49 protein-coding genes and 3 pseudogenes (1 of these 52 running past the window's edge) are annotated in these 57,671 nt (G+C 57.7%); 27 read left to right on the top strand and 25 right to left on the bottom strand.

Features of this window, described 5'->3' with window-relative positions; translation table 11 throughout:
- Window positions 1–308: the 5' portion of a bestrophin family protein gene (locus AC07OP_RS18365; RefSeq protein ID WP_495102148.1), read on the bottom strand. 586 nt of this gene lie to the left of the window's left edge; 308 of the gene's 894 nt are visible here — the first part of the coding sequence; its start codon is at window positions 306–308; its stop codon lies off the left edge, out of view.
- Window positions 309–508: 200 nt separating this feature from the next.
- On the opposite strand from AC07OP_RS18365, the gene AC07OP_RS18360 reads away from it, so the two are divergent.
- From AC07OP_RS18360 to AC07OP_RS18345, 4 genes are read left to right on the top strand one after another with little or no spacing between them, the layout of a single operon-like run.
- A complete protein-coding gene (locus AC07OP_RS18360; RefSeq protein ID WP_495102080.1) occupies window positions 509–1,276 on the top strand; it encodes an SDR family NAD(P)-dependent oxidoreductase in 768 nt (255 codons plus the stop codon).
- Window positions 1,277–1,288: 12 nt separating this feature from the next.
- Window positions 1,289–2,473, top strand: a complete 1,185-nt coding sequence (locus AC07OP_RS18355) for an acetyl-CoA C-acyltransferase (RefSeq protein WP_495102079.1) — start codon at window positions 1,289–1,291, stop codon at window positions 2,471–2,473.
- A 12-nt stretch (window positions 2,474–2,485) separates the two neighbouring features.
- Entirely contained in the window at window positions 2,486–3,613 is a 1,128-nt protein-coding gene (locus AC07OP_RS18350; protein ID WP_495102078.1) for an acyl-CoA dehydrogenase, read from the top strand.
- 11 nt (window positions 3,614–3,624) lie between these two features.
- Window positions 3,625–4,398 (top strand): enoyl-CoA hydratase, encoded by a 774-nt coding sequence (locus AC07OP_RS18345; protein WP_495102077.1) that lies wholly within the window; start codon window positions 3,625–3,627, stop codon window positions 4,396–4,398.
- An 83-nt stretch (window positions 4,399–4,481) separates the two neighbouring features.
- Here AC07OP_RS18345 and AC07OP_RS18340 read toward each other — a convergent pair whose 3' ends face one another.
- The 12 genes from AC07OP_RS18340 to arnC form a co-directional block, all read right to left on the bottom strand.
- Entirely contained in the window at window positions 4,482–5,633 is a 1,152-nt protein-coding gene (locus AC07OP_RS18340) for an acyl-CoA dehydrogenase family protein (RefSeq protein WP_027605867.1), read from the bottom strand.
- A 3-nt stretch (window positions 5,634–5,636) separates the two neighbouring features.
- Window positions 5,637–6,740, bottom strand: coding sequence for an enoyl-CoA hydratase/isomerase family protein (locus tag AC07OP_RS18335; RefSeq protein WP_495102076.1), 1,104 nt, complete (start codon window positions 6,738–6,740; stop codon window positions 5,637–5,639).
- A gap of 141 nt (window positions 6,741–6,881) precedes the next feature.
- On the bottom strand, window positions 6,882–7,592 hold the full coding sequence (locus AC07OP_RS18330) for an HPP family protein (protein WP_141157766.1): 711 nt from the start codon (window positions 7,590–7,592) through the stop codon (window positions 6,882–6,884).
- A 167-nt stretch (window positions 7,593–7,759) separates the two neighbouring features.
- Window positions 7,760–7,996: a hypothetical protein gene (locus AC07OP_RS18325; RefSeq protein WP_495102151.1), complete on the bottom strand. Its 237-nt coding sequence runs from the start codon at window positions 7,994–7,996 to the stop codon at window positions 7,760–7,762.
- A 190-nt stretch (window positions 7,997–8,186) separates the two neighbouring features.
- Window positions 8,187–9,809, bottom strand: a complete 1,623-nt coding sequence (locus tag AC07OP_RS18320; RefSeq protein ID WP_495102075.1) for an ArnT family glycosyltransferase — start codon at window positions 9,807–9,809, stop codon at window positions 8,187–8,189.
- A gap of 3 nt (window positions 9,810–9,812) precedes the next feature.
- Window positions 9,813–11,192, bottom strand: a complete 1,380-nt coding sequence (locus AC07OP_RS18315; protein WP_115487319.1) for a UDP-glucose dehydrogenase family protein — start codon at window positions 11,190–11,192, stop codon at window positions 9,813–9,815.
- Complete coding sequence (arnF, locus tag AC07OP_RS18310) at window positions 11,189–11,602, bottom strand: 4-amino-4-deoxy-L-arabinose-phosphoundecaprenol flippase subunit ArnF (RefSeq protein ID WP_092358009.1); 414 nt, start codon at window positions 11,600–11,602, stop codon at window positions 11,189–11,191. The genes AC07OP_RS18315 and arnF overlap by 4 nt, the downstream gene beginning before the upstream one ends.
- Window positions 11,599–11,946, bottom strand: a complete 348-nt coding sequence (gene arnE, locus AC07OP_RS18305) for a 4-amino-4-deoxy-L-arabinose-phosphoundecaprenol flippase subunit ArnE (RefSeq protein ID WP_065941524.1) — start codon at window positions 11,944–11,946, stop codon at window positions 11,599–11,601. The genes arnF and arnE overlap by 4 nt, the downstream gene beginning before the upstream one ends.
- Complete coding sequence (gene arnT / locus AC07OP_RS18300; protein ID WP_495102074.1) at window positions 11,943–13,598, bottom strand: lipid IV(A) 4-amino-4-deoxy-L-arabinosyltransferase; 1,656 nt, start codon at window positions 13,596–13,598, stop codon at window positions 11,943–11,945. The genes arnE and arnT overlap by 4 nt, the downstream gene beginning before the upstream one ends.
- A complete protein-coding gene (gene arnD / locus AC07OP_RS18295) occupies window positions 13,595–14,479 on the bottom strand; it encodes a 4-deoxy-4-formamido-L-arabinose-phosphoundecaprenol deformylase (RefSeq protein ID WP_495102073.1) in 885 nt (294 codons plus the stop codon). The genes arnT and arnD overlap by 4 nt, the downstream gene beginning before the upstream one ends.
- Window positions 14,479–16,470 carry a bifunctional UDP-4-amino-4-deoxy-L-arabinose formyltransferase/UDP-glucuronic acid oxidase ArnA gene (gene arnA / locus AC07OP_RS18290; RefSeq protein WP_495102072.1) on the bottom strand — a complete coding sequence of 664 codons (1,992 nt, stop codon included), beginning with the start codon at window positions 16,468–16,470 and terminating at the stop codon, window positions 14,479–14,481. The genes arnD and arnA overlap by 1 nt, the downstream gene beginning before the upstream one ends.
- Window positions 16,467–17,504: an undecaprenyl-phosphate 4-deoxy-4-formamido-L-arabinose transferase gene (gene arnC / locus AC07OP_RS18285; RefSeq protein ID WP_495102071.1), complete on the bottom strand. Its 1,038-nt coding sequence runs from the start codon at window positions 17,502–17,504 to the stop codon at window positions 16,467–16,469. The genes arnA and arnC overlap by 4 nt, the downstream gene beginning before the upstream one ends.
- Window positions 17,505–18,019: 515 nt before the next feature.
- Here arnC and AC07OP_RS18280 point away from each other — a divergent pair.
- A complete protein-coding gene (locus AC07OP_RS18280) occupies window positions 18,020–18,832 on the top strand; it encodes a M949_RS01915 family surface polysaccharide biosynthesis protein (protein WP_495102070.1) in 813 nt (270 codons plus the stop codon).
- 108 nt (window positions 18,833–18,940) lie between these two features.
- A complete protein-coding gene (locus AC07OP_RS18275; protein WP_115487324.1) occupies window positions 18,941–19,855 on the top strand; it encodes a site-specific integrase in 915 nt (304 codons plus the stop codon).
- A 16-nt stretch (window positions 19,856–19,871) separates the two neighbouring features.
- Here the strand turns inward: AC07OP_RS18275 and AC07OP_RS18270 are convergent, their stop codons facing one another.
- Together AC07OP_RS18270 and AC07OP_RS18265 are read right to left on the bottom strand one after the other, a co-directional pair.
- Window positions 19,872–20,729, bottom strand: a complete 858-nt coding sequence (locus tag AC07OP_RS18270; RefSeq protein WP_495102069.1) for an SDR family oxidoreductase — start codon at window positions 20,727–20,729, stop codon at window positions 19,872–19,874.
- A gap of 100 nt (window positions 20,730–20,829) precedes the next feature.
- A complete protein-coding gene (locus tag AC07OP_RS18265) occupies window positions 20,830–22,038 on the bottom strand; it encodes a multidrug effflux MFS transporter (protein WP_495102068.1) in 1,209 nt (402 codons plus the stop codon).
- Window positions 22,039–22,174: 136 nt separating this feature from the next.
- Here AC07OP_RS18265 and AC07OP_RS18260 point away from each other — a divergent pair.
- From AC07OP_RS18260 to AC07OP_RS18240, 5 genes and pseudogenes are all read left to right on the top strand, one after another.
- A pseudogene (locus tag AC07OP_RS18260) lies at window positions 22,175–22,930 on the top strand (HAMP domain-containing protein); the annotation flags it as partial.
- Window positions 22,925–23,788, top strand: coding sequence for a methyl-accepting chemotaxis protein (locus AC07OP_RS18255; protein ID WP_495102147.1), 864 nt, complete (start codon window positions 22,925–22,927; stop codon window positions 23,786–23,788). The pseudogene AC07OP_RS18260 and the gene AC07OP_RS18255, both read left to right, overlap by 6 nt.
- Before the next feature lie 200 nt (window positions 23,789–23,988).
- A complete protein-coding gene (gene rbsK, locus AC07OP_RS18250) occupies window positions 23,989–24,909 on the top strand; it encodes a ribokinase (protein ID WP_141157757.1) in 921 nt (306 codons plus the stop codon).
- Between the two features lie 26 nt (window positions 24,910–24,935).
- Complete coding sequence (gene fucP / locus AC07OP_RS18245) at window positions 24,936–26,267, top strand: L-fucose:H+ symporter permease (protein ID WP_495102067.1); 1,332 nt, start codon at window positions 24,936–24,938, stop codon at window positions 26,265–26,267.
- A complete protein-coding gene (locus AC07OP_RS18240) occupies window positions 26,264–27,310 on the top strand; it encodes an aldose 1-epimerase family protein (protein WP_495102066.1) in 1,047 nt (348 codons plus the stop codon). The genes fucP and AC07OP_RS18240 overlap by 4 nt, the downstream gene beginning before the upstream one ends.
- On the opposite strand, the gene deoR is transcribed toward AC07OP_RS18240, so the two are convergent.
- Window positions 27,307–28,065 (bottom strand): DNA-binding transcriptional repressor DeoR, encoded by a 759-nt coding sequence (deoR, locus tag AC07OP_RS18235; protein ID WP_098479516.1) that lies wholly within the window; start codon window positions 28,063–28,065, stop codon window positions 27,307–27,309. The genes AC07OP_RS18240 and deoR overlap by 4 nt on opposite strands.
- A 128-nt stretch (window positions 28,066–28,193) precedes the next feature.
- Here deoR and deoC point away from each other — a divergent pair, with 128 nt between their 5' ends.
- The 5 genes and pseudogenes from deoC to AC07OP_RS18210 all read left to right on the top strand — a co-directional run.
- Window positions 28,194–28,877 carry a deoxyribose-phosphate aldolase gene (deoC, locus tag AC07OP_RS18230; RefSeq protein WP_027605847.1) on the top strand — a complete coding sequence of 228 codons (684 nt, stop codon included), beginning with the start codon at window positions 28,194–28,196 and terminating at the stop codon, window positions 28,875–28,877.
- 189 nt (window positions 28,878–29,066) lie between these two features.
- Window positions 29,067–29,426: a response regulator gene (locus AC07OP_RS18225; RefSeq protein ID WP_065927544.1), complete on the top strand. Its 360-nt coding sequence runs from the start codon at window positions 29,067–29,069 to the stop codon at window positions 29,424–29,426.
- On the top strand, window positions 29,426–30,037 hold the full coding sequence (locus tag AC07OP_RS18220) for a chemotaxis protein CheC (RefSeq protein WP_115487332.1): 612 nt from the start codon (window positions 29,426–29,428) through the stop codon (window positions 30,035–30,037). The genes AC07OP_RS18225 and AC07OP_RS18220 overlap by 1 nt, the downstream gene beginning before the upstream one ends.
- A gap of 12 nt (window positions 30,038–30,049) precedes the next feature.
- Window positions 30,050–31,378, top strand: coding sequence for an ATP-binding protein (locus AC07OP_RS18215; protein ID WP_098479517.1), 1,329 nt, complete (start codon window positions 30,050–30,052; stop codon window positions 31,376–31,378).
- A gap of 2 nt (window positions 31,379–31,380) precedes the next feature.
- A pseudogene (locus AC07OP_RS18210) lies at window positions 31,381–31,764 on the top strand (response regulator); the annotation flags it as partial.
- Window positions 31,765–31,860: 96 nt separating this feature from the next.
- Here the strand turns inward: AC07OP_RS18210 and AC07OP_RS18205 are convergent.
- Window positions 31,861–32,220 carry a winged helix-turn-helix transcriptional regulator gene (locus AC07OP_RS18205; RefSeq protein ID WP_027605843.1) on the bottom strand — a complete coding sequence of 120 codons (360 nt, stop codon included), beginning with the start codon at window positions 32,218–32,220 and terminating at the stop codon, window positions 31,861–31,863.
- A 98-nt stretch (window positions 32,221–32,318) separates the two neighbouring features.
- Between AC07OP_RS18205 and AC07OP_RS18200 the strand changes: the two genes are divergently transcribed.
- The gene (locus AC07OP_RS18200) at window positions 32,319–33,068 is read left to right on the top strand and encodes an SDR family NAD(P)-dependent oxidoreductase (RefSeq protein ID WP_495102065.1); all 750 of its coding nucleotides are present in this window, start codon (window positions 32,319–32,321) and stop codon (window positions 33,066–33,068) included.
- Window positions 33,069–34,978: 1,910 nt separating this feature from the next.
- Here AC07OP_RS18200 and AC07OP_RS18195 read toward each other — a convergent pair.
- The gene (locus AC07OP_RS18195) at window positions 34,979–35,491 is read right to left on the bottom strand and encodes a hypothetical protein (protein WP_495102064.1); all 513 of its coding nucleotides are present in this window, start codon (window positions 35,489–35,491) and stop codon (window positions 34,979–34,981) included.
- 99 nt (window positions 35,492–35,590) lie between these two features.
- Here AC07OP_RS18195 and AC07OP_RS18190 point away from each other — a divergent pair, with 99 nt between their 5' ends.
- Complete coding sequence (locus tag AC07OP_RS18190; protein WP_495102063.1) at window positions 35,591–35,875, top strand: helix-turn-helix domain-containing protein; 285 nt, start codon at window positions 35,591–35,593, stop codon at window positions 35,873–35,875.
- 125 nt (window positions 35,876–36,000) lie between these two features.
- On the opposite strand, the gene AC07OP_RS18185 is transcribed toward AC07OP_RS18190, so the two are convergent.
- Window positions 36,001–37,383 (bottom strand): hypothetical protein, encoded by a 1,383-nt coding sequence (locus tag AC07OP_RS18185; RefSeq protein ID WP_495102062.1) that lies wholly within the window; start codon window positions 37,381–37,383, stop codon window positions 36,001–36,003.
- Window positions 37,384–37,591: 208 nt separating this feature from the next.
- On the opposite strand from AC07OP_RS18185, the gene AC07OP_RS18180 reads away from it, so the two are divergent.
- The 6 genes from AC07OP_RS18180 to AC07OP_RS18155 all read left to right on the top strand — a co-directional run bounded on the left by AC07OP_RS18180 (window position 37,592) and on the right by AC07OP_RS18155 (window position 46,608).
- Window positions 37,592–38,242: a hypothetical protein gene (locus AC07OP_RS18180; protein ID WP_495102061.1), complete on the top strand. Its 651-nt coding sequence runs from the start codon at window positions 37,592–37,594 to the stop codon at window positions 38,240–38,242.
- Between the two features lie 187 nt (window positions 38,243–38,429).
- The gene (locus AC07OP_RS18175; protein WP_495109915.1) at window positions 38,430–38,636 is read left to right on the top strand and encodes a hypothetical protein; all 207 of its coding nucleotides are present in this window, start codon (window positions 38,430–38,432) and stop codon (window positions 38,634–38,636) included.
- A gap of 46 nt (window positions 38,637–38,682) precedes the next feature.
- A complete protein-coding gene (locus tag AC07OP_RS18170; RefSeq protein ID WP_495102059.1) occupies window positions 38,683–42,510 on the top strand; it encodes an NACHT domain-containing protein in 3,828 nt (1,275 codons plus the stop codon).
- On the top strand, window positions 42,497–44,797 hold the full coding sequence (locus AC07OP_RS18165; protein ID WP_495102058.1) for an AAA family ATPase: 2,301 nt from the start codon (window positions 42,497–42,499) through the stop codon (window positions 44,795–44,797). The genes AC07OP_RS18170 and AC07OP_RS18165 overlap by 14 nt, the downstream gene beginning before the upstream one ends.
- Window positions 44,798–44,799: 2 nt before the next feature.
- Window positions 44,800–45,735: an HNH endonuclease family protein gene (locus tag AC07OP_RS18160; protein WP_124353320.1), complete on the top strand. Its 936-nt coding sequence runs from the start codon at window positions 44,800–44,802 to the stop codon at window positions 45,733–45,735.
- 306 nt (window positions 45,736–46,041) lie between these two features.
- Complete coding sequence (locus AC07OP_RS18155; protein WP_495102057.1) at window positions 46,042–46,608, top strand: hypothetical protein; 567 nt, start codon at window positions 46,042–46,044, stop codon at window positions 46,606–46,608.
- A gap of 189 nt (window positions 46,609–46,797) precedes the next feature.
- Here AC07OP_RS18155 and AC07OP_RS18150 read toward each other — a convergent pair.
- A pseudogene (locus tag AC07OP_RS18150) lies at window positions 46,798–47,765 on the bottom strand (DNA-binding protein).
- A gap of 78 nt (window positions 47,766–47,843) precedes the next feature.
- On the opposite strand from AC07OP_RS18150, the gene AC07OP_RS18145 reads away from it, so the two are divergent.
- On the top strand, window positions 47,844–48,923 hold the full coding sequence (locus tag AC07OP_RS18145; RefSeq protein WP_495102056.1) for a site-specific integrase: 1,080 nt from the start codon (window positions 47,844–47,846) through the stop codon (window positions 48,921–48,923).
- Between the two features lie 34 nt (window positions 48,924–48,957).
- On the top strand, window positions 48,958–50,013 hold the full coding sequence (locus tag AC07OP_RS18140) for a tyrosine-type recombinase/integrase (RefSeq protein WP_495102055.1): 1,056 nt from the start codon (window positions 48,958–48,960) through the stop codon (window positions 50,011–50,013).
- Between the two features lie 138 nt (window positions 50,014–50,151).
- Here the strand turns inward: AC07OP_RS18140 and AC07OP_RS18135 are convergent, their stop codons facing one another.
- The 5 genes from AC07OP_RS18135 to AC07OP_RS18115 all read right to left on the bottom strand — a co-directional run bounded on the left by AC07OP_RS18135 (window position 50,152) and on the right by AC07OP_RS18115 (window position 55,784).
- Complete coding sequence (locus AC07OP_RS18135; protein WP_495102054.1) at window positions 50,152–50,847, bottom strand: hypothetical protein; 696 nt, start codon at window positions 50,845–50,847, stop codon at window positions 50,152–50,154.
- A gap of 441 nt (window positions 50,848–51,288) precedes the next feature.
- Window positions 51,289–52,287, bottom strand: coding sequence for a hypothetical protein (locus tag AC07OP_RS18130; RefSeq protein ID WP_495102053.1), 999 nt, complete (start codon window positions 52,285–52,287; stop codon window positions 51,289–51,291).
- Window positions 52,284–53,222, bottom strand: a complete 939-nt coding sequence (locus AC07OP_RS18125) for an ATP-binding protein (RefSeq protein ID WP_495102052.1) — start codon at window positions 53,220–53,222, stop codon at window positions 52,284–52,286. Before AC07OP_RS18125 ends, AC07OP_RS18130 begins: the two co-directional genes overlap by 4 nt.
- Window positions 53,219–55,144 carry a Mu transposase C-terminal domain-containing protein gene (locus tag AC07OP_RS18120; protein ID WP_495102051.1) on the bottom strand — a complete coding sequence of 642 codons (1,926 nt, stop codon included), beginning with the start codon at window positions 55,142–55,144 and terminating at the stop codon, window positions 53,219–53,221. The genes AC07OP_RS18125 and AC07OP_RS18120 overlap by 4 nt, the downstream gene beginning before the upstream one ends.
- Window positions 55,134–55,784 carry a hypothetical protein gene (locus AC07OP_RS18115; protein WP_495102050.1) on the bottom strand — a complete coding sequence of 217 codons (651 nt, stop codon included), beginning with the start codon at window positions 55,782–55,784 and terminating at the stop codon, window positions 55,134–55,136. Before AC07OP_RS18115 ends, AC07OP_RS18120 begins: the two co-directional genes overlap by 11 nt.
- A 556-nt stretch (window positions 55,785–56,340) precedes the next feature.
- Here AC07OP_RS18115 and AC07OP_RS18110 point away from each other — a divergent pair.
- Window positions 56,341–57,468 (top strand): ParA family protein, encoded by a 1,128-nt coding sequence (locus AC07OP_RS18110; protein WP_495102049.1) that lies wholly within the window; start codon window positions 56,341–56,343, stop codon window positions 57,466–57,468.
- The last annotated feature ends 203 nt before the right edge of the window (window positions 57,469–57,671 follow it).

The raw sequence follows: 57,671 nt of genomic DNA, 5'->3' as shown, positions 1-57,671 counted from the left end.
AGCACCTGGGTCTCGCGAATCAGCGAGCGCACCTCGATGATCATCTGCCCCAGCTGCTTGCGGCCTTCCCACCAGCGGTCATAGCAGGCGTTATTGCGAAAACTCATGAAGATCGACAGCGACAGCCCGAGCAACGTAAAGGGCGTGGCGTTGACCTTGGAGAAATAGGCCGGGTGCAGGGTTTCCACCAACACGATCACCGACGCCAGCAGCGTGACCAGCAGGCTGCGCAGGGCGATGCGCTTGGCAATCGAGCCCTTGAGGGAAAACAGGATACCCAGCAGGTTCGGTTTGGGACGTACGATCATCGCGGGGAGGACTTCTTCGGTGGCGCAGGCCCTCAGGTTAGGAGCTTGCACGACGCACGTCCAATCGCTTGGACTGACCGGCCGATCAGCACGGTCGATGATTGGCCAAACCAGTCAGCCATGTTGAAGGCTTTGACCATTGCTGCCGTGGCGTTGCAGAGCGACTATTTCGACGATCTCGACCGTTCAAGGAAACAATAATGCAGATTGAGAACAAGGTTTTTCTGGTCAGCGGCGGCGCTTCCGGCCTCGGTGCGGCCACCGCAGATATGCTGGTCGCGGCCGGCGCCAAGGTCATGCTGGTGGATTTGAATGCCGACGCCGTGGCGGCCAAGGCCAGGCAGCTCGGCGACAACGCCCGCAGCGCAGTGGCGGATATCAGCCAGGAGGCCGCAGCCGAAGCCGCCGTGCAGGCAACGGTCGCGGCGTTTGGCGGATTGCATGGCTTGGTCAACTGCGCGGGGGTGGTGCGCGGTGAAAAGATCCTCGGCAAGACTGGCCCCCATGGGCTGGCCAGCTTTGCCCAGGTCATCAACGTCAACCTGATCGGCAGCTTTAACCTGCTGCGCCTGGCGGCGGCGGCGATCGCCGAAACGGAAGCGAACACCGACGGCGAGCGCGGGGTGATCATCAACACCGCTTCGGTGGCCGCGTTCGACGGGCAGATCGGGCAGGCCGCTTATGCGGCGTCCAAAGGCGCGATAGCCAGCCTGACCCTGCCCGCCGCACGGGAGCTGGCGCGCTTCGGCATTCGCGTGATGACCATCGCCCCGGGCATTTTCGAAACCCCGATGATGGCCGGCATGACCCCGGAAGCACGCGACTCCCTGGCCGCCGGCGTGCCGTTCCCGCCACGCCTGGGCAAGCCTGCCGAATACGCCGCGCTGGTGCGGCACATCATTGAAAACAGCATGCTCAATGGCGAGGTGATCCGTCTCGACGGCGCCTTGCGCATGGCGGCCAAGTAAGGAGGATGAGCCATGAATGATCCCATCGTGATTGTCAGCGCCGTGCGCACGCCCATGGGCGGGTTCCAGGGCGACCTCAAGGGCCTCACCGCACCGCAACTGGGCTCTGCCGCCATCCGAGCGGCGGTCGAGCGTGCCGGCATCGCCGCCGATGCCGTGGATGAAGTGTTGTTTGGGTGCGTGCTGCCGGCCGGCCTGGGCCAGGCGCCTGCGCGTCAAGCCGCCTTGGGCGCCGGGTTGGATAAGTCCACGCGTTGCACCACCCTCAACAAGATGTGCGGCTCGGGCATGGAAGCGGCGATCCTCGCCCATGATTCCCTGCTGGCCGGCAGCGTCGACGTGGTGATCGCCGGCGGCATGGAAAGCATGTCCAACGCGCCCTACCTGCTGGACCGCGCACGCAGCGGCTATCGCATGGGCCATGGCCGCGTCATCGATCACATGCTCCTTGACGGCCTGGAAGATGCGTATGAAAAGGGCCGCCTGATGGGCACCTTTGCCGAGGAGTGCGCGCAGCTCAACGGCTTCAGCCGTGAGGCGCAGGATGCGTTTGCCATCGCGTCGCTGACCCGTGCGCAGGAGGCAATCACCCATGGCAGCTTCGCCGCCGAAATTGTCCCGGTACAGGTCACCGTCGGCAAAGAGCAGAAAACCATCCTGCATGACGAACAACCGCCCAAGGCCAAGCCGGAAAAAATCCCCGGCCTCAAACCGGCGTTCCGCGAAGGCGGCACCGTGACGGCGGCCAATTCCAGCTCGATTTCCGACGGCGCGGCCGCATTGCTGCTGATGCGTGAGTCTGAGGCGCAAAAGCGTGGGCTCAAGCCGCTGGCGGTGATCCACGGGCATGCGGCGTTTGCCGATGAACCGGGGCTGTTTCCGGTGGCGCCGGTGGGCGCGATTCGCAAGCTGATGAGCAAGACCGGCTGGAGCCTCGACAACGTCGATCTGTTTGAAATCAACGAAGCCTTTGCCGTGGTCAGCCTGGTGACCATGAGCAAGCTGGAAATCCCCCACGCCAAGGTCAACGTCCACGGTGGTGCCTGTGCCCTGGGCCACCCGATTGGCGCGTCCGGCGCGCGGATCCTGGTCACCCTGCTCTCGGCCCTGCGCCAGAAAGGCCTCAAGCGGGGTGTCGCCGCCATTTGTATCGGCGGCGGTGAAGCCACGGCCATGGCCGTCGAATGCCTGTATTAAGGACTGAGCCCAATGCTGCCCAATGACGAACAACTGCAAATCAGCGACGCCGCCCGGCAATTTGCCCAGGAGCGGCTCAAACCGTTTGCCGCCGAGTGGGACCGCGAACATCGCTTTCCAAAGGAAGCCATCGGCGAGATGGCCGAACTGGGCTTTTTCGGCATGCTGGTGCCGGAACAGTGGGGCGGGTGCGACACCGGTTACCTGGCCTACGCCATGGCCCTGGAAGAAATCGCCGCCGGTGACGGCGCCTGCTCCACCATCATGAGCGTGCACAACTCGGTGGGCTGCGTGCCGATCCTGAGCTTCGGCAACGATCAGCAGAAAGAGCAATTCCTCAAGCCCCTGGCCAGCGGCGCCATGCTCGGTGCTTTCGCCCTGACTGAGCCGCAAGCCGGTTCGGATGCCAGTGGCCTGAAAACCCGCGCTCGCCGTGAAGGCGATCATTACATGCTCAATGGCTGCAAACAGTTCATCACTTCCGGCCAGAATGCCGGGGTGGTGATTGTGTTCGCGGTGACCGACCCCGCAGCGGGCAAGCGTGGCATCAGCGCGTTTATCGTGCCCACCGATTCGCCGGGCTACAGCGTGGCGCGGGTCGAGGACAAGCTCGGCCAGCATGCCTCCGATACCTGCCAGATCCTGTTCGAGGATGTAAAGGTGCCGGTGGCTAACCGCCTTGGGGAGGAGGGCGAGGGCTACAGGATCGCCCTGGCCAACCTTGAAGGCGGTCGCGTCGGCATCGCCTCGCAATCGGTGGGCATGGCCCGCGCCGCTTTCGAGGCTGCACGCGACTACGCCCGCGAGCGTGAAAGCTTCGGCAAACCGATCATTGAACACCAGGCCGTGGCCTTTCGCCTGGCGGACATGGCCACGCAAATCGCCGTGGCGCGGCAGATGGTGCACTACGCCGCCGCCCTGCGGGACAGCGGCAAGCCTGCGTTGGTCGAAGCCTCGATGGCCAAGCTGTTCGCCTCGGAAATGGCTGAGAAAGTCTGTTCCGCCGCCTTGCAAACCCTCGGCGGTTACGGTTACCTGAGCGACTTCCCCGTGGAGCGGATCTACCGCGATGTGCGGGTCTGCCAGATTTACGAAGGCACCAGCGATATTCAACGCATGGTCATCTCACGCAATCTCTAAGGAGCCGATACATGAGTTACGACACCATTTTGCTCGAAGTCCAGGGCCGCGTCGGGTTGATTACCCTCAACCGCCCGCAAGCCCTGAATGCCCTGAATGCGCGGTTGGTCAGTGAGTTGAACCAGGCGCTGGATGGCCTGGAAGCCAACCCGGAAATCGGCTGCATCGTACTGACCGGCTCGAAAAAAGCCTTCGCCGCCGGCGCCGACATCAAGGAAATGGCCGAGCTGACCTACCCGCAGATCTACCTCGACGACCTGTTCAGTGACAGCGACCGCGTCGCCAACCGCCGCAAGCCGATCATCGCCGCGGTCAACGGCTTCGCCCTCGGCGGCGGCTGCGAACTGGCGCTGATGTGCGATTTTATCCTGGCCGGTGACGGCGCCAAGTTCGGCCAGCCGGAAATCAACCTCGGCGTGTTGCCGGGCATGGGCGGCACCCAGCGCCTGACCCGCGCGGTGGGCAAGGCCAAGGCCATGGAAATGTGCCTGACCGGGCGGTTTATCGATGCGGTGGAAGCCGAGCGCTGCGGGATTGTCGCGCGCATCGTGCCCGCCGATGAACTGCTGGACGAGGCGCTGAAGGTCGCCACGCTGATTGCCGGCAAATCGGTGCCGATCAGCATGATGGTCAAGGAAAGTGTGAACCGTGCGTTTGAAGTGAGCCTGTCCGAAGGCGTGCGCTTTGAGCGCCGGGTGTTCCATGCCGCGTTCGCCACGCAGGACCAGAAGGAAGGCATGGCTGCGTTTGTGGCCAAGCGCGCGCCTGAGTTCAAGGATAAGTAGCTGTTGCCAGCTGTATAGCTGCAAGCTTCAAGTAATCGCCAATGCGCTTTTACTTGAAGCTTGCAGCTTAAGACTTGCAGCTCTTACAGCTGGTAGTTTTTGAGTTCCCGGGCAATCACCATCCGCTGAATCTCGCTGGTCCCTTCGTAAATCTGCGTGATCCGCGCGTCCCGGTAGTAACGCTCCACCGGGTAATCCTCCAAATATCCATAGCCGCCATGAATCTGCATCGCGCTGGAGCAGACCTGCTCGGCCATTTCCGAGGCGAACAGCTTGGCCTGGGACGCTTCCGAGAGGCAGGGCTTGCCGGCGCTGCGCAGGCGCGCCGCGTGCAGGATCAGTAAACGGGCAGCGTTCAAGCGGGTTTGCATGTCCGCCAGCAGGTTGGCCACGCTTTGGTGTTCGATGATCGCCTTGTCGAATTGCACCCGGTCGCGGGCATAGGCCAGCGCTGCCTCGAAGGCCGCACGGGCGATGCCCAGGGCTTGGGCGGCAATGCCGATGCGGCCGCCTTCGAGGTTGGACAGGGCGATGGCCAGGCCTTTGCCGCGCTCGCCGAGCAGGTTGGCCTCGGGCACGCTGCAGTGGTTGAGGGTTACGGCGCAGGTGTCCGAGGCACGAATACCCATCTTGTGTTCGGTACGGTCGACCACAAACCCTGGGGTATCGGTGGGTACCAGGAACGCGGAAATGCCTTTCTTGCCCAGGTCCGGGTCGGTCACGGCAAATACAATCGCCAGCTTGGCGCGCTTGCCATTACTGACGAACTGCTTGGCGCCATTGATCACCCATTGGCCATCGCGCAGTTCAGCGCGCGTGCGCAGGTTGTGGGCCTCGGAGCCGGCCTGGGGTTCGGTCAGGCAGAAGCAGCCAATCGCCTGGCCACTGGCGAGGTCGGCCAGCCAGGTGTGTTTCTGGGCATCGGTGCCGTAGTTGAGGATTGGCCCGCAACCCACTGAATTATGGATACTCATCAGCGCACCGGTGGCGCCATCGCCGGCCGAGATCTCTTCCACAGCCAGGGCATACGCCACGTAGTCGACATAGGTGCCGCCCCATTCTTCCGGCACTACCATGCCCAACAGGCCCAGTTCGCCCATCTTCGCCACCAGGGCGTCGTCGATCCAGCCGGCTTTTTCCCAGGCTTGGGCATGGGGGGCAATTTCGCCACGGGCGAAGTCGCGCGCCATGTCGCGGATCATTACCTGTTCTTCAGTATATTCAATGTCTTGCATGTCTTATTTCGCAACCTGCTCGAAGTGATGGAAGAAGCTGTCGACGTGGCTTTTGTCCAGTCCATGGAGCGTCGGCGGGTTCCAGCGAGGGTTCTTGTCCTTGTCGATGATCAGCGCGCGGACCCCTTCGATCAGGTCGCCGCGTTCGAACCATTGGCGGTCAAGGTGCAGCTCCAGGGCAAAGCACTGTTCCAACGGCAGGCGTCGGCCGCGTCGCAGCATTTCCAGGGTCACGGCCATGGCCAGGGGCGAGCGGGTTTGCATCAGGTGGACGGTGTTCAGTGCCCACTCATGGCTGTCGGCGACAGTGACTTCCTGAAGTTGCTCGACGATGCTCGGAATGTCCGGCAGGCCGAAGAAGTGGTCGATCGCCGGACGCAACGCGGCCAGCGGCGGGTCGGGCAGGCGCTGCACCGCCAGCTTGGCCAGCACGCCTTGCAGGTCTTTGAGGGGCGATTCATGCCATTGCAGGCTGTCGAGTTTCTGGTCGAGGCTGGCCAGCTTGGCGCTGTCCAGGTACCAGTTGGCCAACCCGCAATACAGGGCGTCTGCCGCGCGAACCTGCACGCCGGTCACGCCGAGGTAAATGCCCAGCTCGCCGGGAATGCGCGGCAGGAAATAGCTGCCACCGACGTCCGGAAAATAACCGATCGCCACCTCCGGCATCGCCAGGCGGCTGCGTTCGGTGACGACGCGCAAATCCGCACCCTGCACCAGGCCCATGCCGCCGCCCAGGACAAACCCGTCCATCAGGGCCAGTACGGGTTTGCGGTAATGATGGATGGCCAGGTCCAGCGCGTACTCCTCGACGAAGAAGTCTTCATGCAGGGTGTCGCCGCGTTTGAAACTCTCATACAGGGAGCGGATATCGCCGCCGGCACAAAATGCCTTTTCGCCCGCACCGCGCAGGACTACGGCATGCACCTGCGGGTCGTCTGACCAGGCTTGCAGCTGTTGCGACAGGCTGCGGACCATGTCCAGGGTGATGGCATTCAAACCAGAGGGGCGATTGAGGGTGAGGTGACCAATATGGTTGCGTACTTCGGCCAGTACGTCGTCCTGACGCCTGTCGGCGCTGCTTGCTTCGCTTGAAACCTGAGCAGTCATCTGTAACTCCCTGCTTTTATTGTTCTTTACCAAGAGGTTCGTGCGTGAACACTCTCCTGATCCTACCAGTGCAAATTTGCACAGTACAACCTGGAATCATGCAGGTCGTTTTTGCATTTATGCAGGGTGGCGGGCGCGGGTTCAGGTCACACGGGTTGCCAGTACTTCACCGATGCTGCGGCGCCGAGCGTGGGTTTCTGCAGCGTGGATCAATTGTTCCAGCTCCGTCGGGGCCACGTCGTAGAATTGCTCCATGTCCGCCAGCGCCAGCTTCAAGTCGGCGGCCGTAATAGCGGGGTCTCGGGCGGCCCTGGGGTCAGGCAGGACAGACGTCGACGTCTCGACAGCTCCCTTGGGGTAGCGCGTTCGCGTCGCATTATTGTAGGCCAGTGCACAGGCCAGCAAGGCGCCGGCACCGAGTAATACGGCTCCCAATTCGTGCCAGCCCAGGGCGGCGGAGGCAGGGTCGGCCAGGACCAGGCTCATGGCCAGGCCACCGGCGGGCGGGTGCAGGCACCGCAGCCAGCACATCAGCACCACGGCCATGCCGGCCGCCAGGCAGGCACCGCCCAGGGTGCGCCCCAGGACGCGGGCCACCAGCAATGCCACGACACCGGCGCACAGGTAGCTGCCGATGATCGACCAGGGTTGTGCCAGCGCACCGGACGAGACCGCAAACAACAACACTGCCGAAGCCCCCAGCGGGCCAAGCAGGTGCAGGGCCACCTCCATGCCAAAAACCTGGGCACAGAGCCACACACTGAAGAATGTGCCCAAGGCCATGCCAATCGCGGCACGGCTCCATTCGGTGGGGCGGGTGTTGATAGCAGCGGGAAACCAGCGAGAGCGCATTGAAAGGAAATCCATAAACGGCGGGCAAAAAAAAGGCTTGTCTGGTTGCCCGGAAAAGCCCTTTGAAAGTTCCTGCATTTGGGGGAGGAACCCGCGCAGTGTGCCGTGCCTGCCAGGGCACCGCCAATGCATATTAATGAGGGTTAAATACAAAAATAATGAGTTTATCAGGGCATGACGGGAGAATTGAGCTTGCCCAGCACACGAATATCGGTCTCTTCATTGAACAAATGTTTTTGCAGGTTTTCCTGCAACCCTGGCTCCCCGGCCAGTGGACCTTTGAGGGCCACCAGGGCATTGCGCAGCCACATCAGCCGATCCAGCGGCGCCATGGGCAGGTAGCCGATATGGACTTCATTACGGGTCAGTGAAGCTGGGGTATACGGTAAACGGTCATCCGGCACGGTTTGTCCTCTCACGAAGTAAGCCGCGGTGCTGGCTGCGGCTCCTGTCGTCCTTGTTGTTATCCATGGCCTGTGGCGGTAGACAGTTACCGCGCGTGGCCATCGAGTTTACAGTTGGGTTTCAGACGCGGGAAAGGGAAATGACACCAGCCATTACGCATAGCTGCGTAGGATCTTTCTGCGTCGCAACTCAAGACTGAGGGGCTTTGGCCAGGTACAGCAGCACATAGGGGTTTCGGTCGAACTCACCGCTCAGGGTTGGAGTAATTGCACGTAGGCGCGGGTCCTGCAAACCGTCGAAATCCGCCTGGCTCATCACCAGCCACGCCGGCCCTTGCAGCGGTGCCAGGTCAGAGGCTTGTTGGGTAAACAACGGCACCTGGTCGCAGTCGAGGTTGACCATGTATTTGATCGCCTTGGCGTCTTTGCCCAAGCCGTGCAATACCACGGGGGCGCGCTGTTGCTTGACCTGCTCATGCACTTGCAGGGTAAAGGTGCGGGTGTCGTAGACGCTGCGCTCGAGCGGTTCGACCACGGCAATATAGGTTGCCCACACCGCAAGCACGGCGGCAAGCGCAGGACCCAGCGGCCGCAGGCGAGCCCTGAACAACGCCAGCAATGCCAAGGCTTGCAACACGGCGAGAACGGCGAACACCGACCCCAGCTGGCTCAACTGCTGCGGATAGCGTGGCCGCGCGATTACCAGCCCGATGATCAGCAGGCCTGGCAGCAGCGTCCATAGACCCAGCATCAGCCCACGCAACCCTGCAAACAGCCGCCCCTCAGCGGCCTGGAACGGGTACGCCGCAATGATCGCCACCATGGGCAACATCGGCAGCACATAGCGGGCCTTCTTTGCCTGGGGAATCGACAGGCCCAGCATCACCAGCAAGCCTGCAGCGGCGCAATACAGCACCAGTTGCAACGCCGGCGTCGGCACGCGGCGCCCACCGACCGCAACCGCCAGCAGCACCAGCAGCGCCACGGGATAGGCGAGGGCGTAGTTGCCCAGCGAGCTGGTGAAGTAATACAACGCGCCGCTGGAGCCTTCACTGCCGTCCATGCGCCCCAGGAACTGCATGCGGATCACATCCTGCATGAAGCTCTCGCCGCCACTGAGCTTGGCCATCAGCAACAGCAGGCCGACACAGGCCCCCAGCAGCGCCAGGGCCAGCAGGCCAAAACTGAACAGTTGGCGCCATTGCCGGTTGATCAGGTAGTAACTGCACAGCACGCCCGTGGGAATGACCAGCCCGATCGGCCCGCGAATCGCAAAGCCGAGGATCAGCAGCAGGTACAGCCAGTACAGGCGTTTGCCCGCACCGAAGTGGTCATGGGCATAACCGAGGTAGAACACCGCCAGGGCGATGGCGGCGAGCATCTGGTCGAGGGATACCGCACGGGTTTCACTGATGAAGGTACTGCTCAGCAACAACAGTGCGATGCTCAGCAGGCCCCAACGCTGGGAGTAGGGCGCCGTCAGGCGATACACCAGGATGACGATGACTGCCGAGGCAATCGACGTGGGCAGCCAGGCCGTGAGGCTGGTGACCTGGCCCAGGGGCAGGGACAACAGCCAGGTCATCAGCGTCGAGGTGGCCAGGTAATCGGCATACGGCTGCCCGTACGTGGTGGGGAAAAACCCCGGCCCATGGCGCAGCATCTCCTGGGCAAACACCACGAAGCGTGAGTCGAAACCGATAATCGCCTGGTGCCAGCTGCCGGCGATGAACAACAACAGCGCCAGCAATCCCAAGGCGAGGGATTGGCGACGGATCGTCGGGCTGAGCAGGGACGGTTGAGCTTTGTTCACGACTCAGGCTTCCACGACCTGCGGCACCCACTGTTGCTGGGGGATCGGCAACTGGCAGGAATCGCCACGACCGATCGGGTAATACTGGAAGCCTTTGCGCGCCAGGCGCTCGCCGTCATACAGGTTGCGGCCGTCGAAGATCACCGGGGTTTTCAGGCGCTGGTGGATCAGCTCGAAGTCGGGCGCCTTGAACTGCTGCCATTCGGTGCAGACGATCAGCGCATCGGCGCCTAGCAACGTGGATTCCGGCGTGCCCATCAGCATCAACCGCTCCTCGTCAGCGTAGATACGCTGGGTTTCCTGCATGGCTTCCGGGTCGAACGCCCGTACAGTGGCGCCGGCGGCCCACAACGCTTCCATCAGCACGCGGCTGGGTGCATCGCGCATGTCGTCGGTGTTGGGCTTGAACGCCAGGCCCCACAGGGCAAAGGTCTTGCCGCGCAGGTTGCCCTGGAAGAACGCATTGATACGTTCGAACAGCTTGCTCTTCTGGCGCTGGTTGATGGCTTCCACGGCTTCCAGCAGGTCGCTGGAGCAGTTGGCCTGCTTGGCGCTGTGGATCAAGGCGCGCATGTCCTTGGGAAAGCACGAGCCGCCGTAGCCGCAGCCGGGGTAGATAAAGTGGTAGCCGATGCGCGAGTCGGCGCCGATGCCCAGGCGCACGGCTTCGATGTCGGCACCCAGGTGTTCGGCCAGTTCGGCGATCTGGTTGATGAAGCTGATCTTGGTCGCCAGCATGCAGTTGGCGGCGTATTTGGTCAGTTCGGCGCTGCGCAGGTCCATGAAGATGATGCGGTCATGGTTGCGGTTGAACGGCGCGTACAGGTCGCGCATCACGTCGCGCACTTCTTCGCGCTCGCAGCCGATGATGATGCGGTCCGGGCGGCGGCAGTCGGCAACGGCCGAGCCTTCCTTGAGGAATTCCGGGTTGGAGACGATATCGAACTCCAGGTGTCGGCCGGCCAGGTGCAGGGCTTTTTCGATATGGGCGCGCAGGGTGTCGCCGGTGCCCACCGGGACGGTGGATTTCTCCACCAGGATCACCGGGTCGATACGGTGGCGGGCCACCGCGTCGCCCACCGACAGCACGTACTTGAGGTCGGCCGAGCCGTCTTCATCCGACGGCGTACCCACCGCGATAAACAGCACTTCGCCGTGTTCGACGGCAAGCTTTTCGTCAAAGGTGAAGTGCAGTCGCCCGCTCTCCAGGTTTTCCTTGACCATGGCCGCCAGCCCCGGCTCGAAGATGCTCACATGGCCTTGCTGCAGAAGCTTGACCTTGTTCTGATCGACGTCCATGCAGATGACATCGTGACCGACTTCGGCTAATACGGTGGCCTGTACCAGACCGACGTAACCACTACCAAATACACTGATTTTCATGGGGCATTCCTGGCGCTTGCAGCGCTAGCACGGCGAGAGTTAATAACCAGCACACCAAGGATGACAAGCGCCACCCCCAGGGTTTTCGAGAGGGAAAAATGTTCGTTGAACACCGGCAGGCTGGCGGCCAGCAGGTACACCAGCGCGTAGCTGATGCTCAGCAGCGAATAGGCGCGGCCCAGGGGCAGGTGCTTGAGGGCGCCGAGCCAGCAGAGCATCGACAGCGCGTAGGCCAGGATCGCCAGGCTCACCACGCCGAGCGCCGCGAAGTCGATGGCATTGCTGTGGAACGCCGTCAGCCATTCGGTAGGCAAGGGCAGGCGCGTCATGCTCCAGCGCATGCCCAACTGGGCGGCGCTGACCAGGCCAACGCTGCCCAGGGCCAGGGCAAACCCACGCACGCGGCTCATACCTGGCGCCCCAGCAGCACCACACCGGCAATTACCAGCACCACACCCAGCCAATGCCGTGTGTCGATGGGTTCCTTGAACACACAGCGCGCCACCAGGGTGACCAGGACAAAATTGAGACTGAGCATCGGGTAGGCGATGCCGACTTCCAGGCGCTGCAGCACCAGCAACCACACCAGCAAACCAAAACCCAGGCACAGCAGGGCCGACCACAACCACGGCGAGCGCAGTTTCAGCGCCCAGCCGTCGGGCTGGTCGCGCCAGCCTTCCACGGCGAATTTCTGCGAGACCTGGCCCATGCATGTCAGCAGGCAGGCGGCCAATAACAGGAGCAGTGTGATCATGGCGCAACCTGCGGGAACACCAGGATCACGATATTGCCTTGCTCGTAGCGCTTGCCGTCCTTGGGCAGCAAGTCCACTTCGGCGATTTCGTCGTCACCCTTGACGCGCATCACCACACCGACCGCGCCGTGTTTGCGCGCGTCGCTCATCCATTGCTGGACCTGTGTGGTGTCGACCTTGTGATGGGCCGCATCGTCGAAGGCCAAGCCATATTTCACTTCGCCGACGGTGTTATAGAGGGTCACGTCCGGGCGCTTGACGCGCCACGCCAGGGCGGAGGCCGCGCCGAGGTCGTTGCTCAGCAACGCGCTGGTCTGGCTCAACTCCTGGAGGTGATCGATGATGAACTGGTCCGGGGTCTTGTTATAAACCACCGAATGGGGCAATGCGGCCGGGACCAGCGCCACCAGCAACCAGCTGCCGATCACCGGCGCTGCCCACAAGCGCAGCGGGCGCGAGGCCTGCAACAGGTTGGCAACGATCCAGCCGAACAGGAAGACAAACACCAGCACCAGGCTGAGGGTTTCACTGCCGTGCTCGTACACCGGTTTTTTCAGTTGGAACCAGGTCAGGGCCAGTAACGCCACAACGCCAATCACCAGGTTCAGCCAGCCGTTGATGCGCAACACGCGCCCACGGGCCTGGACCAGTTTGTCGGCCAGGGTGTGGCCCATCAGCAACGCCAGCGGCAGCAGGCACGGCATGATGTAGGAGGGCAACTTGCCCTTGGCCAGGCTGAAAAACGCCAGGGGCATCAGCAGCCACAGCAACAGGAAGGCGGTTTTCGCCGCGCGTTTTTCCTGCCACGCCTGTTTCAGGGTGGACGGCAACAGTGCCACCCACGGCAGGCAGAAGGCAATCAGCAGCGGCAGGTAATACCAGAACGGTTCGGCGTGCTGGGCATCGTCGCCGGCAAAGCGCTGGATATGCTCGTGCCAAAAGAAGAAGTTCCAGTAGTCCGGCTCCTGCAGGTGCACGGCCAGGGCCCACGGCAGGCTCACCGCAATGGCCACGACCACGGCGACCAGGCCGTAGCCGAGCAGTTCGCGAAAGCGCTTCTGCCAGATCGCGTAGGGCAGGGCGATCAACACCGGCAACAGCCACGCGAGGAAGCCCTTGGTCATAAAGCCCATGCCACAGGCAAAACCGAGCAGCGCCCAGGCCCCCAGGCGGCCGTTGCGAGTGGTGCTGTCGAAGCAGAACCACAGGGCGACGCCGGTCAGGTTGACCCAGAACGTGAACTGCGGATCGAGGTTGGCATAGCCGCCCAAGGCCGCCACGCTGACAAAACTCATGTACAGCACGCTGCTGACCAGGCTTTTTTGCGGGTCATTCCACAACCGGCGCGACACCAGGTACACCAGCAGGATGCTCAAGCCGGTGCTCAGCGCCGAGGCGAAGCGCACGCCGAACAGGTTCTGCCCGAAGATCGCCTGGCCCAGCGCGATCATCCAGTAACCGGCAGCCGGTTTTTCGAAGTAGCGGATCCCCATGAAGTGCGGCGAGGCCCACTTGCCGGTCAGCAGCATTTCCTGGCTGATCTGGGCATAGCGGGTTTCATCCGGAATCCACAGGCCGTGGGTAGTCAGCGGCAACAGGTAAAACACACCGAACGCCAGCAGGAGCAGGGGCAAGGCCCAACGCCGGATCATGCCTGCTGCACTCCGAGCCAACCCTCACGGCCACTCAAGGCGCCGCGCACCAGGTGTTGCCGGGGCAGGGTGGTCAGGTCCGCAGGCAACAAGTCGCCCAGGGGTTTGAAGTCGATGCCGCGCTGCCCTGCCTGGGCGAGCAACTGGCGAAAATCATTGGCCATCAGAATCCCTTCTACTTCTGCGTGGATCGTGTAGACGTTGAGCTTCGACTCGGCAAACCGGTCAAGAATGAAGCCGTTGAAGTCTTTGGCGGCCACCACCGGCCCGACGACTTCGTCGAAGGTCGGCAGGTCCACCGGAATTTGTGGCGTACCCGCGCTGCCATCGGCCAATGTCGGCCGAAACAGGCTGGTACCCCGGCAATCGCTGTTGTAGCGGAAGTTGAAACCTTGCTTGGCCTGCACCACACGCTCGTCGGCACGCCAACCGGCGGCCGCCGAACAGTCGATGGGTTCGCCGAGGATGTCGCTCAAGGTCTCCACGCCGCGTCGAATCTGCTCCACCAGCTGTGCATCGCTCCAACGCCCGGTGTTGGCCTGCCAGCCGTGGTGATCCCAGGCGTGCAGGCCGACTTCATGCCCCGCCGCCTTGGCCTGGCGCATCAAGTACCCCAGGTCACGGCCGATCGGCTTGCCTGGCCAGGCGGTGCCGGCCAGCAGGATGTCCCAGCCGTACAGGCCGGCCGCGTTGGAACGCAGCATCTTCCACAGGAACTGCGGGCGGATCAGGCGCCACAAGTGGCGCCCCATGTTGTCCGGCCCGACACTGAAGAAGAACGTCGCCTTGACCCCGGCCTCATCCAGGGATTCGAGCAACCGTGGCACGCCTTCACGGGTGCCGCGGTAGGTATCGACGTCGATGCGCAAGCCTGCCTTCATTACTTTTTGTCCGCGATTTCGAGCATGGCTTCACGCAGGAAGAAGTCCAGCGTGTTGCCGATGGTTTCGCTCATCTCCACGGTCGGCTCCCAGTTCAGCAGGCGCTTGGCGTTTTCGATGCTTGGCTTGCGGTGCGCCACGTCCTGGTAACCGGTGCCGTAGAACGCCTTGCTCTCGACGTCGCGGAAACCGGCGAACGGCGGGAAGTTGCCGCGCAGCGGGTGCGCCTCGAACTGACGCAGCAACTCTTCGCCCAACTGACGGATGCTGGCTTCGTTTTCCGGGTTACCGATGTTGATGATCTGGCCGTTGCAGGCATTGTTGTCGTTATCGATGATGCGCGCCAGGGCTTCGATACCGTCGGCGATGTCAGTGAAGCAACGCTTCTGCTCGCCACCGTCGAACAGGCGAATCGGCGTACCTTCCACCAGGTTCAGGATCAGCTGGGTGATCGCTCGGGAGCTGCCGATACGCGCCGAATCCAGGCGGTCCAGGCGCGGGCCCATCCAGTTGAACGGACGGAACAGGGTGAAGTTCAGGCCCTTGGCGCCGTAGGCCCAGATCACGCGGTCCAGCAGTTGCTTGGAGACCGAGTAGATCCAGCGCTGCTTGTTGACCGGGCCGACCACCAGGTTGGAGGTGTCTTCGTCGAAATACTGGTCCTGGCACATGCCATAGACTTCGGAGGTCGACGGGAAAATCACGCGCTTGTTGTACTTGACGCAGTAGCGCACCAGCTTGAGGTTTTCTTCGAAGTCCAGCTCGAACACGCGCAGCGGGTTGCGGGTGTATTCGATCGGTGTGGCGATGGCCACCAGCGGCAGGACCACGTCGCACTTCTTGATGTGGTACTCGATCCACTCGGTGTGGATGCTAATGTCGCCTTCGACGTAATGGAAGTTCGGGTGGCTGCGCAGGCGCTCGATGGCGTCGGAGCCGATGTCCAGGCCGTAGACTTCATAACGGTCGTCACGCAGCAGGCGCTCGGACAGGTGGTTACCGATAAAGCCGTTCACACCGAGGATCAGCACGCGGGTCCGGCGCGGCTTGCGGCCGGACTCGGCGCCGCGCAGCACGGAGCCGTCGACCAGGCCCAGTTCGTTGGCCAGTGACGGGCCGGCCAGGTACAGGCCGTTGTCGTTGCGCTGGCCGAACTTGACCACCAGGGAGTCTTCGCCGCAGGCGATGCGCAGCGGGTTGACGCTGATCACACGGCCCGGCGCCAGGCCTTCATTGCCCTTGACCACTTCGGCTTGCCAGACGATGAGCTTGTGCTCGCCGACGGCGCAGAACGCGCCCGGGTACGGTTGAGTCACCGCACGCACCAGGTTGAACAGTTCTTCAGCGGGTTTTTTCCACTCCAGCTTGCCGTCGGCTGCCGTGCGGCGACCAAAGTAGGTGGCCTGGCTTTCGTCTTGAGGAGTGTCGGTCAGCTTGCCCGCAGCCAGTTGCGGCAGGGCGTCGCGCAGCAGGCTGGTGGCCGCATCACGCAGCTTGGCGTGCAGGGTCAGGCCGGTGTCGGTGCGCTCGATCACGACTTTTTGCTGGGCCAGGATCGCGCCGGCATCGGCGCGCTTGACCATGCGGTGCAGGGTCACGCCGGTTTCGGTTTCGCCGTTGACCAGCACCCAGTTGGCCGGGGCACGGCCACGGTATTTAGGCAGCAACGAGCCGTGCAGGTTGAACGCGCCTTTGCTGGCGGTGGTCAACAGCGGCTCGCTCAGCAGGTTGCGGTAGTAGAAAGAAAAAATGTAGTCCGGGTTCAACTTGGCGATGCGCTCGATCCACAGCGGGTGGTTGGCGTCTTCCGGCGCGTGTACCGGGATGCCGTTGCGCGCGCAGAGTTGGGCGACGGAGCCGTAGAAATTGTTTTCCTTGGGGTCGTCGGCATGGGTGAACACGGCGGCAATGTCGTAGCCGGCAGTCAGCAGGGCTTCAATGCCCGCACAGCCAATATCGTGGTAAGCGAAGACAACGGCTTTTGAATTCATGACGAAACCTGATCGGAAGGAAAAGTGGTGGTGGAATGGGAAGACACCAGGCCGTCGACGACGACCACGGGTGCCGGTGCTGCCGGTTGGTTGCGCAGCACTTTTTCGATAAAGAAGCGTGGGCGCGCGCGCACGTCGCTGTACATGCGGCCCAGGTATTCACCCAGCAGGCCCATGCCGATGAACTGGCCGCCGGTGAACACGAACAGCACCGCGAACAGTACGAACATGCCATCGCCGGCCCATTGGGCACCGAAGGCCAGGCGCAGGATGATCAGCGCGAAGGCGAACAGCACGCCCAGGCCCGCGAGGCTGAAGCCGACAATGGACAATAGGCGCAGCGGCGTGGTGGTCATGCAGGTCAGCAGGTCGAACATCAGGCTGATCAGGCGCATGGCGCTGTATTTGGATTCGCCGTGTTCACGCTCGGCGTGGTGCACCAGGATCTCGGTGGTGTGACGGGCAAAGCCGTTGGCCAGGATCGGGATGAAGGTGCTGCGCTCGCGACAGGCGAGCATGGCGTCGACGATGGTGCGCCGGTAAGCGCGCAACATGCAGCCGTAGTCGCTCATGGCGACGCCGGTGGAGCGTTGCACGGCGAGGTTGATCAGGCGCGAAGGCCAGCGGCGAAAGGCCGAGTCCTGGCGATTGTTGCGCACCGTGGCGACCACGTCGTAGCCCAGGGCGGCCTGTTCAACCAGGCGCGGGATTTCTTCGGGGGGGTTCTGCAGGTCGGCGTCGAGGGTAATCACCACGTCGCCCCGGCACTGCTCGAAACCGGCCATGATCGCCGCATGCTGCCCGTAGTTGCGATTGAGGATCACCGCCACCACGTTGCTGCCGTCTTGCGCGGCGGCGTCTTCGAGCAATTGGGCGGAGTTGTCGCGGCTACCGTCATCCACCAGGATGATTTCGTATTCGTAGGCCAGTTGCTTGCAGGCGGCAGTGGTACGACGCAGCAGTTCAGGCAGGCTTTCTTGTTCGTTGTAGACCGGGATAACGATCGACACGCAATGAATAGGGTAGGGTTTCAAAGATTCATGACCTCAGGGTTAGAGCAACTTGGAGCGTAAGACAACAGCAATCAATGGCCGAAAAGGCCGGCGCTTGGTTAAACCTTGCGTGGGTTTGTGATGTTCATCCGACCGTCCTGGTGGGCTAATGGGGGGGCTTCCATGGGCATAAGGGAGTAAAGACCAAAATCCACAAAGGTAAAGCGGAATCAACGAGTTAGTTGGCACAACGCGGTTCGTTCTCAAGTCCTGACCCCAAGATTAAGCGTAAAAATGTTCAACGAATATGAAAGCCAGATGAAAAACTCGTTTATTTGACAGGTAGACAGCTAGTGTTCAGCTACACAACTAAGTCACTGAGGGCATTATTTATTGGGTGAAACAGGAACGGTTTACATGACGCGGGGCGGACTCGAAAGGCATCGGCCGCCGGATTGCGCCTTACCACCGCCTGCTACGTGTTTATATTGAAGAATCTTCTCTGCAATGCGCCTCAAGTGCCGGTAAAGTAAGCCATCTCTTGCCAGGGTACTCGGATGAATAGCGTGCAGCGTATAAGCGGCCAATGGCGGCCCGTTTTGATCGGATTGTTGATGACGGCGGCCTGCGTCAGCGCCGTACGGGCAGATGATGGCGTGGCCCTGACCGCGCTCGCCCAAGTGCCTGAGGGTGTTGAAGTGCGCGGCAGGCAGGTCGCCGCCTACACCTGGGACGACCGCCAGGGCAAGAACCTGCTGGTGCTCTCCGAGCAGGTCAGCGAACGCGAGGATGACGGTACCCAGTCGGCGTTTGTCTATGCGGCCCAATACCTGATCGACGGTGACCGTCCCAAGCGCATGTGGATGCTCTACGACGACGTGCAGCATTGCCAGTTCGATGCGGCGCTGCGCTTCGACATGGCCGCGACCAAGGTCACCGACCTCACTGGCGATGGCGTCACCCAGGCCACCGTGGGCTATTCGCGCACCTGCACCAGCGATGTCAGCCCCAACGAATTCAAGCTGATCATGCATGTCGGCAAGTCGCAGAAGTACCGCCTGCGCGGGGTCGACCGGGTCGGCGCAGCCTGGTGGGATGAGGAGGCCGGGGCCCTGCGTGGCATGCCGCTGCCCAAGGATTGCAGCGTGGCCGGGCAGCAGGCGCTGGTCAGCCAGTACAAGGAGCAGGGCACGGAGTTGCCGTTGCCGGGTTGCTATGGCGATGAGAAGGACTTTGCCAAGGCGCCGGACGCTTACCTGGCCTTTATGCGTCAGCACTGGTTCGCCCTGATGCAGAAGCAGGATGCCGAATGGAGCCAGGCCCAGACCCAGCCCCAGGCACCCACCGAGGATGACGACACGGCACCGTGATTTTGTGCCAGGGCTTTTCCTGGGTTAGACTCAGCCTTCGCCAATTCACTAAATACCTCGATTAAACAATGAGTTGTTCGAGGTATTTAATCCAAAGTCTGATCTACCTTGACCGAGTCTATCCGCAACCCGTTGACCCTCTACCTCACCCGCCTGGCCCCCTCCAGCCAACTGACCATGCGCTACGTGCTGCAGGACGCCGCCGACCGCCTGGGCTTCGAAGACATCAACCTCGAAGACATCGACTGGCACCAGCTGCAACCCGAACATGTCATCGCCCTGGTCGCAGCATTGCGTGAAGACGGCTACGCACCGAATACCTCATCCTTGTATGTGAATGCCGTGCGCGGGGTGATGAACGAAGCCTGGCGCATGAGCCTGATCAGCCAGGAACATCTCCTGAAAATGCGCACGGTCAAGGCCACGCCCGGTACGCGCCTGGGCCAGGGCCGCAATCTGCGGCGCACGTTGATCCGGGAAATGATGGAAGTCTGCGCCGCCGACCCACGCCCCCAGGGCCTGCGTGATGCAGCGGTCATCGGCATCCTGTATGGCTCGGGCATGCGCAAGTCCGAGTCGGTCAACCTCGACCTGGCGCAGATCAACTTCGATGAACGCAGCCTGCGGGTGATCGGCAAGGGCAATAAGGAATTGGTCAAGTATGCGCCGGACTGGGCTTTCGCCAAGTTGCAGGCGTGGTTGGCGTTCAGGCGCGAGCAACTCAAGGAAGGCGAGCAGGACGACAGCTTCCTGTTCAACCGCATACGCCGGGGCAGCCATATCACCCGGGAACGTATCACCAAGCACGCGATTTACTACATCGCCCGCCAGCGCGGTGAGCAGGTCGGGGTGAAGATCATGCCCCACGACTTTCGCCGCTCGTTCATCACGCGGGTGATCGAGGAGCATGACCTGTCGATTGCACAAAAGCTGGCGCATCACACCAATATCCAGACCACCGCCAGCTATGACGTGCGTGACGACAACGAGCGGCGGCGGGCGGTGGATCGGTTTGATCTGTAGAAGAACAGCTGCGGACCTACAGAATCGGTTTGCCGCCGGTGACCGCATAACGCGAACCCGAGATATAGCTGGCCTCGTCCGATGCCAGCAGCACATAAATCGGCGCCACCTCCACCGGTTGGCCGGGGCGGCCCAGTGGGGTTTCGCTGCCGAAACTCTGCACGTCGTCATCGGTCATGGTCGCCACGATCAACGGCGTCCAGATCGGGCCGGGCGCGACGCTGTTGACGCGGATGCCCTTGCTGCCGAGTAATTGCGCCAAGCCACCTGTGAAGTTGGCGATTGCGCCTTTGGTGGCGGCATAGGCCAGCAGGGTCGGCTTGGGCATGTCGGAATTGACCGAGCTGGTGTTGATGATCGAACTGCCGGCCTTCATATGCGGCAGCGCAGCCTTGCAGAGGCGAAACATCGCGGTGATGTTGATATCGAAGGTCTTGACCCATTCCTCATCCTCGATCTCTTCGAGCGTCTCGTGGGTCATCTGGAATGCCGCGTTATTCACCAACACGTCAATGCGCCCGAACTGTTCCACGGTCTTGTCGACCAGCGCCTGGCAGGTGGCTTTTTGCGCAATGTCACCGGGCAGCAACAGGCATTGGCGGCCCGCTTCCTCGACCCAGCGCGCGGTTTCCCTGGCGTCATCGTGTTCGTCCAGGTAGGCGATGGCCACATCGGCGCCTTCACGGGCGAAGGCGATGGCCACTGCGCGGCCAATGCCGCTGTCGGCGCCGGTGATCAAGGCGATCTTGTTGGCCAGCCGGCCGGAGCCCTTGTAACTCTGTTCCCCACAGTCCGGGTACGGGTCCATGGTGCGTTGGGTACCGGGCACGGTTTGCGCCTGGGGGGCGAAGGGCGGGCGTGGGTAGTCAGTCATTTCCAATCTCCATAGGTTTCGAACGGTGCTATGGGATTAGTAGTTTCATGGCCGGCGATAGTTGTAATGGATGCCGGCCAGGCCCGACGAGCGGTATCGCTCAGCCGTGGGGTGGGGCGCTCGCCAGGTGTGCCGGCAGACGGCGCAAGGTCCACAGGGTGGTGAGCATCGCCGCGAGCGCACACAGCGCGATACCGATGAGCATCGGCGCCGGTGTGTGGTCGGCGAACACTCCGACCAGGGTCATGGACACGGCAGCGGTGATCATCTGGATCGCGCCCAACAGGGCGGAGGCAGATCCCGCCACAGCACCATGATCCTCCAGGGATAACACGCCCGCCGCCGGCAACAGCAGGCCGAGGAAACCGAAGCCGATAAACAGCAACGCCATCATCAAGGCCAGGCTGTCGACCCATAGCGTGCTCGCGGCCAGCAAGACCATCACGGCGGCTACGGCGACCACCGACCAACGAATCAATGGCGCCAGGCCAAAGCGCGCGCTCAAGCGTGCAGTGAGTTGGCTCATGGCGAAAAACGACGCGGCGTTCAGGGCGAAACACAGGCTGAACTGAGTAGGCGTGAGGCCGAAGTATTCGATATACACGAAGGGTGCACTGCCGATAAACACGAAGAACGTCGCCAGCCCGAACCCGCACACCACTGACAGACCGATGAAGACCGGGTCACGCAGCAGTGCGCCGTAGCTGCTGAACGCCGTGCCCAAGGTCTTGCCCAGCCGGCGCTCGGCGGGATGGGTTTCGGGCAGCTGCACAATTGTCATCACCAGGCACAGCACGGCCACCACCGCGAGCACGGCGAACACTTCGCGCCAGCTCCACAACGAAATCACCAGGCTGCCCGCCAGCGGCGCGAGAATCGGCGACACACTCATCACCAGCATCAGCAACGCCATCAACCGCGCGGCTTCATGGCCGGTGTACAGGTCACGCACGATCGCCCGGGGAATGACCATCCCGGCACAGGCGCCGAAGGCCTGCACGGCACGAAAGCCGATCAGCACTTCAATGGTGGGCGCCAGCGCGCAGCCGACGCTGCCCACCGCAAAGATCAGCAGACCGGCGTAAATCGGCGGCTTGCGCCCGAACACATCGCTGATCGGGCCGTAGAACAGCTGGCACACCCCAATGACCATGAAGAACACCGTGAGACTCATCTGTACCGCCGCCGGCGAGGCGTGCAGGCTGGCGCCCAACGTAGGCAGGGCGGGCAGGTAGATGTCGATGGCGAACGGGCCGACGGCGGTGATCAACCCCAGCAGCAACGCAAGGTGGGCAATACTTCGGGACATGGGCGGTTTCCGGCAGCGCAAAAGTCGATCAGCTTAAGGGATCCGCGCAGAACCGCAAACTTAGGCTTCACTAACAGGGATTGATGCCGATAACGGTAATAGCGTCGCTTCGACGGTTGGGTATGGGGATGTCAGCATGACGATCAAATTACGCTTGATGCTGTTGATTGCGACCGGGTTGCTCACGGCCTTGATCATGAGCCTGGCTGCTTACCTGGGTAATACCCATATGGCCGGTGCCGTGCAGGATAACGAGGTCAGCATGACGGTCCTGCGCAACCATATGGAGGCTGACATGATGCACGATGCCCTGCGCGCAGACGTGATGTCGGCCATGTTGGTGGGGTTGGGCAAAAGCGCCAGCACCAAGGCCGAGGTCAGTGCCTCACTGCACGAACATGCCGAGCACTTTCGCCAGGTACTGGCAGAGAACCTCAAGCTGCCATTGAACGATACGCTGAGGGCCAGCCTGGAAAAAATCGGCCCCAGCCTGGATACCTATATCAGCAGTGGCGAGCGCATCGTCGCGCTGGCCTTGGACAACCCCGAGGCTGTGGGTGGCGAGCTGGAAAGCTTCAACGCGGCGTTCACCCGGCTTGAAGAGCAAATGGCGAACTTGAGCGAGTTGATCGAAAACAATAACCAGCAAACCAGCGCAGAGACGCGACAAACCATCAGCAGCGCCAATTTCACCCTCGGCGCGGTATTGATCGCCAGCCTGTTGCTGCTGCTGGCCCAGGGGCGCTGGGTGTTGTCGAGCATCATGGCGCCGCTGCAGGCCGCCAGCCGCATTGCCGCCAGTATCGCCCGGGGCAACTTGAGCGAGCCGATCGTCGAACCCAAGCGCAAGGACGAAGCCAGCTCGTTGATCCGCAGCCTTGCCACCATGCAGCGAGATCTACGCGGCATGATCGAGGTGGTGCGCAGCAATGCCCACGGCGTCAATGGCATGAGCGAACGCTTGAGCCAGGGCTGCCATGACGTCGCCGGCAGCAGCCAGCAGCAAAGCGCGGCCGCCAGCACCATGGCGGCGGCGGCCAGTGAAATGACCGCCAGTATCGAGGAAATCACCCGGCATGCCGGACGCGCCCTGGACATGGCCAACCAGGCCGAAGCCCTGGCCAAGGACGGCGGCCGGGTGATCCACCAGGTGGTGAAGGACATGGATGGCATTGCCCGCTCAGCGCAGCAATCGGCCCAGGTCATTCGTACGCTGGACAAGGAGTCCGAGGCGATCTTCAGCATTATCCAAGTGATCAAGGGCATCGCTGACCAAACCAACCTGTTGGCCCTGAACGCCGCGATTGAAGCCGCCCGCGCCGGCGAACAGGGACGCGGCTTTGCGGTGGTCGCCGATGAAGTGCGCAGCCTGGCGGGCCGCACCAGCGCCTCGACCCAGGAAATTGCCAGCATGGTCGGGCGTATCCAGCAGAACACCCGGGAAGCGGTGACCAGCATGGAGGAGGGCGTCACCCAAGTGGATAAAGGCATGGCGGTGACTGCCGAGGTGGAGCGAGCGATCCGCGATATTCTGCAGGCCACCCTCAATACCACCGAGTTGGTGAACGACATCTCGCGCACCATCAGTGAACAGAGTTTGGCCAGCAACGAAATCTCCCACCAAGTGGAGATGATTGCGGGGATGTCGGAAAACAACAGCCGCATCATCGGCGAAACCGCCTCGACCACCGATGAACTGGCCGGGCTGGCCGGCAAGTTGTCGCAATCCGTGGATCGCTTCAGCCTGTAACACCGCACAGACCTGATACACGCTTTATGGACCGGCCCCCTGTGGGTCGGTTTTTTTTGCCCGGTCCACCGGCCCACCCGCAGCGCTCATTGACCGGGCCTTGCAAAAAAAAGATTGAATATTCACACCTAATGTTATTTAAATAACAAAACAAGAGCGCCACGACCTGCCTGGTCGGGGTGCAACAAGGTGGAATAGCAATGAGCAAGATCGCAGTCATCGGCAGCAATATGGTGGATTTGATCACCTACATCGACCGCATGCCGGCCCAGGGCGAAACCCTGGAAGCGCCTGGTTTTGCCCTCGGGTGTGGCGGCAAGGGGGCGAACCAGGCGGTGGCGGCAGCCAAGCTTGGTGCCCAGGTGCTGATGCTGAGCAAGGTCGGCGACGACATGTTTGCCGACAACACCCTGGCCAACTTCCAGCGTTTTGGTATCGACACCCGTCATGTGCAGCGGGTGCCTGGGGTTTCCAGCGGTGTCGCGCCGATTTTTGTGCGGGCCGACTCCCACAACAGCATTCTGATCGTCAAAGGCGCCAATGCGCATTTGTTGCCGGCGGACATCGACGCAGCGGCCGCCGACCTGCGCGAGTGCACGCTGATCGTGCTGCAGTTGGAGATCAATCTGGAGACGGTCTACTACGCCATCGAATTTGCGCACCGGCACGGCATCGCAGTGCTGCTCAACCCGGCACCGGCCCTGGCCGGCCTGAGCGGGGAGCACCTGGCGCAACTGGATTTCCTGATCCCCAATGAATCGGAACTGGCGTTGATAACCGGCCAGGTCGTGGACTCGCCGGACGCCGCCCAACGCGCCGCGCGCACGCTGGTGGCCAGCGGTATTCGCCACGTGATCGTCACCCTCGGTGAACACGGTGCGTTGTACGTGGGAGAGGAGGGCGAATTCCGGGTGCCGGGCCGAAAGGTCGTGGCACGGGACACCACGGGCGCCGGCGATGCCTTTATCGGTTGCTTCATTCAGCACTGGAGCCGCGACGGCGGTATCCGGCAGGCCATGGAACAGGCCGTGGCGTATTCCGCCTGCTCGGTCATGGCCCTGGGCACCCAGACGTCATATCCCGACAGCGACGCGTTCGCCCGTTTCCAGCAACAGCCGTAACCCCCAAACCAGCCCGGAGAACAATAATGAACAAACCTGCGCTGCAACAGACACCCGATGGTTTCTACCTGAACCGCACGCCCTGGTTCGCCTTTATCCTGCTGTGCAGCATCTTTGCGCTGTGGGCGGCGGCGGCAAGCATGAATGACGTGCTGATCGCACACTTCAAGAAAGCGTTTTTGCTCAGTGATTTCCAGACCGCCTTTGTGCAGTCGGCGTTTTACCTGGGTTACTTTTTCGTGGCGATTCCGGCGGCGATGGTGGTGCGTCGTTTCAGCTACAAGAGCACGATCCTGATCGGGTTGCTGCTGTACATGTTCGGCTGCCTGCTGTTTTTCCCGGCGGCGTCCACGGCCAAGTACGGCATGTTCCTGCTGGCGCTGTTTGTGATTGCGGCCGGCCTGTCGTTCCTGGAAACCGCCTGCAACACCTACTCGACCCTGATGGGGCCCCGGGAAACCGGGACGCGGCGCTTGAACATCTCACAGACGTTCCACCCCTTCGGTGCGATGGCCGGGGTGTACGTCGGCAGTTTCGTGATGTTCAAGGACACCGACGCGACCACGGAACAACTGACCCGGATGAGCGCCTCCGAGGCCGCCGTGCAGCAGTTGCAGATGATCCAGTCCACGCTGTTGCCCTACAAGTGGATGATCGCCGTGCTGGTGCTGATGTTTATCCTGGTCGCGATCACCCGGTTCCCGGCCTGCAAGGGCAATAAGCCAGCTGACAGCAAGCCTGGCAGCCTGCGCCACAGCCTGGGCCGACTGTGGCGTAACCCGCGCTTTACCTTTGGCGTATTGGCGCAGTTTCTCTACGTGGGCGCCCAGGTCGGCGTGTGGAGTTTTACCATTCGCCTGGCGATGCAAATGGGCGGAATGAATGAGCGCAGCGCTTCATGGTTTTTGCTGACCACCTTTGCCGCCTACTTTGTCGGCAAGATGATCGCCAACCTGTTGATGCGCCGCCTGCATCCGGCCAAGGTCCTGGCGATCTACGGTGTGCTATGCATTGTGCTGCTGGCCTACACCATTCTGGTGCCGAATATTTCGGCGGTGTACGCAGCGGTCGGCGTGAGTATTTTCCTCGGCCCGTGCTGGCCGACCATTTACGGCCTGACCATCGATGGGCTGGGTGAAGACACCGGCGTCGGCGGTTCATTGCTGGTGATGAGCATCGTCGGCGGCGGGGTGATTCCGATCTTCCAGGGCCTGTTGTCCGATGCCAGCGGCGGCAATATGCAACTGGCCTACAGCGTGCCGTTGCTGTGCTTTATCGTGATCGTGATGTACGCGGTCAAGTGCATGCGCCAACCCGGCACGTTGCCGTCGAGCGCCGCCGCGGTGGTGGCCTCATGAATACGCGGATCCCGCTGTATCCAGCGGTGTTTGCCGAGCAGGAGAGAATCCTGTTGCAGTCCGAGGATTTCAACGTCAGTGCCTGGATCTATCCGTCCGGCGTGCTGGCCGTGGGCCTGGAGAACAGCCGTGGACGCCTGGTGCTGCTGCCTTATCAAGGGCAGATGATCTGGTCGGCGGTGTTCGACGGCTGTGACCTGACCATGAGCAACCTGTTCGAGCAACCCCGGCCCAGCCCGACGATCATCGATACCTACGGCTGCTTCATGTTTCACAGTGGCCTGCTGCGCAACGGTTGCCCGGCGCCGGATGACTCCCACGCCTTGCACGGCGAAATGCCTTGCGCCCCGATGGACTCGGCCTGGCTGGACATCGGCGAGGGCTTTGTGCGCCTGGGCGGTTGCTATCAATACGCCAAGGGCTTCGGCGATCGCTACCGGGCGTGCCCCAGCGTGACCCTGCGCGCCGATTCGGCGGTGTTCGATATCGACATGGACGTGACCAACCTGGCCGGCAAGCCTATGGAACTGATGTACATGGCCCATATGAACTACGCCTTTGTGGCCGGTGCGCGGTTTGTCGAGCCAGGGGGCATGCAGCGCCTGCGCCTGCGCACCAGCATTCCGGACCACGTCAAGCCGACGCCGGACTGGAGTGCCTACATGGCGCAACTGGCCGAACAACCTGGGCAATTGGCCTGTCTCGATCAGCCGGGGTTGTACGATCCTGAAATCGTGTTTTTCTTCGACGGCGTCGGCACGGACGCCACCGGCCAGGCCCACTTCCTGCTGGATCATCCCGATGGCGCGGCGTTCTACACCCGCTATCGCCCCGAACAATTCGAGCACGCCGCACGCTGGCTCCTGCACACGCCAGATCAGCAAGTGGCGGCGTTCGTGCTGCCATCGACGTGCGAACCCGAGGGCTATAACGCCGAGAAAGCCAAAGGCCATGTGCGTCTGCTGGCGGCGGGCGCCAGCGCTTCGTTCAGTGTCACCACCGGCTACCTGAGCGCGCAGGAACGCCAGCGGTTGCTGGGTTAAACCAGCAATTGCGCGCCGTGGGCCTGGATGGCGTCCTTGTAGCTGCGGGGGATTTTCTTGTCGCTGACCACGTACTGAAAGTCCTCCAGGGCGGCGAAGTGAGCGGTGCGCACCGTGTCGAACTTGCTGAAGTCGGCGAGCAACACACGTTGCTGGGCCTGGCGCATGACCTTTCGCTTGACCTCGACTTCATTGAAGTTGAAGCACGTCACGCCGAATGCCTGGCTGACGCCAGCGGCAGTCACGAAGGCCCAGGTCAGACGCACGCTGTCGAGGATGCTGCTTTCGGCACTGTTTTCAAACACCTGGTTCTTGCGATGGAAGGTGCCGCCGCACAACACGATGTGGCAGTTGGGCTTGTTATGCAGCTTGAGCAGCACGTTCAACGAGCTGCACACCGCCGTGAACTCCAAGTCGTCGGGGATGAAGTCGATCACGAACGGCGAGGTGGTACCGCAGTCGAAAAACACCGTGTCACCGGGCTGGATCAGGCGCGCGGCGAGTTTGCCGATGCGGCGCTTTTCCTCGACGTGGCGGGTGTCCTGCTCGGCAACCCGGTAATCGCTGACCTCGCTGCCGACCCGGGTGATGTAGCCCCCCAGCAGGCGCAGGTGATCACTGAAGTGGTTGAGATCGCGGCGCAGGGTCATCTCCGAAACCTCCAGCAGCGCCGCCATTTCCCTCAGGTGAATGGCGTTCTGGTCCTGCAAGGCTTGTTGGATAAGCTTGAGTCGCTCGGCTTTTCTACTGTCCACGAGTATTCCAGGGCTTGATTGTTTGTGTTAGACAAGTAACATTTGGTGTTATTATTGTAACGCATTAGTGTGGGTGCTGTGACAAGCGGCACACGACCATTCGCAACATACAGGCAAGGGCACGTTAAATGAACACTCTTCAACCCGCAGCATTGGCCAAGTACATCGATCACACCTTGCTGGCGCCCGACGCCTCCCGCGAGCAGATTCGCACCTTGTGCGAGGAAGCCCGGGAGCACGGTTTTTATTCGGTGTGCCTGAACTCGGGGCAGGTGCCTTACGCCGCTTCCTGCCTGACCGACGACAGCGTGGTGATTTGTGCCGTGGTGGGCTTTCCCCTGGGCGCCGGCCTGAGTGACACCAAGGCCTTCGAAGCCGAACGGGCGATTGCCGCCGGGGCAGGGGAGATCGACATGGTGCTCAATATCGGCTGGTTGAAGGACGGTTTGCTGGAGGCGGTGCGCGAAGACATTGCCTTGGTCCACAAGGCCTGCGGCGCCGTGCCGTTGAAGGTCATCCTGGAAACCTGCCTGCTGGACGACGAAGAGAAAGTCCAGGCCTGTGAAATCTGCCGGGACCTGGGTGTGGCGTTCGTCAAGACCTCCACGGGGTTCAGCCGAAGCGGTGCCACCGCCGAAGACGTGGCCCTGATGCGTAAAACCGTGGGCGCTGCGGTTGGGGTCAAGGCGTCGGGGGGCGTGCGCGATTATCCGACGGCACTGAAGATGATTGAAGCCGGGGCGACACGCTTGGGCAGCAGTTCGGGGATTGCGATTGTCGGCGGGGCGATGACGGCGGCCAGTGGTTACTGAGTTTCGGGCCGGCGCCTGGCAGCCTGTAGGGAAATCCCTACAGGCTGCGCAACTCATTAGATCACTATCCGGTTTTCCTCATGGCTCTTTGCTATATGTCACGCTAGAGTGGAGGGAAGATTCAATGAAGTCTTGATTTCTCCGGCCTCGGCCGAGGCCGCAGGACACTTCATACCTGTGGAGTGCACCATGAAAGTTCTAATCGCCGATGATTCATCCATGTCTCGCAAGATGGTCTTGCGTTCCCTGCCAGAATCACTGACCGAAGATGTTCGCCAGGCCTGCAACGGGGCCGAAGTGATGGAGGCTTACCACGCCGGTTTGGTCGACCTGCTTTTTCTCGACCTCACTATGCCCGTCATGGATGGCTTCCAGACCCTGGAGGCACTCAAGCGCGAAGACGCCAATGTGGTCGTCGTGGTGATCAGCGCAGACATCCAACCCCTGGCCAGGCAACGGGTATTCGACCTGGGCGCTGCTGCCTTTGTAGCCAAGCCGGTTACGGCTGAAGCTGTAGTCAATGCCTTGCACGTCATAGGAGTGCTTTGATGGAAACCTTGGCCGCACTCACCGAAGACCAACGTGATGCCCTGCAGGAACTGATGAACATCGCCATGGGACAGGCGGCCGAGCGACTGGCGCTGCTGACCGATACCATGGTGACGCTTTCGGTTCCTTTTATTCACCCGTTGATCCGGGAACAGAATCACCTGTTGATTCCGGAGCATCTGCGTCGGAGCTTCATGATCGTCACCCGCCAGTCTTTTCTGGGTGAGCTACGCGGCGAAGTGTTCGTGTGCTTTGGCTCCAAGGGGGCCGATGAACTGGCCGAACTGCTGGGCTACAAGGGCAGCGGCCTGGAGCAGCAGCACGAGTTGATGCTTGATGTCACCAACATCCTGACCGGCGCCTGCATCAGTGGCCTGGCAAGGCAGGTGGCGACTCAGGTGAGCTATGACGCACCGTCCATTCTCGTCCACACCGGACATGCGGCGAATGCACTGGATGAATTGAACCTGAATGAACACCTGGCGATGGTGCTGGAAATCCGTTTCGAGGTTCAGGCTCATCAGTTCTCCTGCGACTTGTTGATCTGCATCACTGAACGTACGGCAGGCGTTGTCGTTCGGGCCATCGATCGTTTGCTGGACGAACTTTGAAGGGGCCTCTTCATGACAGACAGCAAGGTAATTTCCCGGGAAACCCTTGAGTCGATGCTCAAGGCCATCAACATGGGCGTGCTGCTGGTCGACCAGGACTGCAAGGTGCTGTTCTCTAACCATTTCATGTCCATCAACAGTGGCCGCAGCGCGGAAGAACTGGTCGGCCGTACGCTGTTCGAAGCCTTTCCGGAGCTGCCGGAGGCCTGGACCCGGCAGAAGATCAACAGCGTCATCACCCTGCAAAACTTTGCGTTCACGTCATGGCAGCAGCGGCCGCACCTGTTCAATTTCGAGAGTACCCGGCCCATCAGCGGCATGGTCCGGCTCATGTATCAGAACTGCACCTTCTTCCCCGTGCAAGATGCCGATGGCAGCAATCTTGGCGTGGGCCTGGCCATCAGTGATACGACTGACACGGCTGCCCGCCAACTCGAGTTGACGCAACTTAACAAGTTGCTGGAAGAAGAGAAGGGTGCCCAGGCGCTGCTGATCGCGCGGCTCGAAGACGCACAGGCACAGTTGCTGCAGTCCGAGAAGATGGCGGCGATAGGGCAACTTGCTGCAGGCGTGGCCCACGAGATCAATAACCCGATCGGGTTTGTCGGCTCCAACGTCAACAGCCTGCGTCGTTACCTGGTGGACATCTTCGCGCTGCTCGAAGCCCATGAACAGGCGACCGACGACAGGCATGCCAGCGCTCATCCCGAGCTTGCGGTGATGCGGGACAAGATGGATTACACCTTCATGCGCCAGGACATCGACGACCTGCTGGCCGAGTCGGTCGACGGCCTTGACCGGGTCACTCGCATCGTCAAGGACCTGCGCGAGTTCTCCCACGTCGACAGTTACGAATGGCAGTTGGCCGACCTGCACAAGGGGCTCGACAGTACCCTCAACGTTATCTGGAACGAGATCAAGTTCAAGGCTCAGGTGATCAAGCGCTACGGCGATGTGGAACCCATCGAATGCATGGGCTCACAGATCAACCAGGTCTTCCTGAACCTGCTCATCAATGCCAGCCATGCCGTGGGGGCCGACGGCGAAATCACCCTCAGCAGCGGCAGGGAGGACGGGGGCGTCTTCGTCGAAATCGCCGACAACGGCCATGGCATTCCCCTTGAAATCCAGAACCGGATATTCGAACCGTTCTTCACAACCAAGCCGGTGGGCATGGGGTCGGGCCTTGGCCTGTCGTTGTCGTACAGCATCATGGTCAAGCACCATGGACGGCTCACCGTCGACAGTGAGCCGGGCAGGGGGAGTCGCTTCCGCGTCTGGTTACCCTTACGCCAGCCGGTGATAGAGGCTGTCTCTACCTGCGCCGTTGAAGGACGCTGATCATGGATACGCTGTCTTCCTGCGAAAAACGACACACCGTCATGCTGGTGGATGATGAGGAAAGTATTCTCAACAGCCTTCGGCGCCTGCTGCGCGCAAAGCCTTACGACTTGCTGCTGGCCACGAGCGGGGCCCAGGCGCTGAGCCTTTTCGAACAACACGCGGTCGACCTGATCGTCTGCGACGCGCGCATGCCGTTCATGGACGGGCCGACCTTGCTGCGCGAAGTGCATAGGCGCGACCCGCACTGCGTGAATATCCTGCTGACCGGCTACGCCGATATGAGCATGATCACCCAGGCGATCAATGATGGGTATGTGTTCCGTTACATCAGCAAGCCCTGGAATGATGAAGAGCTAAAGCTCAGTCTCGATCAGGCTCTGGAAATGAAGAGTGCTCGTTGAGCGTCACCTGGCGAATTCGTTACCAAGCCTATAACTCAACTAAATAGTCATTTAGTTGAGTTGGCTATCGGGCAGGGTTCAGGCCTGGGCGAGGGCGCTGATACGCCGTTCGCTGATGCGTTCGACGGTGTCCATGTGTTCGGTGCCCCACACGCACAACGCGCCCAGCGCGGTGGCCAGTGACTGCCCGAAGGGTGTCAGGGAATACTCGACCTTGGGCGGGATCTCCTGGAAGTCGATACGCGCAATGATTTCGTCGCGCTCCAATTCCTTGAGTTGCTGGATCAACACCTTGTCGGTCACGCCGCCAATCGCACGCCTTAACTCGCCATACCGATGAACATGTCGCGCCAGGTTATACAGGACCAGCGGTTTCCATTTGCCGCCAATCACCGCCAGGGCAGCCTCGAGCCCGCAATTGAAGGTGTTGTTCGCCATGTGATGGTGCTCCAAAGGGGTACTTACTAAAAGGTTCATACTATTCAAAAGAATAGTCTGGATCTAGAGTTGGGCCTCAACATTCTTCGGAGTTAACCATGAGCAGGCTCGACGGAAAAATTGCAGTGATCACCGGTGGCAACAGTGGTATTGGCCTGGCAACCGCCATGCGCTTTGCAGCGGAAGGTGCACAGGTTGTGATTGTGGGACGCAGGCAGGAAGAACTGGACAAGGCGCTCGGGCTGATCGGGCCTGGAGCGCTCGCCATTCAAGGGGATATCTCGAGGCTGGACGACCTGGAGCGCATTTTCAGCCACATCAAAAGCGTCAAAGGTCGCGTAGACGTGCTGTTCGCCAATGCAGGCCTGGGGGATTTCCAGCCGCTCGGGTCGATCACCGAAGAGTCGTTCGATCGTACGTTCGGCATCAACGTCAAAGGCACACTGTTCACCGTGCAAACCGCGCTGCCACTGATGCACGCCGGCGGTTCGGTGATCCTCACCGGTTCGACCACCGGCACCATGGGCACACCAGCGTTCAGCGTGTACAGCGCCACGAAAGCCGCATTGCGTAATTTCGCCAGGAGCTGGGCGCTGGATTTGAAAGGCAGCGGTATTCGCGTCAACGTACTTTCACCGGGACCGATCTCGACACCGGGCCTGGACCTGGCGCTTTCAAGTACCGGCCAGAAGGATGCAATCATTGACGACATGACGGCGCAGTTGCCACTGGGCCGTATCGGCCAACCGGAAGAAGTTGCGGCGGCGGCATTGTTCCTGGCGTCGAACGACAGCAGCTTCATGACCGGCAGCGAAATGTTCGTGGATGGAGGGTTCGCTCAGGTTTGAACCAGAGAGGGGTTTTGCCTGTTGGAATCTGACGGGCACTGCCCCTCATTACGTAACATCGTATTACGCATAATGTATATTATGTTAAATTATGTGTCAGGCCCACGCCGTACGGCGGCTGGCGCCCAGCGGTACCCGGAAGTGAAGATCGAAATTTCAGAGAAGTAAAAATCTAAATTGCGGAAATGCCCCCGCGTTTGGATATTTACTTCCATCTCGGTGCTACTGGAGCTTCCTGAGACACTGACACGATTTTCCGGTTATTTAATGACGCTGTTAGAGCAGCTGGGCGAGCTACCGGTCTGCTCAATCTGAGTCAACCCGACCTTCAGCTTTGATTCGACAAATTGGCTTTAGCACTATCGATCCGTCGACCAACTCGATGCTTAAGATATCACCCAGCCCGACGCCCATTGCCGCTAGTATATCCGCTGGGAGATCTATGATGATGTCCCCGCTGCTATCACCTGGATCCTGGCATATCAAAATAGTTGGCAATGCATCACTCATTGGGTGCTAGCTCCGTTCTCGGCCAAAATATTTTAGACGATATCGTACACAGACATATGCAGAGGTTTCCTTCTTCGCCGTAATTCCAACGTTGGACCTTCTGCGAGACGTGTTGCGATGGGCTTTGACATTATCAAGCCCGCATTTCATCGGGATTCCTCACGCTCAAGACTTTAATAGCATTAAGGAGTGCTCGCTCTACCTACGGCTGCTGCTAGACGACCTCCACGTCAGTCGCTCGAAGCTGGTCATCTGAGGGATAATGACTGCCCTCCTCCTTAGGCCAGATTTCCGCCTTTGAGGATTGGCGGAAATTGGAAGGGCCCTATCCAACGAAAAGTCAGGGCGTCATTATTTACATTGTGGGATTAGTTCTGGGTATCAACTTCAGACGCAATGGTAGTCAAGATCACTTCACGATCATACCGTAATGAGAGTTGCACCGTACCTGTCCAACTATTTGCATCCGAACTGACCGGTGCTTCTATTGAATTTCGCCAGAACAGTTCGCGCCCACGCCCGATTCGATCGGCACAAATCGGCCAACCTCCATAAGCGTCCAAGCTATTCCTTAATGCCCACAATAACCACCAAAGCAAAGCAAAGCGTTGCTCAGGCCAAGAGAAACTGCGGCGCTGACTGGCAAAATTGTCATAAGTCTGAATTGATAGCCCCAGCGATGAAGCTGTCAACTGCCTTGCCATAAACCTCGATTGGGTACATCACGATGACGCTTTGGTTCCATCCTACGGTGATGAACTCAAAGGTAGCGCTGCAGTGCGGATGCATAGCTACCTGGAGAAATATCTGAATATATCCTGCTGACTATAATTTATAGTCAGCAGGATATATTCAGATATACGGCAAATCTGCACGCCTGTTGGTGCCGTCGCTGAAATGATCCACAGGCCAATGCCACACTGACCCAACACCAATCATCTCAAGCTCAGCAATGGTATGGTCCATGAGGTGGTGGCTTGGGTCAGTGATGTTTTCAACATCTGGGTCAATCCTCTCCTGGCGATATCAGCTTATGCTAACTACCAGCGAGGCGCCCATGGGGTTCATGTTCGATTCCAAATTGCGATGCTGCATTAAGAAATCTATGAGCTGCTTCATTAGATCTATTTGCCATCATGTGTCGAGCTTCGGCCTCAAATTGAGCTTTTAACAACCACTTAGAGGTTTTGACTTTACGTCTTCCTTTCATGGGCGCCTCTCGTGAACACTGCTGGGAGGGGACTTCGTCGCCGCGCTCTTATAGCCTATCGTAGGCAGCGATGATTAGCGTGAAGGCGCTAAGTTTAAAAGACAGAAGTATCCGTACCCTCCTCCCCTTTTTTGGTCTTCAAAAAGGTCTCATTTGGAGTTGATCTACGGCACCAATGAAGAGTCAACAGCTACTCAGCGGCATTCTCCGCATCGGGTAGATTTACCGCGTTGACCATTCGAGTGATGACGAGAGACAACCAGGTTTGATGGGCGAGAAGCTCTGGGTCAACTTCACCATTCGCATTGGGCGTTTCATAGAGTGATCTCCAGCCCAGTATATCTGCTGGGTCGACCCTTGCGTTGTCTCTGAATACAGCCTTTGAAGCAAGCCGATAGGCGTATGTGTCTAAGCAAGCATCATCCGCTATCCTTAGCTCGACGCGACCAAAGTCAAACACGCTTTCAACGACCCATCGCTGAGAACCGTTAAATTCTGGAGGAACTGCCAGCAGGACACCAACGATGGCTTTATCTGAATTAGGTCGATCCATTTCATTGAACAGATCGATCAGATTTTGGCCGGAGGTGCGCTTGATAATCTCCACACCCCGCTCCGGCTGATAGACGTTCGCCACTGCGACAATAAGCATAGTTGAAGGACTTCGCTCATTCCTTGTGGCGGATAACTGACGTGCACTCATCTGTATTCCGGCCATAAGAATCTCGCTAAATGAACACTATAGATTGTAGCCCTATAGAGCTCAAGAAGGCTTCATCGTTCCTTTTGTGGATTAAGCAAAATGGAGCTGCGAGAAGCGTTTGCCACCGCGTTGCGCAATACACGGATTCGCCACGGGTTGACCCAAGAAGATTTTGGAATCGTCAGCAGTAGGACATACCTCAGCACCCTGGAGCGAGGGCTCAAGAATGTCACTTTGGAGAAGGCATCGGAGCTTGCTGGCAGAATGGGCATACATCCGCTGACCCTTCTTCTAGAGAGTTTTTTGCTCCTCGATCCTGGTACGGATTTAGACTCGTTGCTTGAACGTATTCGGCGTGAGATCAACACGGACCAAGACTCTTAGCTCGCAGCCCGTGATGTCGAATTATTGCGGTGCATTGCCTGGCGTCTAGCACTGAGTCAGGTATATCGATCTTGCGCACCTTGGCCAAGGGAGCGACGTCAATCGCGACCCCGTACAGACTCTCGTTAAGGCTGCGTTCTCGCCGCCTTATCCTGTTCCCAATGGGTGATATCCGGAATCTCGTCAGCGCCATCAGATCCGAGCATCAAGGTCTGGCGAGGGAATATGTCCATGAGGTTCGGTATGCGAGCAAAGTCTTGCACGGTCTCCGCCCATTCGTAGTTCTCCTCGAATGGGTAGTAGTTGACCGCATGCACGAACACGCCAAGCACCGTGGTTTCGGAGGCATTGTATGCCGAGATATTGTCGATATTTTTTTCCTGGCGCAGCTCTTCAATCTGGATACCGTCACGGGTTTCGTACCAGACATGCACTACACCAGCCCGGTCAGGCGGGATCTGACTGACGCCATCGTTGACCAGGCTTTTGAAATGCTTGGAGCGAGTGGAGATCGACTCCTTATGGTCACAGCGCCATTGGGCAGCTACACAATTGGCGACGTCCTTGACGAACACGTTCAGAATATCGTCGCTGGTACCTGGTCGAATGACCCGGCTAGCAACGGTCGCGATGCTTCGCTTCTCGTTACTATCGACATAGCCGAACACCAGTTTCTCTTGCTGCGGGCAGTGAGGGCGAACAGAAAAATGCCGGTAGTGCCGCTTGAGGTGCACTTTATCGATGACGCGGAGTTGAGCGCAGATCGAGCCTTCTCTTACCCTCGCCCCACCTGCCTTGATGGCAAGGTTGACCACCTTGATTACATCCTCAGCTGTCACATCAGACACCTGGTCATGGAATGTCAGGTCAACAATGCTCCAAGGGGCAGCTTTGAGCATGTGATGGCTCAGCATTGACCAGATCTCAGCCCAAGCTTGCTCTTCAGCTTGGGAGTACTTGGTTTGCTTAATCGAGCGCTTGCACTCTACGTAGAATTCCAGGTCTCCAGACTTAACCAGAAGGTCTGGAGATTTTTTCTTCCCATTGGGCCAAGTGATGGTGTTCTCAGAGATGAAGGAAACCTCATACCCATTCTTGATGTAGAAAGAGGCCGTCAGCAGCTCGAACAGCTGAGTTTCAGGGTTGTTGTTGTTTGCCAACATTTTGTCGAGAACGTCCTCGACATTCGGCACCTTGCGGAGCTGATCTGCAACGGCACCGATGGCCATGGCATACGGGTAGATGCGTCTGCTGCTATAGGCAGAATCACAGAGTGGAAAATCGTGCGACAAGTAAGAAGCCAGTATGTACCAGTCGATGTCGTTCTCTGCAGGCATGAAGAGCTGGGGCTCGATTGGCAGTCTGACGTCGAAACTCGCATCTTTCTCTCGGATGCGCTTCACGTAGATAGCTCTGCGCTGAGCCCAAGCTTCGGCTCCGAGCCTGTCTACGAGCAGCTTATAAAACGCTTTGATCCTTGCGCGCTCAACCCAACTGACAGCATCCATTGTGGTCTCTCCATGTAGGGAATTCGGAGACTAGCCTAAAAAAATAGCAACGTGCCACTACCCAAATTCTGAAAGTAGCCTCGCTCGATGGAGAATTGCTCTTCAAAAAATCGAGTTGGTCGCAACACTTGTCACCTAACCGAAGGAAGACCTCCTTGATCGAGTCCAACACCTGGTATGTTCTTTTGACGCACTTCGAAGAGTAAACATGGACGTAGCCTATTTCCTTCACCAACGCATGGCGTTCATTAGCAACTATTTTGATGTCGCTAGCGCACCGTTTCTCGAAACCATGCGCAAGATCGAGGAGCAAGAAGCACCCTTTGTACCGCCTGAGTTCGATCCGGATACCATGGATTCGTCACCTGCTTTCCTGGACGAATGGCTCCAGGCGCAGGCAGGAGCCGAAATCGTTGGGCAGACTAGCGTGTCGATGCTTTCCGAGGCGTTGAAAGCATACTTCGTCACGATTGAGCGGCTGGCAGGGCTGGACTGCGAAGCATCCTACGGGACGAAGTCGTTCAAAAAAGGCTTTATTCAAGGATATCGAACTTGCTTTGCCGCGCAGGGGATCGATTGGAGCTCATGCCCCGCAGATTTTAAAATCCTTGAGCAGGTCGTGCTGGCTCGCAATGCCAGCCAGCACTCTGTCGGCCTCATGTCCCCTAATGCCAAGCACTCCAAGGACACATTGAGTAAGCATCCCAATCCCTTGTTCATCAGTGAGTATGAGAACGACCTGCTAAAGCGCCACGGCGGAAGCTGGCTTACGGAACCGAACGTCCACGTCACCCGCGTGAGCCTGAATGCAGCCCTGTCCGAAGTGGAGAAGCTTGCGCGATGGTATGACGAAGACTGAATTGCTTTAGGCTGCGCTGAGCAGATTTGCAGCAGAGCGGAGCTTCTCGGGCGCGATGCCACCCTCTATAGTGGCCATTTGCATGGCGACGAGGGCAGACCTGATTGATTTGGTGTCGCCCGGCCAATCGTCTTGAATTGCAGCGCGCGTATGCGAGCTCACTTCTATTTTCATCAGGAGTTGGATGGTGCAGCAGTTCTCTTTGGTCCACGAAGGCATTACCTACTACGCGGATTACGAAGTGTGCGACGACACCCTTCTGGTTTATTTACCAAACGGTGAGATCCGTCGGACCGAGCTTCGTGGCCTGGATGCAGAATCGGCGGCTAGGCCCCATTTGCGCTCATACCTCAAAAACACGCAGGCGCACGGCGAAATGCCAGACAACTGGTAAGACACACCGCTAAGAAAACTTTAAACCTTCATTGCAGGGATGCCATATGCCCCAGGTACCACTCAATCGGGGTTTCCGCCTTGTCCCGGAAACCTATCAGAAGGACGACATTCCAATTGGAGAACTGTTGCTTGCAAGCGCTTCGTCTGACGTTAAGACATGGGCACAGTTGTTCGATGAATACCGTGTAGTCATTCTCGCCGAAGCTGGTGCCGGGAAGACCTACGAGTTGGAAGGGGCCGCACGGCGACTGAAAGACCAGGGTAAAGCAGCGTTTTTTATCCGTATCGAAGACCTTTCGGAGCAGTTTGAGCAGGCTTTCGAAGTAGGATCGGCAGAGGCATTCATCAGCTGGCTAGCAAGTTCCGACGAAGGTTGGTTCTTCCTCGATTCTGTGGATGAAATTCGCCTTACAGCGGCGCGGGTATTCGAACAAGCACTGCGTAATTTTGCCGGTCGAGTGGGATTGGCCTGCAATCGCGCGCACATTTATGTGTCGAGCCGCCCGTATGCCTGGCGCCCGCAGCGAGACCGTACACTGTTTGAAGCAATTCTGCCGTTTCATGCTGACATGACCACGCTTGAGGGTGAACAAGATGAGCCCAGTGTCAGCCTGATCGCAGACCAAGTCACTTCACAACGGCTTACCACGCACACCAACGAAGAGCCTCTCCTCACACTCAATGTTTACCAAATGACCGCGTTATCGGCCGAGGACATCCGGACTTTCGCTGAGTGCAGCGAAGTGCCGAATAGCTCGACGTTCTTGCACGAACTGGAGCGCAGTAATCTGTACACTTTGGCACAACTGCCGTTCGACTTGCGCGACCTGATCTACGCATGGAAAACCGATCAGGTGTTGGGGAGTCGGTTGAACATCCTGGAGCAAAGCGTTATCCGGCAGTTAAGCCAAGCAGAATTGAGTACACCTTCGCTAACGCTCACACGTCTGCGGGACGGCGCCCAATTGCTTGCCATCGCGGTAGTCTTGACTGGCATTGCTAACGTGCGGTTGCAAGCTACAACTACCGGTGAAGGCATCGACCCGATGGTGTTGCTGCCCGAATGGTCCGCGGCCGAACGCCATGCTCTGCTCACCAGCGGGCTTTTTGGGGAGCCTGTCTACGGAGAGGTGCGTTTCCGCCATCGCGAGGTACGAGAATTACTCGCCGCGCGCTGGATCCACCAACAGCTGGGTACCGAGACTAATCGCAACGAAATCGAGCCCTGGATCTTCCGCTCACGCTATGGGCTGACCGTGCTAAGTGCACGCCTGCGCCCTCTCTTGCCTTGGTTGATTCTGTTCGACGAACACATCCGTGAACGAGTCATTGCGGACTACCCAGAAGTCGTCGTTGAGGGCGGAGACGCTGCAGCATTGCCACTCAACGCGCGCGAGGCAACCCTAAAGCGGGTGATTGAACAGATCACAGACCCGCTTGCATCGCTCAGAGGGCTGGATAACAGTGCAATCGTGCGAATTGCTACCCCCGAGCTGGAACCCTTCACGCTCCAGCTCATCGAAGAGCATTTCAAAAATGACCGGGTGATGTTCATTTTGGGACGCCTGGTATGGCAAGGAAAGATGACTCAGAGCCTTGCGCCGCTAAGCCGTATTGCTGCGGATCCACAACGCAGTCACTATGCTCGACTGGTAGCAGTACGCGCAATTGGATCCTTGGCGAGCAATGAGCGCCTCAGCCAGCTTTGGCGAGCTATTCTGGACAGCGGGGGGGAAATACCTCGCGCGGTCTTTGCCGAGTTGGTCGCGTATGCACCTCCAAAGAAGGCCTCGATTGACCTTATTCTGGAAACACTCGCCCGATCGGAGGGCTACAAACGTTACGACTCCAGTGGACTCGCTGGCAATCTGACAGATTTCGTGAACAGCTTGGCTGGCTGCGAAGAACCCACATCAGCCGATTACTTGCACGCCTTTGCCACCGGTTTGCTAACTTATCTTCAGAAAAGGCCGCATCTGGAGCGTAGCGAGTGCGAGCTTTCGAAAGAGTACTACTGGTTAATGCCAATCGCTTTGCGATGCGTAGAGCACCTGATCGCTAAGCGGGCTCCAGCCGCCATGTCCTCCACGACCCTGAGTGTTCTTGCGGCGGCCCCTGAGCTTATGCAGTGGCACGGTAGCGAACTGGGCGATATCAAAGGCGCATTGACGACCTTGGTTCCCGCGTGGCCAGACCTGAACGACGCACTGTTCTGGCGGTGCATCGAGAACTGCCGCACGCGGCAGGCACGCAGGAAGCAAAACCTCAAGGACGATTGGCTGGTTAGCTGTTCATGGCACTTCTGGGCATTTGATGCGGACAGCTTTCCCAGAATGCTGAACTGGGTTAGGCAGCGACCTTTAGAAGACGACCAGTTTGTCGCGCTCGCGAGGGCCTATCGCACCTTCAATGAGTATGACGAACCTCCACTCTGGCGTGAACAATTGCTGGCCAGTACGCATGGCCATCCACCTTTGCAGGAAACCCTGCATGCACTGCTCTACCCGAAACCAAATCCCACACTCGTGCGCTTTCAGGAACAGGAAAGAAAGTACCGTCGCCAGCATGCGCGACAGCAAAAGCGTGAAAGTAACCAGTGGACACACTTTGTCGAGCGCCTCAAAGCCAATCCTGATCTAGTACGTCACCCGCCTGGCTTACAACCGAGCGAGGTGAGTAACTTTCAGTTTCATCTGATGGAGCATATTCGTGATGGATCCGGATCGTCCACGCAGCTCGATGGCAGTGATTGGAGCGCACTGATCCCAGAGTTTGGCCTGGCGGTTGCCGAAGCCTATCGGGATGCAGCCATCACTTTCTGGCGTGCCTACCAACCCACTTTACGCTCAGAAGGCGCAGAGCCGAACAGTATTCCCGCTGCGGTAATGTTCGGGTTGACTGGCCTCGCCATCGAACTGCAGAACCAGGAACACATTGCCAAATTAGACGCGCGGGAAGCGGAGTCGGCCTTGCGCTACGCGCTTTTCGAGCTCAATGGCTTTCCTTTCTGGTTCGATAGTTTCTGCCGACAGCATCTGCCTGAGGCGACCGCATTCTTCTACCGCGAAATTGAGTGGGAATTGTCCACCAGCCAGCCCGAGCAGCGTCCTTTCTATGCCCTGCACGATGTGGTCTATCACGCGCCCGTGCTGCATTCGACGCTGGCACCGTTGCTTAAGCAATGGCTGATGAACCATCAGGTACAAAACCTTGAATGCCTGCGCTACAGCCGGCGCATCATCGGTAGTGACAACTTACCAGCGGCTGAGATCGCCGGGCTGGCTTTGGACAAGATCACCGACCCTGCGACGCCGGGCGAACAATTGCCCGTTTGGTACGCGGTCCGTACCGACGCCGACCCGACATTGTCGCTCCCGGCATTGAGAACAGCCCTGAGAAAGTTATCCCGAGTAGCTGCCGAGAGGTTCGGCGAAACCTTTAGCGTAGAGTTACTGGGAGGTCGAAGTAATGCAGTCCTGAGCATTGGCGGCTTCAACAGTCCAACTTACCTGAAAGAGCTGTACCTCCTGATGCACAGCGTCATCCGAGTGAAGAACGACCTTAATCGGGCCGGAGGCGGGGTGTATTCCCCAACGGTACGTGATGATGCTCAGGACGCGCGCGAACGCCTCTTCGGCATGCTCCAAGAGCAATCTTCTGAGATCACCTACCGCGCGATTCTTGAGCTCGCCGAAAAACACCCGGTTCAGCATTTTTGCACGTACATGCGTGCGTGTGCTGTCAGCCGGGCAACCACCGACGGAGATATGCAGCCATGGCGCATTGAGGAGGTCGCTCACGCTGCGCGTCGTCTCAATCGGACAAGCACCCTCCTCTCCCCGGTATTGGAGGTCGACCATGCAGTACGTTGAGCGACCCATAACTCCTCCAGCCGCACTCAGCTACCCGGAAGCCCAGGCGTCGCGAAAAGCGATGCTGGAGTTTTGGCAGCTAGAGCCTCAGCGACGGGCGCAAACCAGCGTGCCGAACATCGGATTTACCCCGGAAGAGCCGCACCTGCTGGAAGCGCTGGCCGACATGAGCGGACAGCGCTGCGCTTTCTGTGAAGCCAGTGCTACGCTGGTCGTTCATCGCTTCCGTCCGCCAGGTAACGCGCTGCCAGTTGCGCGTTCTAGTGACGCGCATCTTTATTACCTCTGGCTCGCCGACGCGTGGCAGAACCTGCTGCCCATCTGTCACGGCTGTACGCCGATTGAGCCGCAGTTTCCAGTTCGCAGAGCACGCTGCCGGCCACCAGCACTGGACCAAGTCCAGGAGTATGTCAGCAGTGGCAAAGGGCTTTGGCATTTTGGCTCGCCCGAAGAGGAGCCCTTGCTGCTGGATCCCACCCAGGAGCGACAGTTTGCCAAGCACCTGATCCCCACACTCGACGGTGAATTGCTGGCAGGCACAACGCGCGGCGAGCAAACCATTGCCATCTTCGACCTCAACCGCTCGGAGCGCCGCGATCAACGATATCAGATCTATCAAAGGCGCTTGGAAGCACTTTACACGTGCGTGGTTTCAGGAGAGTTCAAGAGTATTGAACAGCTGGTTGATTTCAAGAACCTGGAGTTCGGCGGGACGTGGTACTTGCTGCTCCGGCGCCTGCTCGAACATCTGTCGATCAAAGGCATCGGACGGAAATTGGCTGTCGAGCGCGTGCGCCCTGCCCTTTACAAATGGGCTGCGACCCCCGATGCCGCAGCGCTACTGGAACAGGCGCGCCACCTGCTGCTGCGTGAAGACGCGTACCTTCGCGCCAATGGCACGCAGGTCCGGCGCCTGCCCCCGGCAAAAGACGCCGTAATTGCTATTCAAATTCGTAACTTTAAAGCTATTGAGCGTCTGGACCTCAGGCTTAACGAGCCATCGGCGAGCCCCGCGGAGCACCATGGAACACTGGCTCCCTCGTTGGTCATTCTGGGTGAAAACGCCACCGGAAAAAGTTCTATTCTGGAAGCCATCGCCTTGACTCTCGTCCCCACGACGGTACGCAGCGCACTCAATGTACCCTGGGCTGACATGGTAATTGACCCTACTCAGCTCGGCGCTGAACAGTTAGGGGAGATGGCGAAGGCCCACGTTCGAATCGAACTGACCAACCAACGCTGGGTTCAGTTGAGCATCGACCGGCAGCAGCCCACCCACGACAGCGATCTGGGCAACCAGCAGGTCCCTGTCTTTGCCTACGGTGCTTTTCGTCGATACGGTCAGACCAGCCAGCGTGCAACTGCACATACCCATGTGCGCAGCCTGTTTGACGGTCATCCGCTCTCCAATCCCGAGCCCTGGCTAAGCAGGCTTCAACAAGATCGCTTCGACATGGTGATTCGCACACTGCGGGATGTATTGGCAATCGATGGTGAATTCGATGTCATTCAACGCATGCCGGTCACCGGCGCATTGTGCATGGTCACCACCGTGACCGATTTGGACGGTTCAACACGCTTCAACCACACACCGCTTCACGCCGTATCCTCGGGCTATCGGTCGATGTTGGCAATGGTCTGTGACATCCTCAAAGGACTGATGAGTCCGACAGTTTATCCTGGGTTCGAGAATTTTCAGGCAGCACGCGGGGTAATCCTGATTGATGAAATCGAGGCCCACTTGCATCCGCGTTGGAAGGTACAGGTGATGTCCCGCCTGCGCGCAGCCCTGCCGAACATGACCTTCATTGTGACCACACATGACCCGTTGTGCTTGCGCGGCATGGCAGACGGTGAAGTCGCGGTAGTGCAACGCATCGCCACTTCGGAGGCTCGGCTGGACAGTCAATTCCCTATGGCCATCGAAAGCATCGCCGGTCTTCCGGCGGTGGCGGAGCTTCGCCTCGAACAGCTACTCACTTCGGATTTTTTCCAGATGCTCTCCACCGACGACGCTTATACCGATCGCCATCTGGCCAATGTTGCCGACTTGATTGCCAAGCGTAGCCGTGGCGACCTTTTAAGTATCGATGATCAGCGGATGTTGAGCGGTTTCCAACACGACATCAACAGTGCCCTCCCCATCGGCTCAAGCGAGGCACATCGCCTCGTGCAGCAGGCCGTCGCCGAGTACTTGGCCCGGCGACGCGCCGCGAGTAGTGAGGCATTGCATGCGTTACGACGTAAAGCCAAGGACGAAATCCTCGCCGCGTTGGAGGGCTTGTGATCATGCGTCAGGTCCAGCGTGCTCCTACTCCCGCCTCCCTTCAACTTGGGGCCGCCGGTAGCGATGAACTTGCGCGGGTACGCGTGCACCGCGCCACCCCCGCGCCGGCTGGCAAAAAGAAGAAAAGTTTCGAGTACACGGCCTACAAGGGGGATGATGTCCGCCGTGCTTTGGAGAAAATGTTTCACGGCAAGTGCGCGTACTGTGAGACCTATTATGCCGCTTCGGCGCCGGTTGATATCGAGCACTATCGGCCCAAGGGGGGGGTCACCGAAGCAGCCACCCATGGCGGCTACTGGTGGATCGCCATGCAGTGGGAAAATCTGCTGCCATCATGCATCGACTGCAATCGCAAACGCGGTCAGGTAATTGTGGAGGCATCCTCAAGCTTGGCAGTATTGGCCGCCAGCACCTCTCCGCCGTTGACCCAAGCAGGAAAGAAAAACAGCTTCCCCTTGGCCGCCGGCGGGGTTCGAACTACTGCGGAAGGTACAGACTTCTCCCAGGAACAGCCCTTGCTCCTCAATCCCTGCAATGACGATCCGACCGTTCATCTGCTGTACAGCGTTGATCCTGCGCACCCCACGGGGTTGATCGTACCGACAGGAACCCAAGAGCAGCAACAGCGCGGTGCTGTCTCAATCCAGGTGTATGGATTGAATCGCCTTAAACTCCTGCAGGATCGCAATCGCGTGCTACGTAGCATGGAGTTCCTTGGCGACCTCATTATTGACCTGGCCACGTCGATCGACGCATTGGAGGCACCGGATGCCGCGCTTCACCTACGAGGAACGCCCGCAGCCGGTGTTGCAACACGGCTGCGGCTGTTACGTGACCGCATGCTGCAGGAACTCAAGGCCGCAGCTGCGCCAGAAGCGCCCTATTCGGCAATGGCCAAGACGTGGCTGGAGGGTTTCAAGCGCCGCCTAGCCATCTGAGTATCACCGCGGGCATGCTTGGTGGACTGACGATCTGCCCCGCCCCGCCTGTCTCAGGATAAACAGTGTCCATTGTTGCAAGGAGGGTCTGCCCCTTCCGCGTGCCTCCAATTGGAGCGACACCTGTGCACTGACTCAGCGCGCTAGCAGGAAGATCACTAGCATAAGCCCCACCAACAACAGGCTAGCCATCACCAGCAGTGGCGGACGCCGCTGAGATGATCGACGAAAGCTAACGGTGCCATCTGGATTAGCCGTCGCGCGGTGATCATACTGGTCCGCTTGCATACGGAGCAGGGAAAGCCCATGAAAATTGTATTAGGAATGACAGTGCTGGTGGTCTCGTTCGCAGTCATCTTCGCCCTACTTGGCGGTGCGGAGGCTAATCACATGCTGGTCTTCGGCTTGTTGCTCGCCGTGTTTTCCGGACTGGTCACTATCGCACTGGCCGCCACGGCGAAGATCCAGGCGATGCGGGCGAGCTTCGAACTGACGCCCGCGCTTACCGAGAACAAATCATACAGCTTCAGCAACACCACCGCCCTGCAGAACTTTCCCAGTGAGGAGCATCGCGAACTGGCCTCCCTACGTCAGGACCTTCGCGCATTGCAGGATCTGTACGTCAGCGCAGCGTTTGAGCTTGCTTCGTTGAAAACGCACATGCGTTTATGCTTCGACCATGTCCGCTATCACGAGAAGATTACCCTGCCCCGTGCCCTCGCGGGGCAGGCTGGTGCCATCATCATTGCCGCCCTGCTTACGCTCGTAGGCACGGCGTTGTGCGCGCTACCAGACAAGGCTTACTTGCTGGCGGAGACCATAAACATATGGTTTGCTGCTGGCTGGCAGTCCATCATCCTTTGGCATGGTTAATAGGAATCGCGTTGGTGGGTGTTAGCACTCAGATGCCTTTGCTTCGACGGGTTCTTGCTCCGGCAGCATGAGCTTAAACTGCTTGAGCGCCGCGTCACGCGCAGTGAGCAGTATTTGAGGTAGCAGGAAGGATGCCATCCTGAAAGGGATGGTCGTGCTAGACGATTCACGTGGGTGACCACAGCGGTATTACCTGCGTTTTTTTACTACTGGGTTCGTCCGATCAGCTAACGCCTGCGCACGAGCTTCGGCCGCGACTGCACGTTCCCGGGCGGCTGACAGATCAGCGCGCGCAGCCTCCAATGCACTTTGCAGGGAGCTAATTTGCTCACCTGCGTCCCTTGCATTTTGCTGGCTCTGCTCCAACTGCGCGACCACTAACTGGGCTTGGCTACGCGCTACCTGAAGCTGCTCGCGGGCATCGGCCAAAGTCAATTGATGCTCTGCTGCGCTCCGCTGGGCCACATTGAGTCGGCTCTGGGCGTCCTTGAGCTGTGCCCCCAGCGCCTTGCTTTCCTCGCGTGCTCGATCGATTTCGCGGCAGGCCCGATCTTCGACATCACGGGTGTGGCGCTGCTGTTCGTCTCGTGCCCGTTCCGTCTGTTTACGACTGTCATGCAACTGTTGCTGGAGTTCAACCAACTGGTGACGTCCGTCGTCGCGCTGCGTTTGGAGTTCGTCGCGCTGGCTGCGCAGATCGTCGATTTGCGCCTGCCGCTGGATGAGCAACTGTTCCAGGTCGGCCAGCCGCGTTTCCGCGTCCTGCCGAGCCGCTACGGGCTCTGCCGTATGCTGACGTGCCTGGGCAACGTCCAGTCGGGCACGGCCTTCCAGGGCGGCCACCGCCTTGCGCTCATCATCCAACACCTGACGCTGGCCGGCCAGCCCCTGTTCAGCCACGCCCTGGGCCAGGTTGATGGCCTGCTGCCAGATCGCCCGAAGGCTTGCGCCACCTCTGCTGGCAGGCCCGGTAGGCGGGCCTCGCCGCGCAAGCGCTCGGCCAGTTGATCCCACCATTGATCCAGCAACGCGCCGACACGCGCCGGGCTGCCGCGCCCCAACTCAAGGCGCACCCGTTCCACTGTCGGCCGCTCACCACGGGCCAGGACCGCGTCTGCTGCGGCAAACACGTCGTTTTCCGGTACGCCTACCGCCATGCCCTGCCCTCCGCTATATTAGGTCTGATAATAGAATGTTATCCGACCTAATCTTCCTAAATATGGATTTAAAATACGTTGGACGTATTAAATATTACAAACGAGATTTCGCAGGTCGACGAAACGCCGCTGGACCTGCATTTTCTGACGCTAAACGCCCAGGAGGCAGCTGCAGCCTTTATTGCAGCAGGCACGGCGGCCAATACTGTACGCAGCTATCGCAGTGCCCTCGCCTATTGGTCGGCGTGGTTACACCTGCGCTATGGACACGCGTTAGGCGATACGCCTTTACCCGTCGAAGTGGCGGTCCAGTTTGTGGTTGATCACCTCGCCCGTCCAACGGACGACGGCAAATGGGTGCATTTATTGCCAGCATCCATTGATGCTGCGCTTATCCGCGCAAAGGTCAAAGCCAAGCCGGGTGCGCTGGCCTATAACACCGTCAGTCATCGACTTTCGGTGCTGGGCAAATGGCATCGATTGAATAGCTGGGATAGCCCCACCGATGCACCGGCGCTCAAGAGCTTGCTACGCGAGGCACGCAAGGCGCAGTCACGCCAAGGGCTATCGGTGCGTAAGAAGACCGCCATCGTACTTGAGTCTCTACAGGCACTGCTGGCCACCTGCACTGATGGTCTTCGCGGTCAGCGTGACCGCGCCCTCCTCCTGCTGGCCTGGAGCGGCGGTGGCCGACGGCGTTCTGAGGTGGTGAACTTACAAATTAGCGATGTACGCCAACTGGATAACGACACCTGGTTGTATGCGTTGGGTGTGACCAAAACCAACACCGGCGGGGTCCGCAGAGAAAAGCCGCTACGCGGTCCCGCGGCTGAGGCACTTACCGCTTGGCTATTGGCAGCACCGGCGGAGTCAGGCCCTTTATTTCGACGTATGTATAAAGGAGACAAAGTTGGATCAACGGGTCTGTCCGCTGACCAGGTAGCGCGGATTGTTCAACGCAGAGCCAAATTGGCGGGCCTCGAGGGTGATTGGGCAGCGCACAGCCTTCGTTCGGGGTTTGTTACTGAAGCTGGGCGACAAGGCGTATCCTTGGGAGACGTCATGGCCATGACAGAACATCGTAGCGTAAGCACTGTGATGGGCTACTTCCAATCTGGTTCCTTATTGGAGAGTAAAGCGACGCGCTTACTGAAATAGGAGATCCTCGTGAAGCACACTGCTGAGGTGAAAAGTGGATAAATTTTTAAGGGTAAATCCCCTAGACACAGACGAAGTCGAGACAGAGAAGATCAAAGCATCACAGTCGGTTGCCGACAGTCAAATTAACTTGTTTGAAGTAATGGAGGACGTAATTCAAGCGAGCCAAATTTTTGAGGGATCCGGCCTCTCTAGTAATACCCTGCATTGCTACCGTATAGCATTAGCTCACTGGTCGGCATGGCTACAATTACGTTATGACCGAGCGTTGACCGCCGGCCCCCTACGCGAGGAGATCGTAGTTCAGTTCGTGCTTGATCACCTGGGAAGGCCCCAGGAAGATGGGAGTTTCGAACACCAGCTACCGCAGCACATAGATCAACTTCTAGTTACATCAGGTATCAAAGCTGAACTCGGTGCACTCTCTCACAACACAGTTAAACAACGGGTAAATGTATTGAGCTCATGGTGCAGGCATCATGGGTCGGATAACCCCTGTCTCGAACAGGCGGTAAAAAAAATGATGAAAAGAGCGCGCATAGAGCAGGAAGAATACGGTATCAAGCCGAGACAGAAGACTGTAGCCACCACCAAGTCTTTGAGAGCACTGCTGGCGACATGCACCGATGGAATCAGAGGCATACGCGATCGTGCCATACTCCTGCTCGCTTGGCATGGCGGCCGGCGACGATCCGCAGTGGCGAATTTGATGGTGAGTGAGTTTCACAAATCCAGCCAGGACGCTTGGGTATATGTCGAAGGCGACAGTAGTTCGACGCTTAACGACGAAGCCGGAGAGGCATTGTCAAATTGGCTAAAGGCAGCCGCTGTCAGCGACGGAGTGTTATTTCGTGGGTTACTGAGAGGGAGTAAAGTCAGCGCGAAGGGGCTAACCGGACACACAGTCGCGCGAATGATCCAAGAACGAGCGCGTTTAGCAGGCTTGGAAGGAGACTGGGGCGCTCATAGCCTTCGCGCAGGATTTATAACTGAGTCCGCTAATCAAGGCGTCCCCCTAAAAGACATTTTGGCAGTTACACGGCCGATGTCAGCGACGGCAATACTTCGGTACGTAGAGCTAAAAGAATGAATTATCACGTATTTAAGCCCAACCTGTGGCGTCTAAGTCTTGAACTGCAGATTATGAGAAATATATTGTCCAAGTTTTGGAGCTTTCGCAGTTGTCTCGTGGCAATCCCGAGACAACTCACCACCGTGTACTTTACCGTCACGGGTTTTTTTTAATCAGCGCCTCAAGCTGAGTATTGATCGCTTTCAACTCCCGAATCTCTTGATTTAAACAAGCGATTTTAGACCTAAGAACTCTTTTGCTCTGCTCAGCCCGCGCCACGATCATCGCGGCCGGCCGATCTCCGATACTTGGGGCATCACTAAAGTTATAAAGAGTCTGAGTCTCTAATTTGTGAGCATTCATACGCCACAGAGCCTGCCACGTGACACTCTGAGACTCGTACGCCTGGACGTCGTCGCTCCCTAAGGTAGTAGGCGTTTTGTTTGTTTCGCCGTTCACATGACTTGGTGGGATTTTCAAACCTTGGAAATTGTCTCGGTTAAGGTCCACTGCCTGTGCCAATTGGTCTTCTAATTGAGCATTCTTCAACTCGAGCTCTGGCACGATATACAGCATAAGCCTTTGTATTTCCTCAATCAGCTCCGCCGGGGCGACGGCTGTGAGCACTACCTGCATTTCTTGGATAGATGTAAGCACATTGGCGTAAGCCGACTCTCTTTTAACCAAAGGAGGTCGCGCCAAATTGAGTTTAATCTCGCTAAGATGCGTATCGATCTGAGCGCATGAAAACCCTGCCCCAACTTCTGCGAGAATGGCAGAAACAGTAGGTGATCTACCCGTTCGAATAATTTTTTCTCGTGCTACCAAAATTGTTAATAAATTAGGCGTCACGCTGCACCTCCGCTCTCATCGGATAACAACAGAAAACCAGACCACTTGACGTGCCTGCATCTAAATGAATGCACATTGCGAGTAATAAATGCTCCGGGCCGAATCTATTACACCACCATCACTGCCTGCACAGAACAATTACGGTTGACTCCATTGTGCGCGTTCGCGAAAATGTGTATTCCTTTCCCTGCAGATCCGCAGATTCTAAGCTGAGTTCGCGTATGCTTTTTACAATTGCATCGAAAACTATAAGATGCCTTGCGCACATACAAGGGCCATGGAGATTTTGGGGAAAGGCGATCGTTATAACGACATATCACTTTAAAATCGTGCTGTTTTTGTACCATGAATTGTAGCTCACCCAGTATATGCAGAAAGAGAACTCTCAACTCACGAATTTCATCTGTTTTACCCAGGCCCGATACCAAGTCTCTGAATTCGCTAAATTCTGCCTATAATACCGAGCCTCCCGCTAAGTTTGGCCAGTCGCGATGTGCCAACTTCATTCGAAGAATGAGCGTAGGCCAAAGCCACTGGACAAAAAACAAATTTTTGAGACTTGGTATTGAGGTTGTTGGTCAATAAATCAATATTCGATAAACAACACATATGCTCTTTGAGAAATTTTTTCTCAATTTCCTTGCACGTCTGCTCAACCGTTTTCCTGCGAATAGTGAAATCGACTCCGTCTCTCGCGGGAATGAATGTGGGATTGGCTAACCATACAACCTTTTGAATAAACCTGCGATCGCGCGCGCGCTCATCGGGCTGGGGTTGCTGTGTCAATTGCTCCAATATGTCTCCAACCCAAATTCGCCCAGACGAGCTTGAGTAGTAACGTATTGCCTCAGGTTGCCGAGCCACAGCCAGCTCATTTACAGCGTGATACCATCTTGATAAACGCTCTCCATTGCGCTGCAGCATCTCCACGACTGATGACCCATCGCGCATTTTTAGCTCAGTCACCATGTCTACACATATGAATCCACATGTTTGGCACTGCGTATCCTTCTTCAGATTCAGTTGCTCCCGCGCGAAGCCGTTGATGTAATTTTTGGTACACATCGCACACGCGGTGGCCAAGGCGCAGTTGTGAATTGAGCAAAACCCATGATGTCTGATCATGTGAAATACGGAGTGATACCCAAAACGAATGCACTGCGGGCAAAAAACCAGTTCTTTCCTTACATCTCGCATGCGATATGCGGGTGCTGGGCCAACCGGCAGATTACTGACACTCATAGGCATGTGCGGCGCCACCCGGTCTATAAAATCATCTCGCTGCCAACCGCACAGCGTACCAACAGAGACCAGCGGGCTACCGAAAAATTTCGATACCTCTGCCGGACTCATAAAGTTGATGCGGGATATTTTAAGGAAAATTGATACAGCCGATTCAAACGGCATCACACCAACTTTGGGGTAGAAAAGCGTCCTCATATATCCCCCATGCTTACCTTTCTGCAAAATTGGTCCAAATTACTTTGTTTGACAGCATCCTCCACCAGATCGGCAGGTACCGAAAGAGACTCTCGGTCCTCATGACTGCAGATCAAATAGATATAAGCTACAGATTGAGTGACGTGCTCCATGGGCAAGTTTTTGACGTATTTCCCGCTTACGACTTTTGACATTGAGTCCCACAGTTGATCCGACAGACTGCCCATTCTGAATCCATTTCGGTAGGCCTTGGGTAGCACTTCTTCGGTGAAACTGATCGCTGAATGGGATGAGCCGCAGGTATCGTACAAACTAAGAATCGTGTGAAGATCCTTTTTACTTGTAACGCCGTGCAGAGGTTTGATGTCGGTAAAAAACCTCCCTACGATATGTCTGCCGCTACCATTTTGAAGATAATCGCTGATTGCGCCCTCAACCGTCGGCATAGCAAACGAAACAACGGTCAATGTAATTTTATGTTGACGCAATCTATTATAAATGTCCGCTAACTGGTCAAAGTCACGTGCTGACAGGCGTTGAAGCTCGTCGACGATCATGACTATCTGATTCGCTCCATGCTCTCCTGCTCTGAGCTTAAATCTTTCAATAAGCATCGATTGACGTTCAATAAAACTCACCCGAGAATTTGGCTTAATACCTTCCAGCTCTAACAACTGATGCACAACAGACGAGTATTGAGTGTTCAAAGTTCGGTTAGTAGCAACCAACATAAACACGTATATATTCTTGAATTTTTTAGGTATTCCGATAACCAGCGCTTCGCAACAGCGTGTTTTTCCTATTCGAGGTTCGCCCGTAAAAACAACACCTGTTTTTCGCATTAAAACCTTGAAGCAAACATTTTCTATCACATACTCCATGGTTGGGGTATTGAGTTGGTATTCTGTACTCAGTAATGGATGATTATAATTCAAGAGACATCCTCATCGAATAACCCCAGCTTTGCCCAGCGCTCCGATCCTTTAGTTTTATTGCTTACGCTTGGCTTGTCAGCGGTGATGGAAATACAATCACCGACCACATCATCAACCTCTGATTGCAGGCGTTTCCTTTCTGAGTTGTTCCCAGGGCTGGCGTTTTTTTTAAGGTGGTTAGCCCAGGCAATGACTGGATTCTGACCTTCTATTACCTGAAGTTGCTTTTTTGCCATTGCCCGGTTGATTAGCTTCCTAGTCATCATGCTGTGTTTTATCTCTCTCCATGCCGCCTCAACCGTCACAACGCCAAAGAAGACACCATCTTCAAGGTACACCTCAACTTGTCGATAGTCATGTGGGTCTATTCGCACCATGACCGCTTTATCGATTAAACCAGGCGTATCGGAAAGTTGTGGACTGGTATAAAGCGCTTGGTCAAGCTTTATTCGCGGACGAATACCCTTTTTAACACTCCCCGTTACTTTCGCCTCGCGGCTCATACTACCTAACGCCACGCTATTCAAATATCCCACATCACTGATGGGCTTAAGAAAACTAGTATCAGCAATATATTCGCGCAGAACATCTAATGGACTATTCGCTTTGTTTTTTCCTCCTTGAGGTACTCCATTGTAATTTGCGGTGTACGCATCCATTACCTCTAATGCTACATCCACGTCGATTTGATAGTACACGGCAGCCTCCTCCGGGGATTCGGCCCTGCCATCTCCGGCGCTTGGCGAACTACCAGTGGTCGATAGAGATTGATGCATCACTCTACTCTCTATCCTGTTGAATAATCCCTCTACACACGATCTTCTAGCAGGCTGCGCCAGCGGGCCGAAGTTCAGAGTAAACCCTAGGGTGTTGAGCGCGACGTCGTAGACCTTATCCGCGTGATGCTGCATAGCATTATCTAGGGCTACGCAGCCCCAAATATGATATTTTAACTCCGGAATTACATATGACGGCATCCCCGCTGTAAAGTTATACTCCAAGTCTTTAATAGAAAAAATGGCACGTGGTTGCCAGCTTCCCATGTAGGCCTCGCAAATCAAGTCTACTAGATCTTGAGCACGTATTTCGCTGGAAAAAACAAATTTTATTGCCAAAACCGCTTTACTACGCTTGCAAATGGCTGCGATCAGCCATATCCGTTTGATAATATCGGTCGTGGTACTGCGACGCCCGCCATGCATCTTTAATACAAAAAATGAATCCATGTGATGAGCATCAATTTCGATCACGTCAAATACGTCACTCCCTTTTAAAAACGGCTCGAAGCCGGTTCCAACTTTACTATTAATTTGTGCCGATCGTCCCCCAGTAACTAACGCAGCTCTAGCGAAGTCATCGCATAAGATGCGATCTATGTAAGTACGAATCGTTCTATTCGCCGCCTGCTGCTTAAAAAAAGGCCATTCTGTAGATTTAACACCGTAAGCTGTACACATAGTATAGAACACGTTGCACAGATGGTTTTTTTCAAACTTACGGCCATGCGTGTGTTTTTCACCCTTCCGTAAAACGGCTTTTGCAAACGCCTCCGCAAGCTCTGGATATTTTTCTAGCGTTAGTCCCAACGCTCCGCTCAATCCGCCTTGCTGCTCGCTCCGACTTGCCTCAAGGGGCTTTGTACGCGCGTAAGCTTTCAAGCGCTGTTCAGGTATGAGCGCGACCTCACCGAAGTACTTGCCATCTTCATTTATAGTGGTATACCTACTGAATAGGCGGCATATTTCACTTTCTGATATGCCAGTAATTTCCCGAATTTGTCGCCCTGGCACACCGTCAAGTTTCAACTCCATTGCTTTTAACCGACTCAGATAATGTATTACATCTTCGGCGCTTAGCAAGTTTCGGTCGACTTTCTGAAAGCCAATTTTCTCAAATAATTCCCTGGTGGTTTTATTTCTCATTTAACCACCACTGTGCATTTATTTCGAAAATAGTATTTTCGTAACTTACTGAAATTTTTGACTCAACGACCATTCTGAAAAAAACCAGCAAACCCAAATTTTGATCATATAGTCGCACCGCAGAGAGATAACTTTTTAAGCTTCCCTGTCGATAGGTTTGTATATGTAACTGCGCTGTTTCTACTAGACCCGATGGTATATAGGCATTCCTGCCGCCATTTAAGAAACTTGACAACCTTAACAGAGGAAAAATTTTGGGTACGTGGGGTAACCAGTGCTCGTCGTTGAATTCGAGATACTGGTACTTTAAGTTTTTGGCCAGCTGTTTATTTTGTTCATAGTTTTCCGAAAAACCGTTTGTTCTGAGAACATGAAGTTCTGTTGGTCCTTCGAAAGGAATTACTTCGACGTGATAGTCTATCCGATGATCTACCCCACCTGCGTTGACGATCTTTGTTCCGGGTTCAAAACTGAACGTTTTGATAGCTGGAGAGTATTCTAAATTCAGCAGCCAATGAGCTAGTTGACGATCGCTTCCTAGCCGCAAAATTTTGTTGACTTTTAGGCTAAATACCACCCATAAATTTCCAAAATATTTGCCACGTTGCGTGAAATACGAGGTTCTACTTTTTTTAGGCATAGCCACTCCCAGAAACAGGTCGTGGAAATGCTGATCCCTTATCTCAATTCCTTATGCTGGGGCATTCCGAATATTCCGTACAAGCAAATATAGACCTGGTCGCCTGGCAGCGCAAATTTCGGTTTGATTGATAGTCCTGTACACGGATACGGTAATGAACCCTCAGTAATCCGATGCTGACATGGATTTGGTACGCAAGCTGTTTAATCCGCTGTATCAGTCGGGGCTCCAAATCATCATTACCGAGCATGCCAATCCACGGGATGATGGTTCCAATAGTCTCAAGTAGATGCGCCGTGGAGCCAGCCACCTGCATTCGTGCCGGAGGGCTAGCGTCTCAAAAAGTGAGATAGCGCGCTAACGGGTAGTGGAATGCATTGGCCTCCACAACTCTCAAGGAATGACGAATGGCACGCTCACCCTTTTTGCGCAAGCGTTCAGGGCAGCACCAAGCCTGGGATACAGACACTGGCTCCGATAGGAGCAATGCTCATAATTTCTTCATTCCCCGTCATTCGCTAACCTGAGGCTTCAGACCAATCGGGTGCATGCAGTGATGAACGACAAGCAACGCAAACAGCTCAGGAAGCTCCGCAAAAAAGCGAATATTTCGGTCAAACATGCTGCTCTGTGGGCACACGTAGAGCCGCGTACCTGGCGTTCATGGGAAACATCGAATGTCAAGGGATCTGCTCGATCTCCCTCACCAGCTGCACTCTGGAGCTTCTTTGCAAGAGCAGGCCTTGAGATGCCCAAAGAATTAAAGCCGCTGGTGTCGCCGGCACCGCTAGGACGAGCGCTATCTATTTCTTCGTACAAGGGAGGGGTTGGGAAATCGCCTCTAACGGTAAACGTTGCGGCCTGCTTGGTTAATCTTTCTTACCGGGTTGCGATTGTTACCGACGATGGGGTCTATCGTGGGATGCGCGGTGCTGGACGGTCTCCCCAGCCAGGAAGTTTGGTGAGTAAAATCGACTTCTACGATGAGCGTGAGTTGATTACCTTCCCTGCGGCGGTCAAGCGGATGAAGAAAGAAATCCGTGACAACGTGACTCTCGCCCTTCCGCAAGATCGTAAAGATGCCAAATTCCTTTACGGCCACATCATTGAGACTGTCGAGCACAAGGAGAAAGCTACCGAAAAGCTGTCCGAGCTTATTACTCGGTACGACTACGTTCTGATCGATGTGAACGTAGACATTGAGTTGATCCGTCGATACGCGGATCTCGTCGCGATCGTTCTCGACAGCCACTGCCTGATGTCTATCCAAAGCGCAGGAGCGTTTGCGGCTGCATTGCGACGCATCAAATGCCGGGAAACGTCGCCTGCATATTTTGGCTTGATTACAAACAACGATGTAGGTGCGGTCAGTCCAGAGCTGGAAGAGTACGTCGGCGATCTGCCGGCCTTGGATGATTCGCTACGAGCGGAGTTTGAAGATGCTCGGCATACGTATACTCGGCGTCGAGAGGCCATCCTTAAAGCTATCGGCGAACTGGAGTTGCCCACCCTTACAACTGAGCTGACGGCAGCCCACAGGGTCGCAATCGAGATTTATAACAAGGATAAGGCGTTCATGGAGGGGTATAGCTATTTCCACTCTTTGGCCGACGTTGCCCCTGATTCCCATGCAGCCAGGGAGATGCGCCGCCTAACGGATGAGCTAATCAACTTCAGAATGTGATGCTCCTCTTCAATTTGAACCCGGCGGCAGTAATGCTTAGCAATAGGCTCTGCGCCGCTTTCTGCCCAAAAGGAGATTCGCCGTCTGACCTGCAGATTTCCGGTCTGGCCCGGTGGATAGAAGATCGTAAGCGCTCCATAAACCCCACCTGTTCAAAAATAGGCGGCGCGCTTAGCTAGGCGATGCGGGCGAACAGTTCCACG

The sequence above is a fragment of the Pseudomonas sp. GW821-FHT09D08 genome, from assembly GCF_059416305.1.
Note: the sequence above shows the minus strand (reverse complement) of the source record. Positions and strands in the feature narration are given on the sequence as shown.

Excerpts from the sequence above, each read along its gene's own strand:
- AC07OP_RS18195 (WP_495102064.1), bottom strand. The coding sequence starts at position 35,491 with ATGAGTGCACGTCAGTTATCCGCCACAAGGAATGAGCGAAGTCCTTCA.
- AC07OP_RS18255 (WP_495102147.1), top strand. The coding sequence starts at position 22,925 with ATGCAGCGAGATCTACGCGGCATGATCGAGGTGGTGCGCAGCAATGCC.
- AC07OP_RS18345 (WP_495102077.1), top strand. The coding sequence starts at position 3,625 with ATGAGTTACGACACCATTTTGCTCGAAGTCCAGGGCCGCGTCGGGTTG.
- arnF (WP_092358009.1), bottom strand. The coding sequence starts at position 11,602 with ATGAGCCGCGTGCGTGGGTTTGCCCTGGCCCTGGGCAGCGTTGGCCTG.
- arnT (WP_495102074.1), bottom strand. The coding sequence starts at position 13,598 with ATGATCCGGCGTTGGGCCTTGCCCCTGCTCCTGCTGGCGTTCGGTGTG.
- AC07OP_RS18265 (WP_495102068.1), bottom strand. The coding sequence starts at position 22,038 with ATGTCCCGAAGTATTGCCCACCTTGCGTTGCTGCTGGGGTTGATCACC.
- AC07OP_RS18225 (WP_065927544.1), top strand. The coding sequence starts at position 29,067 with ATGAAAGTTCTAATCGCCGATGATTCATCCATGTCTCGCAAGATGGTC.
- AC07OP_RS18270 (WP_495102069.1), bottom strand. The coding sequence starts at position 20,729 with ATGACTGACTACCCACGCCCGCCCTTCGCCCCCCAGGCGCAAACCGTG.
- AC07OP_RS18170 (WP_495102059.1), top strand. The coding sequence starts at position 38,683 with ATGCCCCAGGTACCACTCAATCGGGGTTTCCGCCTTGTCCCGGAAACC.
- AC07OP_RS18155 (WP_495102057.1), top strand. The coding sequence starts at position 46,042 with ATGAAAATTGTATTAGGAATGACAGTGCTGGTGGTCTCGTTCGCAGTC.
- AC07OP_RS18350 (WP_495102078.1), top strand. The coding sequence starts at position 2,486 with ATGCTGCCCAATGACGAACAACTGCAAATCAGCGACGCCGCCCGGCAA.
- rbsK (WP_141157757.1), top strand. The coding sequence starts at position 23,989 with ATGAGCAAGATCGCAGTCATCGGCAGCAATATGGTGGATTTGATCACC.
- AC07OP_RS18315 (WP_115487319.1), bottom strand. The coding sequence starts at position 11,192 with ATGAAAATCAGTGTATTTGGTAGTGGTTACGTCGGTCTGGTACAGGCC.
- AC07OP_RS18360 (WP_495102080.1), top strand. The coding sequence starts at position 509 with ATGCAGATTGAGAACAAGGTTTTTCTGGTCAGCGGCGGCGCTTCCGGC.
- AC07OP_RS18185 (WP_495102062.1), bottom strand. The coding sequence starts at position 37,383 with ATGGATGCTGTCAGTTGGGTTGAGCGCGCAAGGATCAAAGCGTTTTAT.
- AC07OP_RS18220 (WP_115487332.1), top strand. The coding sequence starts at position 29,426 with ATGGAAACCTTGGCCGCACTCACCGAAGACCAACGTGATGCCCTGCAG.
- arnA (WP_495102072.1), bottom strand. The coding sequence starts at position 16,470 with ATGAATTCAAAAGCCGTTGTCTTCGCTTACCACGATATTGGCTGTGCG.
- AC07OP_RS18180 (WP_495102061.1), top strand. The coding sequence starts at position 37,592 with ATGGACGTAGCCTATTTCCTTCACCAACGCATGGCGTTCATTAGCAAC.
- AC07OP_RS18130 (WP_495102053.1), bottom strand. The coding sequence starts at position 52,287 with ATGAGGACGCTTTTCTACCCCAAAGTTGGTGTGATGCCGTTTGAATCG.
- AC07OP_RS18115 (WP_495102050.1), bottom strand. The coding sequence starts at position 55,784 with ATGCCTAAAAAAAGTAGAACCTCGTATTTCACGCAACGTGGCAAATAT.
- AC07OP_RS18160 (WP_124353320.1), top strand. The coding sequence starts at position 44,800 with ATGCGTCAGGTCCAGCGTGCTCCTACTCCCGCCTCCCTTCAACTTGGG.
- AC07OP_RS18190 (WP_495102063.1), top strand. The coding sequence starts at position 35,591 with ATGGAGCTGCGAGAAGCGTTTGCCACCGCGTTGCGCAATACACGGATT.
- AC07OP_RS18240 (WP_495102066.1), top strand. The coding sequence starts at position 26,264 with ATGAATACGCGGATCCCGCTGTATCCAGCGGTGTTTGCCGAGCAGGAG.
- AC07OP_RS18340 (WP_027605867.1), bottom strand. The coding sequence starts at position 5,633 with ATGCAAGACATTGAATATACTGAAGAACAGGTAATGATCCGCGACATG.
- AC07OP_RS18120 (WP_495102051.1), bottom strand. The coding sequence starts at position 55,144 with ATGAGAAATAAAACCACCAGGGAATTATTTGAGAAAATTGGCTTTCAG.
- arnE (WP_065941524.1), bottom strand. The coding sequence starts at position 11,946 with ATGATCACACTGCTCCTGTTATTGGCCGCCTGCCTGCTGACATGCATG.
- AC07OP_RS18200 (WP_495102065.1), top strand. The coding sequence starts at position 32,319 with ATGAGCAGGCTCGACGGAAAAATTGCAGTGATCACCGGTGGCAACAGT.
- AC07OP_RS18330 (WP_141157766.1), bottom strand. The coding sequence starts at position 7,592 with ATGCGCTCTCGCTGGTTTCCCGCTGCTATCAACACCCGCCCCACCGAA.
- deoC (WP_027605847.1), top strand. The coding sequence starts at position 28,194 with ATGAACACTCTTCAACCCGCAGCATTGGCCAAGTACATCGATCACACC.
- AC07OP_RS18355 (WP_495102079.1), top strand. The coding sequence starts at position 1,289 with ATGAATGATCCCATCGTGATTGTCAGCGCCGTGCGCACGCCCATGGGC.
- AC07OP_RS18280 (WP_495102070.1), top strand. The coding sequence starts at position 18,020 with ATGAATAGCGTGCAGCGTATAAGCGGCCAATGGCGGCCCGTTTTGATC.
- fucP (WP_495102067.1), top strand. The coding sequence starts at position 24,936 with ATGAACAAACCTGCGCTGCAACAGACACCCGATGGTTTCTACCTGAAC.
- AC07OP_RS18205 (WP_027605843.1), bottom strand. The coding sequence starts at position 32,220 with ATGGCGAACAACACCTTCAATTGCGGGCTCGAGGCTGCCCTGGCGGTG.
- arnD (WP_495102073.1), bottom strand. The coding sequence starts at position 14,479 with ATGAAGGCAGGCTTGCGCATCGACGTCGATACCTACCGCGGCACCCGT.
- AC07OP_RS18215 (WP_098479517.1), top strand. The coding sequence starts at position 30,050 with ATGACAGACAGCAAGGTAATTTCCCGGGAAACCCTTGAGTCGATGCTC.
- AC07OP_RS18110 (WP_495102049.1), top strand. The coding sequence starts at position 56,341 with ATGAACGACAAGCAACGCAAACAGCTCAGGAAGCTCCGCAAAAAAGCG.
- AC07OP_RS18165 (WP_495102058.1), top strand. The coding sequence starts at position 42,497 with ATGCAGTACGTTGAGCGACCCATAACTCCTCCAGCCGCACTCAGCTAC.
- AC07OP_RS18335 (WP_495102076.1), bottom strand. The coding sequence starts at position 6,740 with ATGACTGCTCAGGTTTCAAGCGAAGCAAGCAGCGCCGACAGGCGTCAG.